Source organism: Rhabdaerophilum calidifontis, assembly GCF_008641065.1.
Taxonomy (GTDB): Bacteria; Pseudomonadota; Alphaproteobacteria; order Rhizobiales; family Beijerinckiaceae; genus Rhabdaerophilum; species Rhabdaerophilum calidifontis.
In genome coordinates this window covers 834,657-890,078 of sequence record NZ_VTRS01000001.1, presented here as the reverse complement: position 1 = coordinate 890,078, position 55,422 = coordinate 834,657, and the positions used below count along the sequence as shown (strand labels likewise).

Genomic DNA, 55,422 nt, shown 5'->3' with positions numbered 1-55,422 from the left:
GCCCAGGTCTTCGATACCCGCGGCGCGAATTTCCTCGCCGCGCTCGATTCACGCGGCCGCGCCATGGTTCAGGGCCTTGAGGATTCGACGGCCGAACTCACCGCGCGCGTCACCGCGGCGCTGACCGAACTCAACAGCGTCATCGAATCCGGCTCGGCTGCCTCACTCGGCAATCTCGTCGAGGCGAACGAGAAGCTGCGCAACGAGGTGGCCGCGCTGCTCGGCCGGCTTGGCGACGCCAACCAGCTTCTCAACGCCATTGTCGGCTCGGCCTCCAAGAGCCTCGCCGAGGTCGAAAGCCGGATGGGCGAGCGTGTCCGCGGGCTGGAGGCGACCCTGGCCGCCATTATCTCCGCCTCGCGCGAGGGCTCGGACACGCTGGCCCAGCGGGTCGAGGCGATCCGCGCCGCCTCCGGCGACGTGCTCTCGCATTCGGACACGATGTCGAAGGAACTCGAAACCCGCACCGCCGCGCTGCACGATCTCGCGGCCCGGCTCGGGGCGACGCAGGGCGAGGTCAACCGTCTGCTCGGCGAAAGGCAGGAGGCCTTCGAGCGCCTCGCCGGCACGCTCCAGGGCCGGGTCGAGGACATCGAATCGATGCTCCGCTCCTTCTCCGCGCTCGTCGACGAGCAATTGCGCAGCGCCGAGGCGAAGGCGCGCGAAACCAGCGCCCTCGTCCACGAGACCGCGGAAAACGCCGCCAACGCGATCGGCACCCAGTTCGAGCGCGTTCGCATCGAGACGGGCAAGGAGCGCGAGCGGACTGCGGCCTCGCTGCGCGCGGCCTATGATCAGGCGAATGCCGAGATGACCTCGCTGTTCCAGCGCGCACTGGAAGGGTTCTCGAACACGGCCGACCAGCTCCGCCGCGCCTCGCATGAGGTGCTCTCCGAACTGGAAAGCACGCGCCAGACGCTGGCCGCCGGCGGGCTCGAGATCCCGCGCGAGGCCCGCGACGCGGCGCAGAACCTGCGCCGCGTGGTCACCGACCAGATGCGGGCGCTGAACGAGCTCAACGAGATCATCGGTCGCTCCGGTCCGGCGCTCGATGTCGCCCAGCCCCGCCGCGCCACCGAGGCCGAGCCCGCCCGCGCGGCGAGCTTCCGGCCGGCGGCGGAACCGGCACCGCGCTTCGAGCCGCCGCAGCCCGCGTCCCGCCCGGCGCGCCCGGCAACGCCCGCGCCACAACCCGCCGCGCGCCAGCAGGCGGGCGGCGGCACCTCCTGGCTCAGCGGCCTGCTCGAACGGGCCTCGGATGCGAGCGGCCCCCTCCCCCCGGCCGGGCGCGGCCGGCCGGCGGAACAGCCCTCCGCCAACCGGATCGAATCGCTCGATTCGCTGTCGGTCGACATTGCCCGGATGATCGACCACGAGGCGGCAGTGGAATTGTGGGACCGATACCGTCGCGGCGAGCGCAACGTCTTCACACGTCGGCTCTACACGCTCCAGGGGCAGGAGACCTATGACGATATCCGCCGCCGCTACCGCCGCGACGACGAGTTCCGCAAGACCGTGGACGCCTATATCGGCCAGTTCGAGCGGCTGCTGACCGAGGTGGCGGGCGATGACCGCGATTCGATGATCGCGCGGACCTATCTCACCTCGGAGACCGGCAAGGTCTACACGATGCTCGCCCACGCCGCCGGCCGGTTCGACTGAGCGGGGCTCGGCCCCAGACGGCGCGATGATAACGGGACAGGACTGGGCGGCTTCCGGCCGCCCCGTTCACTGCTTCAGATACGCGCCGAAGTCCAGCGCACCACGTCGCGCAGCAGGGCCTGCGTCGCGAGATCGAGCGCCGCCGGCACCGCGGCGCCGCTGCCCGCACCGGCCGGCACGCGGCTCGTGAAAACCTGCCCGGCAAGGATGCGGCCCGAACGATCGTTGACGATCTTGACGCTGATCTCGACCACCGCCTCGCCGGTGCGCTCGTCGAGCGCGAAGGTGCGGATCTCGGAATTGAGCTGCGCCGCCGGCACCAGCCGGTCTCCCGGCCGCCCGATCGCGGTGATGCGGCTCGCATTCTCGAAGGTCTGGATCAGCCGGGTCTGGATCAGGCGCGGCAGCCGGTCGGCCCATTGCATCTCCGGCAGCGCGGCGATGCCGCCCTCGCGGGTGCGGACGATGACACGGTCCGAATCGAAAGCCTGGAGGGTCTGCGGCTCGGCGACGACGAGCAAAGCCCCGCTCCGCCGGGCGGAGAGAGCCTCGCGCGGGGCGGTGAGGTCATAGGTTGTCGGCGCCGCGCCGGAGGCGCAGCCGCCGAGCAGGGCCGCGAGGCCGAGCGCGAAGCCCGCGCAGACAATGCCGCGGCGCCGGGGTGCCGCTTTCTTCCGACGATCACGCATGGCCGGTCCCAAGCCCGAACTCCCCATTCACCTGCGATATTCGGGAATATTGGATCGGCCGCCGAAGAGCAATTGCTGCGGGTTGCGCTCAAGCGAGCGCGCCGTGCGGCCGAGATCGCCGACCGTCTTTTTCGTTTCCGCCACCAGTGCCTCGAGGTCGCGCAGGCCGGGCCCCGTGAAGCGGTTGATTCCGGCGGTGATCTCGCCGGTGCGCTTGTCGAGATTGGCGGCGAGCGTGCGGATCGCCCGCGCGGTCTCGGAGATTTCGGCCATCATGCCCTGCGCCTGGCCATCATCCCCGGAGCCGAGGAATTTCTCCGCGCCGGCAAGCACATTGTCGAGCCGGTTCGCCGCCTGGCTAACCTTGGCGGTGATGTCGGAGACGTCGCGGAAGGAGCGGTCGAGCGCCTCGGCGTTGCGCCCGAGCGTCTCGGCGAATTTCTGGCCGCCATCGACGATGCCGGCGATCTTGCGATCGTCAAGCGCGCGGGCGACGCGGGCAATCTCGTCGAGGGCGGAATCGAGCCGGCCGGTGCTGGCATTGAGGCTCTTGGCGAGCTGCGCGGCATCGCTCAGCATCGCGTCGATATTGGCGCGGTTTTTCGCGAGCGCGTCGGAGAAATCCGCGACATTGTTGACCGCGCGGTTGATCCCGGCGCTGTCGATCGCCCGCAGGGTCGCTTCCGCCTCGTCGACGAAGCGCTCGATGCGGCCCGAGAGGCTGCCGACCTTCTGGCTCATCTCGCCGATATTGGCGAGGAAGGCGTTGATGCCGGAGGAATTGTCGGCGAGCGCCTGCGAGAAGGCCTCGACATTCTTGACCGTGGACAGGATCGAGCCTTCGCTCTGCGCGAGCAGGGTGTCGGCGCGGGTCAGCACGGAATCGACCTTGCCGGAGAGCCGCTGCACCGTTTCGAGGATGTCCTGGTAATCGGAGCGGTCGGCGAAGATCACCGGCCGGCCAGCCGGATCGGGCGAGACGAGATCGGGCGCATCGGCGGTGCCGCCGGAGAGCTGGATGGAGGAAACGCCGGTGAGCCCCTGCGATTCGAGCCGCGCGCGCGTATCGGTCTTCATCGGCGTGTGTCGTTCGACCTCGATGGTCGCGACCACCTTTCCGGGGTCGGAGCGCATGATCTCGATCGCCGTCACCTCGCCGACGCGCAGGCCGTTGAACCGCACGACCGAACCGCGCGACAGGCCCGAGACCGAGCCGGTGAACACCACCCGAAAGGCCTGGCGGTCGCCGTTCTCGGCGCTGCGCTTGAACCAGTAGACGAAGCCGAACGCCGCCGCGATCACTGCGAGCGTGAAAACCCCGACAAGGGCGTAATTGGCGCGGTTTTCCATGCTCTCGACGTCCTCTACGCGCCCCGGCTTCGGGTGTGCACATGGCTCGCCCGCGCCCGCGGTCCGTTGAAATAGGCCTGAAGCCAGGGATGGCGCTGCTGTTTCATCTCGTCGATCGTCCCCTCGTGGAGCACCTTGCCGTCACCGAGCGCAGCGATCCGGTCGCAGATCCCCGCGAGGGAGTCGAGATCGTGGGTTACCATGAAAACCGTGAGCCCCAAAGTCTTCTGGAGCGTGGCGATCAGTTCGTCGAAATCCGCCGCGCCAATCGGATCGAGGCCGGAGGTCGGCTCGTCGAGAAACACGATCTCCGGATCGAGCGCCAGCGCGCGCGCGAGCGCGGCGCGCTTGATCATGCCGCCCGACAATTCGGACGGATAGCGCTCCGCCGCCTCGGGCTTGAGCCCCACGAGATGCAGCTTCACCATGGCCATCTCGTCGAGCAGCGGCTCCGAGAGCTTGAGATATTCCCGCATCGGGAACTGGATGTTCTGCTTGACGGTGAGCGAGGAGAACAGCGCCCCGTGCTGGAACAGGATGCCCCAGCGCTGTTCGATCAAGCGCCGGCGCCGCTCGCCGATCGTGCCCATATCGTGGCCGAACACGCGGATCTGGCCGCGGCGCTGACGGATGAGGCCGATGATCGTCCTGAGCAGCACGGATTTGCCGGTGCCCGAGGCGCCGACCACGCCGAGGATCTCGCCGCGCCGCACGTCGAGATCGAGCCCGTCCATGATCAGCCGCTCGCCGAACCCCACCGCGAGGTCGCGCACCTCGATGATCGTCCCGCCCGGCTGCCGCGTGCCGGGCGGATCGTCATCCCTGTCATGGCCGTTCCGCTCCGCCATCCGCGCCTCAATAATCGATCGCCGCGAAGAACATCGCGAACAGCCCGTCGACCACGATCACCATGAAGATCGACTTCACGACCGAGGCCGTGGTGTGGGTGCCGAGCGATTCGGCGCTGCCGCGCACCGCGAATCCCTCGATGCAGGCGGTGATGCCGATGACCAGCGCCATGAACGGCGCCTTGATCATGCCGACCAGAAAGGTGTTGAGCGCGATCGCGTTCTGCAGGCGGCTGAAGAAAACGTCCGCGCTCACCCCGCCATAGACCATCGCCACCAGCGCGCCGCCGCCGATCGAGGCCATCGCCGAGAGGAAGGTGAGGAGCGGCATCGCGATGATCAGCGCCAGAAGCCGCGGCAGTACGAGAACCTCGATCGGGTCCATGCCCATGGTTTCGAGCGCGTCCACCTCCTCGCGCATCTTCATCGAGCCGAGTTCGGCCGTGAACGAGGAGCCGGACCGGCCCGCGATCATGATCGAGGTCAGCAGCACCGCAAGTTCACGCAAGGAAAGGATGCCGATCAGGTCCGCAACGAACTGCACCGTGCCATAGGGCCGGAGCTGGAACACCGATTGCTGGGAAATGATCGCGCCGACCAGAAACGAGATCAGCACGATGATCGGGACGCTGCGCAGCCCGACCCGTTCGAGCTGCGCAACCACCGCCGGAAAACGCAGCCGCGTCCGCCCCGTGAAGAGCCGGCCGAGCGCGATCACCACGGAACCGAAGAAGCTGACGCCGCCGGCCACATCGCGCCCGGCATCGACGACGCCCTCGCCGATATCGGAGAGGATGCGATAGGCGTTGCCGAGCTCGCTCCGCGCCTCAGGCTGGCGGATCGTGACGGAAACCTCGTCGAGCAGGATCCGCTGCGCCGGCGTCAATCCGACAATCTCGACCGGATGGCCGCCGGAACCGAGCCCCGTCGCCAGCTTGTGGATGAGATAGGCGCCGAGCGTGTCGAACCCGACCAGCGCGCTGCACTCGATCGCGACAGGTCCCGCGGTCGTGGATTTCGCCAAAGCCGCCGCCACCACGCCTTCGAGCGCGGCCGCGTGCTCCGCGTTCCAGGAGCCCGTCAGGGCGAGACGTCCGCCTGTGCGCTCGCCCCCCTGCCATGCCGCTGCCGGTATCGCCATCGCCGCTCCACCCGCGCCGTTCGCTGCGCCGCGCCAGCTAGCACCTTCGCGCGCGCGCCCGCAAGCGCTGGAAAGGGATGCTGCGGCCGCGATCATAACAGGGTGTTAACCGTTTTCAGGCAGCGTTCGGCGGAATGCCCAGAATGGATCCGGCAAGGCCCCTCCATGTCATCGCTGATCATGAAACCCTCCGATGACGAGCATGCCTACGAGATGATCGAGGCGGCCGTGATGGAGACGAGCCGCGGCCGCTGGTTTCTCGCCGAATATGCCCGCCGCCACCGCCATGCCGAGACGGTGACGATCCTCCAGGCGATCGAGAAACTCCAGCATTCGCTCGCCGCGCGCGGCAATCTCAGCGAGCCTGCCGCGGCGCCGACGCATCCCGCGATCCTGCCGCTCGAGCGGCTGCAATTCGATATCATGGACATGGCGCGCGCCATCGCGCGCACGGAGCGCGAAATCCGCGCGATCCGCCCCGACGGCGTCGCCGAGACGCAGTTCGTCTCGGCCTCGGACGAACTCGACGCCGTCGTCGCGACGACCGAGCAGGCGACATCGTCGATCCTCTCCGCCGCCGAACGCATCCAGGAATTCGCCTGGGAGATGCGCGAGCGCCACGGCAAGGAGGAGGAATGCGACCTTCTCGACCGCTGCGCGACCGAGATCTACACCGCCTGCGGCTTTCAGGATCTCACCGCCCAGCGCATCCGCACTGTGGTCGAAACCTTGCGCTTCCTCGATGGACGGCTGAAATCGCTGCTGGAGGTCGCCGGCCTCGCCGAGGATTTCCAGGCCGACGAGAAGATGATCGAGGAGATGGGTGAACCCGTCCCGGCCCCGACCCAGCGCGCTTCGGATATCTGGATGAGCGAGGCGCCGCAGGCCGAGATCGACGACGCCTTCGAGTTCTTCACCCCGGCCGAGGCGATCGAGCCGACCATGGTGGGCGCCGAGCTTCTCGACCTCGCCGAGATGGCCGTGCCCGACCCCGCGCCTGCCCCCCGGCGTCGCAAGGCGAAGGCGGAAAAGACCGAAGCAGCTGCGCCCGCTATCGCGGCGCCCGCTGCCGCCGAAGCGCCCGCGCCGAGCCCCTATGACGATCTCGCGACGGAAGCGAAGATCCGCGCCTTCCGCTGATCACCAGGAGGCAAAAGGCGGTTGTTCTCGCGCCTGAACCGCCTATGCTGGTTCGCCAACCGCAGCCGGCCCGATGTCCTCCCCTGATTCTCCTCCCGCATCCGAGATCGAGCACGCCCTGCCCGCGCAGCGGCCGCTGATCGGCATCCTGTTCAAGCTCGCCTCGGCCTTCGCCTTTTCCTGCATGGGGGCGATCGTGAAGATCCTCGGCGCCAGCCCGGCATCCCATACCGGCTTTCCGGTCGGGCAGGTGGTGTTCTGCCGCTCCTTCTTCGCACTGATCCCGGTTTTCGTGTGGCTCGCCCTGGTCGGCCGGCTCAACACCGCCTTCGCCACCACCAATCGCGCCGGCCATCTCAAGCGCGGGCTGATCGGCTCGCTCGGCATGTTCTTCGGCTTCGCGGGGCTGACGACCCTGCCGCTGCCGGATGCGACCGCGATCTCCTTCGCCGCGCCGCTCTTCTCGGTGGTGCTGGCGGCGCTGCTGCTCGGCGAGGTGGTTCGCCTCTATCGCTGGACGGCGGTTCTGGTCGGCTTCTGCGGCGTGATCGTGATGCTCTGGCCGCATCTCTCGGCCGATGCGCTGTCGATCTCCGGCAGCGACATCCGGGCGCGCGGCGCCTTCTTCTCGCTGGCCGGCGCGATCTGCGCCGCCTTCGCGATGATCGAGGTACGGCGGCTGACCAATACCGAGACCACGGCCGCCATCGTCACCTATTTCTCGCTGATGACCACCACCTTCGGCATGATCTCGGTGCTGGCCGGCGCGTTCGATCCGAAATGGGCCTGGGTGGCGCCGAGCGCGCGCGAAATGCTGCTGCTGGTGCTGACCGGGATCATGGGCGGGTTCGGGCAGATCTTTCTCACCGAGAGCTATCGCCGGGCGCCGGCTTCGCTCGTCGCGCCCTTCGATTATACCGGCATGATCTTCGCCATCGCCTGGGGCTATTTCCTGTTCTCCGATATCCCGGACGATCTGATCCTGATCGGCGCGGCGATCGTCTCGGCAGCGGGCATCTTCGTCATCCTGCGCGAGCGCCAGCTCGGCATCGATCGTGCCAGGCAGAGCGAGGCCTCCTCGCAGCGTGCCGTCTAGCCGGCTTGCCAAAGCCCGCGGCACGCGCTACCTCTCCGTCAGCCAAGCTTGGGGTGCCCGGCCGGCCGCGCGAGCGGCAGGCGGGCTGAGAGGCGCGAGCCAACCCATCGAACCTGATCCGGGTCATGCCGGCGGAGGGAAGCGGGAGCCATGTCGGACGAATTGGCGGCCGGTGCCGCCTCTTTTCATCACGTTTATGATCGCCCTCACGCCGCGCGCAGAATTGCCGCAATCCTCGCGGCGATGCGCGGGGGCCGCAAGCGCATCCATGTCATCACGAGCCCGGTCGCGCAGCCGCTGAGCGCCAACGGCATGCTGGCGCTCGGTCTCCAGCCCTCGATGACCAGCAATCCGGAGGAGATCGCCGATCTCGTCGGGGTGAGCGACGCCGTCCTGCTCAATCTCGGCATGCTCGACCGCGAGCGCTTCGAATCCCTGCCGCGCGCGGCGGCGACGGCGCGCGCACGCGGCATCCCCTTCCTCGTCGATCCGGTCAAGGCCGAGCGTTCGCCGCGCCGGCGAGCCCTGGCCGAGGAACTTCTGGCGGCCGGTCCGGCGATCCTCAAGGTCAACGCCGCCGAGGCTGCGGTTTTCGCGCCGCTGACCCCGCCGGGCACCGCGCTGCTCGTGACCGGCGCGATCGACCGGTTGCGCCACGGCGCGCGGATGGCAGAGCTTGCCAACGGCACGCCGCGCCTCGACCAGGTGACCGCGACCGGCTGCCTGCTCGGCGCGATCCTCGCCGGATGCCTCGCGGTCGAGCCCGATCCCTTCGCCGCCGCGATCGCCGGCGTCGCGATCCTCACCATCGCCGCCGAGATCGCCGCCGAGGACGCGCCCGGCCCCGGCAGCTTCGCCGTGCGCCTGCTCGATGCGCTCGCCGCGCTCGACGATGGCGCGATCGAATCGCGGCTCAGGCTTGACCTTTTCCAACCCGAAGGATCCCAGGATGCGTGACCGACCCGTGCCGGTGGATTTCCGCCTCAACGGCATTCTCGACGGCGACCGTCTCGCCGGCCGCGATCTCGCCGCGCTCGCCGCCGCTTCGGTCGCCGGCGGCGTGACCCTGCTGCAATATCGCGACAAGCAGGCCGGAACCCGCGCGATGGTCGCGCGCGCCCGCGCCATCCGCGCCGCCGCCGGCGATGCGGTGCCGCTCCTTGTCAACGACCGGGTCGATGTCGCGCTCGCGGCGGGCGCCGCGGGCGTGCATCTCGGCCGCGAGGACATGGCGCCGGCGGATGCAAGGCGGCTGCTCGGCCCACGCGCGATCATCGGCGTGACGATCAAGGACGAGAGCGATCTCGCCGCGCTCGACCCCGCCCTCGTCGATTACGGCTGCATCGGCGGCGTCTTCGTTACCGGCTCGAAGGACAACCCCGATCCGCCGCTCGGCCTCGCAGGACTGGCGCGGCTCCGGCAGGCGGCCTCCGCCTCGGGGCTGCCGGTCGGCGCCATTGCCGGCATCGATCTCGAGACTGCCGCCCCCTGCATCGCCGCCGGTGCCGACGGGGTGGCGCTGATCGCCGCGCTCTATCTCGCCCCGGATGTCGCGGCCGAGGCGCGCGCCTTCCGCGCGCGGATCGACGCCGCCCTCGCGGCGCGGGGCGCCCGCACATGACCGCGATCGCGCTCACCATCGCGGGCTCGGATTCCGGCGGCGGCGCCGGCATCCAGGCCGATCTCAAGACCTTCTCGGCGCTCGGCGTCTACGGCGCGAGCGTGATCACGGCGCTGACGGCCCAGAACACGCGCGGCGTCCAGGGCATCCACGATGTGCCCGCCGATTTCGTCGCCGCGCAGATGGCGAGCGTGCTCGGCGATCTCGCAGTGGACGCGGTCAAGATCGGGATGCTCTCGGTTCCGGCGACGATCGAAGCCGTCGCCGCCGGGCTCGCGGCCTATTCCGGCCCGGTGGTGCTCGATCCGGTGATGGTCGCGGCGAGCGGCGATCCCCTGCTCACCGAGGCCGCGATCGGCACCCTCGTCGCGCGCCTCCTGCCCCGCGCGGATGTGCTAACGCCGAACCTGCCCGAGGCGGCGCGGCTGCTTGGCGAGCCGATCGCGACGGATGAGGCCGCAATGGCGGCGCAGGGCCGGGCGCTGCTCGCGCGCGGGCCGAAGGCGGTGCTGGTGAAGGGCGGCCACGGCACCGGGCCGGAAGCGCTCGACCTGCTCGTGACCCCGGCCGGCATCACGCGCCTTGCCGCGCCGCGCATCCCCTCGCGCAACAGCCACGGCACCGGCTGCACCCTCTCCTCCGCCATCGCGGCGGGGCTGGCGAAGGGGATGCCGCTGCCGGAGGCGGTGCAAGCCGCCAAGACCTATACCCATGCCGCGATCGCCGCGGCCGACCGGCTGCGGATCGGCCATGGCCACGGCCCGACGCATCATTTCCATGCCTGGTGGTGACCCGATGATCCCGACGCGCCGTTCGACCCTCCTCGCCCTCGCTGCGGCGCCGCTTGCGGCACCCGCGATCCATGCCGCGGCGCCGATCCGCTGGCGCATGGCGACATCCTGGCCCAAGAACCTGCCCGGCCCCGGCGTGGCCGCCGCCCATATTGCCCGCCGCGTGCGGGAATTGTCCGGCGGGCGGTTCGAGATCCAGCTCTTCGGCGCCGGGGAGATCGTCCCCGCGCTCCAGGTGATGGATGCCGTGTCGACCGGAACGGTCGAGATGGGGCACACCGCAAGCCTCTACTGGACGGGCAAGAACCCGGCCACGAACTTCTTCACCACGATCCCCTTCGGCCCCGACCCGATCGAGCATCAAGCCTGGCTCGAACGCGGCGGCGGCCAGGCGCTGTGGGACGAACTCTACCGCGGCTTCGGGGTGAAGCCGCTCGTCGCGGGCAATACCGGCCCCTGCATGGCCGGCTGGTTCAAGCGCGAGATCGCCGGGCTCGATCAGGTGCGCGGCCTGAAGATCCGCGCGGTCGGCCTCGGCAGCGAGGTCTGGGCGCGGCTCGGCGCCGTGCCGCTCGCCATCGCGCCGGGCGATCTGCTGATCTCGCTCTCCTCCGGCACGATCGACGCGGTGGAATTCCTCTCGCCGGTCAACGATTTGCCGCTCGGCCTCCACAAGACCGCCCCCTATTACTACGCGCCGGGCTTCAACAAGCCGAACGGCACGGCGGAAGCGATCATCCATCTTGCGGCCTGGGAGGCGTTGCCGGAGGAGTTCCGGGCGATCCTTGAGGCCGTGGGGCTGGAGGCGCATGCGCGCGGGCTCGCCGAGGCGCAGGCGGAAAACGCCGCCGCGCTGCTCGAACTCGTCGGCCAGCACCGCGTGCAATTGCGCCGCCTGCCGCCGGACATTCTCGCCGCGGCCCGGCGCGCCGCCGACGAGATCCTGCGCGAACTCGCCGCGCGCTCCCCGCTCGGCGGCCGCATCCTCGCCTCGCTGGAGGCGCATCGCGCGCGCAACGCAGCCTGGCGGCGCGTCACGCTCGCCGGGCAGCTCGCGCTCCAGCCGGAATGAGCGCCGGGGGATGATGCGCGAACGCTTGCCTCGCCCTTCGCGCTGGGGCAAAAGAGGGTTCGATCATCCGAACATTTGGCCGGCGAAACGGACGCGCACCCACCCATGCAGGACAAGGACAAGCCGCGCGAGCTCGAAGCCGGCGCCATGGCGCTTTCCGGCCAGCTCGGCAAGACGATCCAGCGCCTGCGCAAGGCCTACAACCTCTCGCTCTCCGAACTCGCCGAGCAATCGGGCGTCGCGAAATCGATCATCAGCCAGATCGAGCGCAACGAGACCAACCCGACGCTCGCCACCATCTGGCGGCTCTCGCAGGCGCTCGATGTCTCGATCGAGCGCTTCCTGGTCTCGTCGGACGAGGAGCCCTTCATCGAGCACGCGACCCGCGCCGACACCCCGATCCTCGTCTCGGACGACGGCAAGATGCGCCTCGCCATCGTCGGCTGGCTCAAGACGGTCGAATGGCTGCAATGGTATGATGTGCAGGCCGAGCCGGGCGGCGCGCTCGATTCCGACGCGCATCAGCGCGGCTCGGTCGAGAGCCTCTCGGTGATCGCCGGCATGTTCGAGGTCGAGGTCGGCGGCGTGACCAAGATCGCCCGCGCGGGGGAATCGCTGCGCTACCGCTGCGATCGCCAGCACATCATCCGCTGCGTCGGCAGCGAGCCGGGCCATGCGATCATGGTCGTGATCCTCAAGGCGGCGGTGATGGAATGACGCTCAGCGCGCCGGCTGCAGTTTCCCCGCGATCGGCGGCAGCGTGACGAGAAATTCCGCCATCGCGGCGCGGTCGTCATCGGACAATTCCGCCATGTTGCGGATCACCGATGCCATGGAGCCGCCGGCGGTGACGAAGGCCGGGCTCTCGCCGGTCTTGAGGAATTGTGCGTGGTCGCCCTTCGACCAATCGCCGATCCCGTCGCGATGCGGGGTGATGTTCGGCACCGTCTTGCGCGGATTCTCGGGATCGGGCCCGCCGGCATAGCGCCGCGCCTGCACGATGCCGCCAAGCGCATCGCGCGGGGAATGGCATTCGGCGCAATGGCCCGGCCCCTCGACCAGATAGGCGCCACGGTTCCAGGCCGCGCTGCGGCCGGGATCGGGCACAAACACCCGCCCATCGAGGTAGAGAAGCTTCCAGCCCCCCACCAGCCGCCGGATCTGGAACGGAAAGGCAAGCGCGTGTTCCGGCGCGCGTCCCGCGACCGGCGCCAGCGATTTCAGGAAGGCGAACAGGTCGGCGAGATCCTTCGCCCCCATGCGCTGGTAGCTCGCATAGGGGAAGGCGGGGTAGTAATGCCGTCCGTCCGGTGCCACGCCCTCGCGCATGGCGCGGATGAACTGGTCGAGCGTCCAGCCCCCGATCCCGTCTGCGGGATGCGGCGAGAGATTGGGGGCGTGGAATGTCCCGAACGGCGAATGCAGCGCCAGCCCGCCGCCGAGCCGCAGCCGATCCGCATGGCCGGGAGTCGCGTGGCAGGAGGCACAGCCGCCGGCGAAGAACATCGCCCGGCCATTGGCGAGATCGGGCGGCGCCGCCGGCAGCGGCAGGCCGATGCCGAAAAGCACCCGATGGAAGGCCGGGTCCGTCACGACCAGGAAGCCGACCAGACCGAGAGCGGCGAGCCCTCCCAACCAGCCCACAAGCTTGCGCATCGCGCCTCCCCCGGGATCCGGAAAGGCCGGGCGGCATGCCCGGCCTGCACCCTGCCCCCTTGCGGGGACCGGTTCATTTCGCGCGGAAATCCGTGTGGCAGCCGCCACAATTGCCGAGCACCTTGCCGATCTCGGCCTTGAAGCTCGCCTCATCCCGGATCGCGGCGAGCGCGGCCCCTGATTCCGCCTCGAACTTGGCGAGAAGATTGTTGAATTTCGCCCTGTTCTCCCAGATCGCTGGCTGCGCCTTGGTGTCACCGTCCTTCGAATTGTCGGGATAGAGCGCGCCCTGCGCCTTGGCGACCCGGACGAAGGTTTCGAGCGAGGTCTTGACCCGCGCGAGATCGAACCCGTCCTCGCCCCGCAGCATCTTGGCGAGCGGGCCGGCGGCGGCGCCGAGCTCCTTCATTTGGGCCTTGCGGGTCGCGATGGCATCCTGGGCGAAAGCCGCCCCGGCGCCGAGAGCAACGAGCATAGCGAAAATGGCGGCACGACGCATGGGATCGGGTCCTTTCCCTAGGCCGGGGACGCATGTCCTGCCCGGCGGATGATTCACCCTGGAAGGATTCCAGGCAGAAACGCAACCTGTCGAGATCATGTGCCTTGCGTCCGCGCAAGGCAGCATTCCCATCACGATCGCGTGAACCGCAATCTCCCTGTCAGACTTCCCGATGCAGCGCCGCCCAGATCGCCTGGGCATTGGCCGGCATGTCGAGATGGCGGATGCCCTTCGCGCGGCGCAGCGCGTCGACGATGGCGTTCATCACCGCCGGCGCGGCGCCGATCGTGCCGGCCTCGCCCGCGCCCTTGATCCCGAGCGCGTTGGTGACGCAGCGGACATTGCGCGTCTCGAACCGGAAAGCCGGAAGATCCTCGGCACGCGGCATCGCATAATCGAGGAAGCTCGCGGTGAGGATCTGCCCGTTCGCATCCTGCACGAAGCGCTCGATCATCGCCTGGCCGATCCCCTGCGCCGCGCCGCCATGGATCTGGCCGGCGAGCAGCAGCGGGTTGAGCGTCACGCCGAAATCATCGACGATCACGTAATTGACAATCCGCGCTTCCCCGGTCTCGGGGTCGATCTCGATTTCGCAGGAATGCGTGCCGTTGGGATAGGTCGCCTCCGGCGGACGGAACTCGCCGGTCGTCGAGAGCAGCTTACGATTCGCCTTCGGCAGGGCCGCGATTTCGGCGAAGGTCAGGCGCCGGTCGGTGCCGGCGATGCGCACCGCGCCGTCGGCGATTTCGAGATCGGCGGCACCGGCCTCCAGCGCCTCGGCCGCCAGCGTCCTCAGATTGGCCGCGAGCAGTTCCGCCGCCTTGGCGACCCCCGCGCCGCCGACCGGGATCGAGCGCGAGCCGCCGGTGCCGCCGCCGGTCGGCGTGTCGTTGGTATCGCCCTGCCGGACCCGGATGCGCTCCAGCGGCAGGTCGAGATGCTCGGCAACGAGCTGCGCATAGGCCGTCTCGTGGCCCTGCCCGTTCGATTGCGTGCCGATCCGCACCGTGACCGTGCCGTCCTTTTCGAGATCGACATAGGCCGGCTCGGGGGAGCCGCCGCCGCAGGCCTCGATATAGACTCCGAGCCCGATCCCGCGCAGCCGGCCGGCCTTCCGTGCCGCCTTGAGCCGGGCCGGGAAGCCCTTCCAATCCGCCAATGTCATGGCGCGATCCATGTGCGCCTCGAACTCGCCACTGTCATAGACGCGCCCCGTCGCGGTCCGGTAGGGCATGCGCCGCGGCTTGATGAGGTTCAGCCGCCGCAGGCGGATGCGATCCATGCCGATCTCGTCGGCGATGTAATCGACGAAGCGCTCGATCGCGTAGGCCGCTTCCGGCCGCCCGGCGCCGCGATAGGCGTCGAAGGGCACGGAATTGGAATAGAGGCCGCGGATCAGCGTGTAGCCTGCGGGAATATCGTAGCAGCCCGTCAGCATGGTCGAGCCGATCCAGGGGATGAACGGCCCGTATTGCGAGAGATAGGCGCCCATATTCGCGTCGAGAAACACGCGCATGGCGAGGAAGCGGCCCTTGGCGTCCAGCGCCATCTCGGCGCGGGTCAGGTTGTCGCGGGCATGGGCACAGGCGAAGAAATGCTCGCTGCGCTCGCTCTCCCACCGCACCGGCCGGCCGAGCCGCAGCGCCGCTTCCACCGCGAGCGGATATTCGCGATACATGAACGCCTTGGTGCCGAAGCCGCCGCCGACATCCGGCGTGATCACGCGGATCCGGGCCGGGTCCATGCGCAGGATGTGGCGCGCGAGCGTCTGCTGGATGCCGTGGCTGCCCTGGGTGCCGAGCGTGAGCGTCAGCCCCTCGCCCTTCGGCTCGGCCAGGACCGAGCGCGGTTCCATGTAATTGGCGATGATGCGGTTGTTGACGAGATCGAGCCCGACGACACGCGCCGCGCGCGCGAAGATGGCGTCGGTCTTCTCGCGATCGCCGAGCACATGTGCGAAGGCGACATTGTCCGGCACCTCCGGATGCACCGCCGGCGCGCCCGGCGCGCGCGCCTCCGCCGTGCCGGAAGCAACGGGCAGCGGCGTCCAGGAAACGGGGATCGCCTCCGCCGCGTCGCGCGCCTGATCGAGGGTTTCCGCCACGATGAAGGCGATCGCTTCGCCGACATGGCGGACACGATCCGCCGGCAGGACGGGATAGGACGTGCGAATCATGTCCGAACCGTCGGCGTTCTTCACCAGCGCCTGGCAGGGCAGATCCCCCAGATGCCTGACCTCCGCATGGGTCAGGATGGCGGCCACGCCCGGCATCGCCCGCGCGGCGGCGAGATCGCCGAAGCGGAAGCGCGCGCTGGCATGCGGGGCGCGCAGCACGAAACCGTGCAACTCGCCGCGCGCATGGCAATCGGTCGCGTAGCGGCCCTGGCCGGTGAGGAAGCGCTGGTCCTCGACGCGCGTCAGCGCCTGGCCCAGGCCGAACTTCATTGGTCGCATGATGGAAAGCCCGATCGAGAGGTGGGGGTGGCGGAGACCCGCGCTTCCGGGGGAGGATAAGGCCCCGGCCCGGGCTTTCAACCCGTCAATCCGCGGATCGCGCGAACAATCCGCCGCGGTGGCGCCGCCGGCACACCCTCAGCCGCCCTGTTCGACCGCCTCGCCGGCCATCAGCCAATCCTTGAAGCCGCCGCCATAATGGCTGTCGACATCGATTCCCGCCGCCTGGGCGATCAGCAGCGCCTGCGCGGATCGTACGCCCGCGACGCAGGAGAGCACCACCCGCCGCCCCGGGAGCCGCGGCAGCTCGGAAGGCGCGAACCGCGACAGCGGCAGCGAGAGCGATCCCGGAATATGCCCGGCGGCGAATTCGTGCGGCTCGCGCACATCGACGAGGATCAAGGTGCCGTCCGCGAGCCCCGCCTTCACGGCATCACGGTCGAGATCGACGATTCCGGGCATTGAAACCTCAGCTCAGGAGCCGCACGAGCCAGAGCGCGAGCGACGGAAACAAAACAACGAGCAGCAGCCGCGCGAGATCGGCGCCGACGAAGGGCAGAACGCCGCGATAGATGTCCGTTACCGGAATCCGCCGCGCGATCGCCGCAATGACAAAGACATTAAGCCCGATCGGCGGCGCGACAAGCCCGATCCCCACCACAATCAGCACCAGGATGCCGAACCAGATCGCCACCTCGTCCGTGGACATGCCGAAATCGAGCGCGGTGACGATCGGGAAGAAGACCGGCAATGTGAGCAGGATCATTGCCAGTTCGTCCATCACCGCACCGAGGAGCACGTAGAAGGCCAGCAGCGCCGCCAGCACCAGATAGGGCGGCAGGCCGAACCCGGTGATCCATTCCGCCGCATTGGTCGGCAATTGCGTGAGCGCCAGGAAGGCGTTGAACACCTCCGCCCCGAGCAGGATCATGAAGATCATGCCGCAGGTCTCGGCGCTCTGGCGCAGGGCCTCGACGAAGGCACCCCAGGGCAGTGCCCGCCTGACCACGCCATCCACCAGCACCGCGACCGCGCCGACCGCCGCCGCCTCGGTGGGCGTGAACACGCCACCATAGATGCCGCCGACCACCACGAACGCGATGAGCAGCGATGGCCACACCGCGCCGAGCCGCCGCAGGCGTTCGCCCCAGGGCAGCGCCGGCTGCACCGGCATCCCCGCCGGATCGCGCCGCGCGAGCCAGCCGATCACCGCCACATAGAACAGCGCCGCGAGCAGCCCCGGCACCAGCGCGGCCATGAACAGCTTGACGATGTTCTGCTCGGTCGAGATCGCGTAGACGACCAGGATCACCGAAGGCGGGATCAGGATGCCGAGCGTGCCGCCGACCGCGATCGTCCCCGCCGCAATGCCCGGCCGGTAGCCATCCGCTTCCAGTTCCGGCAGCGCCGCGCGCCCGAAGGTCGCCGTGGTCGCCACGGAAGAGCCGCAGATCGCCCCGAAGGCGGTGCAGGAGCCGATCACCGCCATGCCCATGCCGCCGCGCAGATGCCCGACCAGCCCCGACATCGCCCGGAACAGCCCGTTCGACAGGCCGGATCGCTCGGCGAAGGCCCCCATCAGCACGAAGAGCGGGATGACCGAGAGCGTGTAGTTCGAAAACAGGTAGTAAGGCGTCGTCTTGATATAGTTGAGGAAGACCGGCAGGCCGACGAAGCCGGCATAGCCGGCTGCCCCCGTCACGAGCATCGCCATGGCCACCGGCATGCGCAGGGCGATGAGAACCAGCATCCCGGCAAAGCCGAGAAGCGCGAACAGGTTGTTGCTCATCTCACTCTCCGGCGCGGCCGCCACCGAACCCGAGAATACCGCGCCGCAGCGCGATTCCCGCCAGGACCAGCGCCAGCGCGGCGCAGACACCGACCGCCGGCGCCACCGGCAGGCCGAGCACCATGGTCCGGGTGCCCGAGGCGCCGATCCCGAACGCGCCCTGTGCAAGCTGCACCGCGATGAGCCCCATCACCGCCGCCGCGACCAATTCCCAGAGCCCGTCGATCCGCCGGCAGACGCGCTCCGGCAGCCTGCGCGTCGCCACATCGACGATGACATGCCCGCCCCGCGCCTGGCAGAGCGGCAGGAAGCAGAAGACGGAAACCGCGGTCAGCATCTGCACCAGCTCGAAATCGCCAGGCACGCCCGCGAGCCCGACCAGCCCCGAACGCAGCACGACACTCGCCACGACCATCAGCGCGACACCGAGCGAGACAAGCCCGCCCGCGACCGCAAGACCGCGCACGAAACGCATGAACGCGCTCGGTCCCGGCCGCGCCGTTTTCGTCCCTTCCACCACCGATCAGGCCTTCTGGGCTGCCGCGAGCAAGGCCTCGGCATGGCCGAGCAGCTTGGCCCCGTCGAGGCCGCGGCTCTTCATCGCTGCGAGCCAGGCATTGGTCACCGGCTCCACGGCCTTGCGCCAGCGCGCGAGCTCGTCCGGCGCAAGCTGGGTGATGGCGTTGCCGCGCTTCCTGACCATGTCGGCAACCACCACAGCCTGATCGTCCCAGACCTTGCCGGCCATCTCCGCCGCAGCCTGGCCCGAATTCCGGTCGAGGATGGCGCGGAGATCGGCGGGCATCGCCGCGTATCGGGCCTTGTTCATCGCCAGCACGAAGGTCGCGGTATAGAAGGTCGGCGAACCGGGGAATTCGAGATGGTTCTTCACCAGCTCATGCACTTTCACCGCCGGCACCACCTCCCAGGGAATGACGCAGCCGTCGATCACGCGCTGGGCAAGGCTCTCCGGCACCTGCGGAATCGGCATGCCGATCGCCGTGGCGCCGAGCGCCTTCAGCGCCTCCCCCGCAAGCCGCGTCGGGAAGCGGATCTTCAGCCCGGCGAGATCCTCGAGCTTGGCCACCGGCTTGTTGGTGTGCAGCAGGCCGTGATCATGCGCCCAGAAGCAGATCGGGTGAACATCCTTGAATTCGTCCTTGAGATTGGCCTCCGCGAAGGCCTGGAGCGCCTTGGAATTCGGCAGCGCCTTCTTGGCCGGCACGAAGGGCAGTTCGAAGGTTTCGATCCCGGGGAACCGGCCCGGCGTATTGCCTGGCAGCGTCCAGACGATATCCGCGACGCCGTCACGCGCCTGATCGAAGAGCTGCGGCGGAGCACCGCCGAGCTGCATCGAGGGGTAGATGTCGATCTTGATGCGCCCATTGGATTCCGCCCCGATCTTGTCGGCCCAGGGCTTGAGGAACTTCGCATGGCCGTTCGAGACCGGCGGCAGGAAATGGTGCAGTTTCAGCGTAACTTCGGCCGCATGGGCGCGGGTCGCGCGCAGGATGGCCGGCGCCGCGACGCCCGCACCGACAAGACCGAGAAACCGGCGACGTTCGAACATGGCAGAAACCTCCCGCATTTTCTTGTGACCGTGGCATGCACGCCTGCCTGACCGCGGGCAAGACAAGCGCGAACCATCGGGGGGTGCAAGAAGAATTTGCGGTCATACGCGCGATGGCGGTCCGCTTCTGCAAAGGCCGGACGAGAATGAGAAGCCCGCAAAATAAATGCGCTCGCGGAGCACGCGCGGAAAGCCGCGGCCACCGCTCGGGAGCATGTTCTTCCGGTCAACGGGATGGGGTTGGTCCGATCAGGGTCCGCCCTGGAGGCGGATCGTCTCGCCCTCGCGCGCAAAGGTCATGCATGCAAAGCGCGCCCTGCCCTGCGCCTCGCGCGCGCGAAGCGTTGCATCATCATGCGCGGGACTGTGATGGAAGCCGGCAAGCCGCCGCACCCCGGCGGCGGTAGTCAGCGCGAGCGCCGCTTCGAGGGTGGAATGCCCCCAGCCGACCCGGAGCGCCGCCTCCTCCTCGGTGAACATCGTGTCGTGGACGAGGAGATCGGCATCGCGCGCGAGCGCCACGAGGCGCGGATCGGGACGCGCGCCCGCCTCGTGATCGGTGATGACGACGAGGCTCCGCCCGTCATGCTCGACGCGGAAGCCGGTCGCGCCGCCGGGATGGGTGAGCGGCGCCGTCAGGATACGGTGCCCGTTCGCCGCGATCGCCGCGCCGGGATCGACGGCATGGAACTGCACACCGCGGAACAGCTCGCGCGCCTCGTCGGGGAAATAGGGCGGCGCGCAGAAACGCCGCACCAGCCCTTCGAGATCGAGATCCGCGCCGAGCGCCGCATGGACATGGAGCTCGGCGGCCTTGCGCGTCCCCGCGATCAGGAAGGGCAAGCCGATCATGTGGTCGAGATGAAAATGGCTCAGCAGCAGGTCGAGCCGCCGCGCCGGAGCCGCCGCGAGCGCTGCGCCGAGCGCCGCCGCGCCGGAGCCGGCATCGATCACGATGCGGTGATCGCCGGCACCGACCGCGATGCAGGGCGTGTGGTGCCCGAATTCGGCGAAAGCCGCGCCGGATGCCGGGTAGCTGCCCCGGACACCCCAGAACGTGACATCCATGCTCTCCTCCCAGCACCCGCGAACCGAGACCGACGAACCTATGATCGGCCGGCGCTGCGGAATGTGCGCTGGCGCACGGGGCCGGTGTCAATACGCGTTGCGGGTGTTGAAAAGCGAGATCGGCGTCATGGCGAGGATGTAGAGATCGAAGGGCAACGACCAGTTCTCGATATAATAGAGATCGTGCTCGATCCGCCTTTCGAGCTTCTCGACGGTATCGGTCTCGCCGCGCCAGCCGTTCACCTGCGCCCAGCCGGTAATGCCGGGTTTCATCCGGTGGCGGGCGAAATAGCCGTCCACAACATCCTGGTAGAGTCGGTTGCCGGCCTTGGTCTCGACGGCATGCGGGCGCGGGCCGACCAGGGACAATTCGCCCCGCAGCACGTTGATCAGCTGCGGCAATTCGTCGAGCGAGGTCTTGCGGATGAAGCGGCCGACGCGGGTCACGCGCGGGTCATCCTTCGTCACCTGGCGCGCGGCGTTGAGATCGGCCATCTCGGTATACATCGAGCGGAATTTCAGCACCTCGATGAGTTCGTTGTTGAAACCGTGCCGCTTCTGCCGGAAGAACACCGGCCCGCGCGAGTCGAGCTTCACGGCGAGGGCGGTGGCGAGCATCACCGGCGCAAGCAGAACGAGCGCGAGCGCCGCCACCACCCGATCGAACACCGCCTTCACCGCCGCGTTCCAGTCCGAGAGCGGCCTGTCGAACACCGCGAGGAAGGGCACGTCGCCGATATAGCTATAGGCGCGCTTCGAGAGCTTGAGCCGCGAGGCATGCGCCGCGATCCGGACATCGATCGGCAGCACCCAGAGCTTGCGCATCAGGTGCAGGATGCGCTCCTCCGCGCTGGGCGGCAGCGCGATGATCAGGAGATCGACCCATTGCTCGCGGCAATAGCGTTCGAGCTCGTCGAAGGTGCCGATCTTGCGGAACAGGCCGATCGTATCCGGCGAACGTTCGTCGCTGCGATCGTCGAACACGCCGAGAATGCGGATCGCCTTGGAATTCGAGCGCGCGAGCCGCAGGATCAGATCCTCGCAGGGCTTGCCGCCGCCGACGATCACCGCCCGCCGCGCAAGCGCGCCGCGCGCCTCGGCGCGCGACAACGCCCGCGCCACGACGAAGCGGAACGGCACCAGCACGACCAGAGCCGCCAGAAGCCAGACGAGCAGCCAGAGCCGGAACGGCATGATGTCGATGCCGGCAAGGAACAAAAACCCTGTCACCACCATGAAGGCGCCGCCGATCGCCGCGAGCAGCGCTCGAACCTGCCGCGCCAGCCCGCCGAGCGCCGGGATCGTGTAGGACCACAGCCGTTGCAGGATGGTGATGGCGGAAAGGGTCACCGCCGCCACGATCATTGCCGTCAGCGCCCAGCCGCCCGCATGCGGCGGCAGCGCGGCGAAGGCGGTCGCAAGGCCCGCGCCGCCGAACACGGCAAGATCGGCGATCAGCACGAGGCCGATGATCTTCTGCTTGGAGGCATGGTCGAGAAAGGACGCGACCGGACCGGCAGCCGCGAGCCCCCGGGCATCACCGTCCATCGCCTCGATCGCCATGCGCGAAATCCCGTCCAGGCGGCCCGAAGCCGCGAGAGCGCGACATTAGGCCGGGATTCTTCGCTTTTCCGTTAAACGGATCGCGATCAGGCGGGCGGATCGGCTCTTTTCTCGCGGTTGAGTTGCCGGAACCGCCGCGGCGAACAGCCGGCCCGGCGCGCGAAGAAGCGGCTGAAATGCGCCGGATCGCCGAAGCCGCAATCGAAGCCGATCTCCGCCACCGGCTTGTCGGTGTAGATCAGCTCGCGCCGGCATTCGAGCATGATCCGGTCGTGCAGCACCGCGAGCGGTCCCTTGCCCACCGCCTGCCGCGTCACCGCATGCAGCTTGTCCGCCGTGATCCCGAGTTCGGCGGCGATGGCGCGAATGCTCGTCTGCCGCCGGAAATCGCGCTCCACCAGAGCGCGGAAGCGACGGAACTCCGAGGCACGCGCGCGGCCGAGCGTATCGGCCAGTTCGCCCAGCGTCCGCACGCGCAGGAAGGCGACGAGCAGCAGCAGCAGGCTCGCCGAAACCACCGTGTTCACGCCATAGCGCGGCAATTCATGCTCGCGGGCGATGCTCTCCATGATGCCGGCAACATCGACGCCGATCTCTTCCGCCGGCGGCAGCGGGCCGAAACGCGGCGCCGCGATCATCGCGGCGATCCGTTCGGCATCGACCGAGGCCCGCAAGGCCGCCGCCACCACATCCTCCGAAACCGTCAGCACATGCCCGGTCGTGCCGGGATCGAACCGGAAGCCATGCACCACCGCCGGCGGCAGCCAGATGAACCAGGGCGCATCGAAGCGCGCCGTCGCGCCCTCGAGATCGAGCATCCCCCCGCCCCGGGTGACGACGATGCATTGCGCGAGCGTGGCATGGCGATGCGCCGCGATCCGCCAATCATTTGCCGGCGCGCGCGAGGCGATGGTCTCGATATGCGCATAGCCGGCGGCACGCGCTTCCTCGGCGTTGCCATAAAGCCCGAAGGCGGGGATCCGGTAGAGCGGCCCGGCCGCGCCGCGCGGCGTGTTGCGGGGGGGTATGCGTTCGGCGTGGCGGGGCATCGGGGCGAATTCCGTTCGAAGAACCGGAAAAATCCAAGTCTTTCGGATATTCTGTCATCCCTTGACCCGGATCAAGCGTCTAGAAAACCGTTGGAAACGCAACGAAGCGCGTCTCCACCCCGGCCGGATCACCAGAAAAAGATCAAGGGCCTGCCGGGCGGACGCGCCGCATCGGCCACGCGCCGACGGGGAGAAACGAACATGCGGCATCAGGTGGTGATCATCGGCGCGGGCCCTTCGGGGCTCCTGCTCGGGGCGCTGCTCCACCAGGCGGGGATCGACACCCTGATCCTGGAGCAGAGGAGCCCGGATTACGTGCTCTCGCGCATCCGCGCCGGCGTGCTCGAACAGGGCACCGTCAACCTGCTGCGCAGGGTCGGCGCCGGCGCACGGCTCGACCGCGAGGGGCTGGTGCATGAAGGTTTCGCGATCAATTTCGCCGGCGAGGCCCTGCGCATCGACCTCAAGGCGCTGACCGGCGGCAGCAGCGTCACCGTTTATGGCCAGACCGAGGTGACGCGCGACCTGATGGCGCTGCGCGTGGCTTCCGGCGCGCCGACGATCTACGATGCCGAGGCGGTGACGATCCACGATTTCGACCGCGACACCCCGCGCGTCTCCTTCGTGCAGGATGGCCAGCACCGTGAGATCGCCTGCGACATCATCGCCGGATGCGACGGATTTCACGGCGTCAGCCGCGCCAGCGTACCGGAAACGGCGCTGCGGACCTTCGAGCGGGTCTATCCCTTCGGCTGGCTCGGGGTTCTCGCGGATGTTCCGCCCTGCGCGCACGAACTGATCTATGCCGGGCATGATCGCGGCTTTGCCCTGTGCTCCATGCGCTCGATGACCCGTTCGCGCTATTACATCCAGTGCCGCCTCGACGAGACGCCGGAATCCTGGCCCGATACGCTGTTCTGGGACGAACTCCGCCGCCGCCTCGACCCCGAGGCCGCCGCGCGGGTGGTGCCCGGCCCGGCGATCGAGAAATCCGTGGCGCCGCTGCGCTCCTTCGTTGCCGAGCCGCTGCGCTTCGGCCGGCTGTTCCTCGCCGGCGACGCCGCCCATATCGTGCCCCCGACCGGCGCCAAGGGCCTCAACCTCGCGGCGAGCGACGTGCATTACCTCTCGGAAGCGCTGATCGCCTTCTTCGGCGAAGGGACCGCCAGCGCGCTCGACACCTATTCGGCGCGGGCGCTGGACCGGATCTGGAAGGCGGAGCGCTTCTCCTGGTGGATGACGACCTTGCTGCACCGCTTCGAGACCAGCTCGCCCTTCGAGCGGCGCATGCAGGATGCCGAATTCGCCTATCTGCGCATCTCGCAGCACGCGCGCGCCACCGTGGCGGAGAATTACGTCGGCCTGCCGTTCTGAGCCCGCGCGGCGGGCTTGCCGACAAAACCGGCACCCGCCCGGCTCTTGCTCAAACCCGGGAAGGATTGGTGGGTGATGAAGGACTCGAACCTTCGACCCGCTGATTAAGAGTCAGCTGCTCTACCAACTGAGCTAATCACCCCGCCTCGGGCCATCGGAGCATATCCGGCCACCCAGAAAAGGCGACGCGCGGGGAACGCCCGCGCGAGGCCGGTTCGATAGCGCATCGGCACCGGGTTGTCCAGAATGTTTTCGGAAACGCGGCATCGACACAGCTGCCGCCGATCACCGCCCCCACAACCAGGCTGCGCCGCGCACGCCGGAGGAATCCCCGTGCCGTGCCGGGCGGATCGGCGTCACGAAGCGCTCCGCGAAGAGATACGGCGCGATCGCCGCCGGCAGCCGCGCATAGAGCGCCTCGGTCTTGCTCATGCCGCCGCCGAGCACGATCACCTCGGGATCGAGCAGGTTCACGACATGCGCGAGCGCCCGGCCGAGCCGGTCGAGATAGCGGTCGAACGCCGCGCGGGCGAGCGGCTCCCCCGCCCCGGCCGCCGCCACGATCGCCGCCGCCGGCAGCGGCGCCCCGCCGGCCTCCACATGGTCACGCTCGAAGCTTGGCCCCGCGACCCAGGTCTCGATGCAGCCGCGCCGGCCGCAGAAGCACGGCCGCGCCGCCTCGATCTCGGCGCGGCTCGGCCAGGGAAGCGGATTGTGCCCCCATTCGCCGGCGATGCGATGCGGCCCGTCCCAGGCGCGGCCGTCGATCGCGATCCCGGCGCCGATTCCGGTGCCGAGAATCGCCGCGAAGACAAGGCCCGCCCCGGCCGCGGCGCCGTCCACCGCCTCGGAAACGGCGAGGCAATTGGCATCGTTCTGGAACCGGATCGGGCGGCCGAGCGCCGCCTCGAGATCGGCCTGGAGCGGCTGGCCGTTGAGCTCGGTCGAATTGGCGTTCACCGCGAGCCCCGCAAAGGGCGAGATCGTGCCGGGCATGCCGATGCCGAGCGAGTGGGGGCCAGGGACGCCGCCCGCGGCAAGCTCGGCCTCCACCTGCCGGACGAGTTCGACGATCGCCGCGACGATGCCGCGATATTGCCCGCGCGGCGTGGCGATACGGCGGCGCAGCAGCTCCGCCCCGCCCGGATCGAGCGCGATGATCTCGGTCTTGGTGCCGCCGAGATCGATCCCCAACCGCATGATGCCCCTGTTCGAAACCCCACCCGCCGCCCGGGTGGACGCGCCGTGAAAGCGCGTCCGGGCCGAAAAGGCAAGTGTCAGGCGGCGCCGTGCTGGGCGTGGGTGCGGCTGTCACCGCGTGCGACGAGCTTGTTGAGCGCGCCGATATAGGCCTTGGCGGAGGCGACCAGCGTGTCCGGGTCCGCCGCGCGGCCGGTGACGAGCCGGCCCTCGGGCCCTTCGAGCCGCACCGAGACCTCGGCCTGCGCGTCGGTGCCTTCGGTCACGGCATGGACCTGGTAGAGTTCGAGCTTCGCCGCATGCGGGATGAGTTTGTGGATCGCGTTGAAGGTCGCGTCCACAGGGCCGTTTCCGGTCGCCTGCACGGTCTGGTGCTGGCCGGCGATGTCGAGCGTCAGCGTCGCGGATTGCGGCCCCATCGTGCCGGCGATCACCGTCAGCGCCACGACCTTGACACGATCCTGCGCGCTGGCGAGCCCCTCGTCCACCAGCGCCTCGATATCCTCGTCGTAGATCACCTTCTTGCGGTCGGCGAGCGCCTTGAAGCGCACGAAGGCATCCTCGAGCTGGTTGTCGCCGAGTTCGTAGCCGAGCTGCTTCAGCTTGTCGCGGAAGGCGTTGCGGCCGGAATGCTTGCCCATCACCAGGCTGGTCTTGGAGACGCCGACCGATTCCGGCGTCATGATCTCGTAGGTCTGGGTGTGCTTGAGCATGCCGTCCTGATGGATGCCGCTCTCATGCGCGAAGGCGTTCCGGCCGACGATCGCCTTGTTGTATTGCACCGGGAAATTGGTCGCCGCCGCAACGAGCCGGGAGGCACGGTTGAGCAGCGTCGCCTCGATTCCGGTCGCGTAGGGCAGCACGTCGTTGCGGGTCCTGATCGCCATGACGATTTCCTCGAGCGCGGCGTTGCCCGCGCGCTCGCCGATGCCGTTGATCGTGCATTCGACCTGGCGCGCGCCGCCCGCGAGCCCGGCGAGACTGTTGGCGACCGCCATGCCGAGATCATTGTGGCAATGCACCGAGAAGATCGCCTTGTCGGCATCGGGCACGCGGTTGATCACCATCTCGAACATCGCGCGGTATTCCTCCGGCGTCGCGTAGCCCACCGTATCCGGCAGGTTGATCGTCGTCGCGCCGGCCCTGATCGCCGCCTCCACGCAGCGGCAGAGAAAATCGGCCTCCGTGCGCGTCGCGTCCTCGGCGGACCATTCGACATCGGGCACGAGATTGCGGGCACGGGCGCATTGGTCGATGACGAGTTGCAGTACCGCCTCCGGCTCCTTCTGGAGCTTGTATTTCATATGCACGGGCGAGGTGGAGATGAAGGTATGGATGCGCGGACGCCGCGCGTGCTTCACCGCTTCGCCGGCGCGGTCGATATCCTTGAACGCCGCGCGGCTGAGCCCGGCGACGACCGCGTTCTTCACGCGGCGGGCGATGGCGGTAACGGCCTCGAAATCCCCCTCCGAGGCGATCGGAAACCCGGCCTCGATGATGTCGACGCCCATCGCATCGAGGAAATCGGCGACCTCGAGCTTTTCCTCGAAGGTCATCGTGGCGCCGGGGCATTGCTCCCCGTCGCGGAGCGTCGTGTCGAAGATCAGGACGCGGTTGCGGTCTGCGGCGGTGAAATGGGCGGATGACATCTGCGGATCCTTGCTGGCTGCCGGTTCCCCCGCATCGTCGCGGTCGGGCCTGTCCGGCGGAATGGAAAAACGGGCGGAGCATCCCTTGCGGGCGTCTCGTGGTCCATCACCCCTGAGAGCCCAGGCGCACCCGGACGGCCCTCAGGGGCTGATAAGAAGGAGCCGGGAAAGGAGGCCGAGCGCATCCGGCGCCGCGGCGCGGCGCGGCGACTTCAGGTTCATCGTCTGGATGCGTGCGTCAGCGACAGACACCGGATCGACCTTCAGAACAGGACGCATGACCCTACCGGAGCCGGGGAACGCGCGCAAGCCGTCCGCCGGGCCGCGATCGGCCACCGCCCCGGCGATCCGCTTGGCGCGAATCGATCGTTACGGTATAGTATCGATATGCAACGGGAAGTAATATGCTCCTGCGGCGCAATCTACGAGCGAACGGAGGAATTGGTCATCTTCCGCGATCATGACCGTTTTCGCTGCGTTATCTGTGATACAGAGCTTGAAATCTGGAGCAGCCATGCGATCCCGCGCTACCGGCTGATCTACGATCCCCGCCGGGAGGAGCCCGGCAGGCGGATCGAACACCGGAACAGGATGCGCTGACCATCCTGCACCGGATCCCTGCCCTTGCGCCTGTTCTTTTCACGCCGGCATGGCCATTCTGTCGGGCTGCGGGGCGGATCTGGCAACGGCACCTTGATGGCAATGCCGGAGAGCCGCTACAACCCGAAGGACGCGCAACGAATCCGTGACCAAGGTGAGCCATTCATGCCCGCACGCGCCCTCTGCCTCGTAGCGCTTCTCGCGCTCGCCGCCTGCCAGACGACGGCCGAGCCTCCGGCGCCGGCGCCAAAGCCGGAACCGCGTGGCGTCTCCGTCACGCCGGCAGGGTTCCGGCTGCCGGAAGGCAGCGGCTGCCAGGGCGACATCGCCCGCTTCCGCGCCATCCAGGCCAATGATCTCGAAACCGGCCACACCACCCGGCAGGTCTATGACCAGATCGAGGCCGAGATGAAGCGTGCCGATGCGCTGTGCGCAGCCGGCCAATCCGGCGCCGCCAGCGCCCATGTCCGCGCCACGAAGAGCCGGTTCGGCTATCCCTGATCGGGGTCAACCGCCACGCGCGAAAGCATCGGCAAGATAGGCGATCTGGAACGGCGGCATCCGCCCCGGAACGAAATCCTCCGGCCCGCGGACGATATGGATATCGACCAGCTCCTCATGCGCGAGCCCGGCGAAGCGATCGAGGATCAGCCGACGCGCCTCCGCCGCCGGCAGGTCGATCGTCACCGGCCGCATGAAGGCGGCGCGCGTGCCGTCGATCACCGCGCGCCAGCCCGCGCCCACATGCACCTCCTCCGGGCGCAGCCCCGTCTCCTCCTCGAGTTCGCGCAGCACCGAACCGGCGAGGTCGATCCGCCCGTCCGGCAGCAGGTCGCCGGGGTCGGGCGTGCCGGCCGCGAAATAGATGCGGCCGGGATTGGCGGTGCCCGGCCCCATCACGCCGAGGAGGAAGGCGCCGTCGCGCGCCCGCAGCGCCGCCATGGCAAAGCCGTTGCGCATCGGCGCGCCGGGATGGCCGAAATCGCGCCAGGCGATGAAGCTCGCGTAATCCGTTTCCAGATAGCGCCCGCGATAGATCCGCCCGTCGAAATCCCAGCGATGCTGGAGGAAGACCCGGCCGTTGAAATTCGTCGGCTTGTCGGCGACGAATCGCGCCCAGTGCGCGGCGATCGCCGCCTCCTGCTCGCGCGCGAAGGCCCAGGCCGCCGGTTCGAGCCGGCAATCGAGGCCGTCGAGTTCGGCGATCTCCGGCGCAACGCCGACCGCTTCAGGCGAGGATTGCGCAGGTCGGGATTGCTCAGGCATGGATTCGCCCCTCGCTGATCCGCACCGCCGCGCCGCCGATCGCCGCGCCCGCGAGCCGGCCGCCGGCGATCTCGAGATCGAGCACGATCAGGCTCGGCCGCGCCATCTCGTAGCCCTGCTCGATAACGAGCTGATGCATCCCGTCCTCCGGCGCCTCGCAGAGCGCGGCGACGCCGGCAAAGGCCGCCGCCGCCGAGCCGGTCGCCGGATCCTCGGCAATGCCCATCAGCGGCGAGAACATCCGGGCATGGATGTGATGCGCAGGCTCGACCGTCTCGCGCGTGTAGAGATAGGCGGCGCCCTTGCCGGTGCCGCCGAAGGCCGCGCGCCAGGCCGCCATGTCGGCGATCTGCGCCCTGCGGATCGCATCGAGCGAGCGCAGCGGCACCATCACGAACGGGACGCCGGCGGACCAAACCGAAAGGCCGTGCGCGCCGAAGCCGATCTCGAGCGGATCGAGGCCGAGCGCCGCCGCCACGGCGAGCGGATCGAGCGGCAGGGGAATCGGCTCCGGCAGCCTCGGCAGCGCGAACACGGCGCGCGCCGCTCCGCCCGGCCTGCGCCGCACCTCGGCGCGGATCAGCCCGATCTTCTCCTCGAGCGCGATGACGACCCCCTCCGCGAGATGCCCGCCGGCCCGCAATTCCGCGAGCAGGACTGCGGTCCCGACCGTCGGATGGCCGGCGAAGGGCAATTCGCCGCCGGGCGTGAAGATGCGGATCTTCGCCGAATGCACGGGATCATCCGGCGGCAGCACGAATACGGTCTCGGACAGGTTGAATTCGCGTGTGATCGCCAGCATCGCCGCATCGTCGAGGCCCTCGCTGTCGAGCACCACCGCCAGCGGATTGCCCGTAAAGGCGCGCTCCGTGAAAACGTCGAGGACATGGAATTGCCGGCTCACGATATGCCTTTCCTTTTAAGGGCAGGCCCTTGTTTCGCGCGGGCGCGCACCAAGAGCAACCCACAAGATGAATGGCGGCGAAACGCAGTGTTGCGCGACAATTCATGCCCGTTCCTTTAGATGATTGCCTCGAGAGCATGATCCGCGACGACGCGATCACTCTCCGTTTCCTCCCGCCTGCCCCGGGCGAGGCGGAACGCGGGCACAACAGGGGTGCACTCAAAGGAGTGTCTGATATGTCGATGACCCATCTTCTCCGCACCGCCGCGGCCGTCCTGCTGATCGGCGCCGGCGCCGCCTCGGCGCAGACCACGCAGACCCAGCCGCAGCAGCGGCCGGCAGCGCCCGCCGCCACCCAGCCGGCCCAGCCCCCGGCGGCGCAGCCGGTGCGTCCGGCCACCGCCCCCGCGCCGGCCGCCGCGCCCGCGGCGCAGGCCCAGCTCGTCAACCTCAACACCGCGACCGAAGCCGAGCTCGACAAGCTGCCGCAGATCGGCCCGGCCCGCGCCAAGGATATCATCGAGGCCCGCACGAAGAACGGCCGCTTCAAGGATTGGAACGATTTCGTGGCCCGCAACGTGGTGCCGAAGAACGCCGAAGAGGCGATCAAGGGCAAGGTCCGCTTCTGATCGCCCTCCGGGAGGGCCGGGCCGCGCGTCCGGCCCTCCCGTCTCAGAGCGGCTCCGGCGCGAACATCCGCGTCGGCGCCACGAATTCCTCCTGCGCCGCCACGGTCAGGATCTCGCGGGACCCCGCCTCGGCCGTGCGCCTGAGCAGCCCGAACACCGACGACCCCGCCCAGGCGAGCGCCGCCGCCGCGTCGCGCGTGCGCAGATAATGCACGAGGAACAGCGCCGCGATCGCATCCCCCGCGCCGTTGACGTCGAGATCAAGCCGCGGCGTCCGCAGACGCCGGAGCCCGCTTCCGTCGGAGACCACCAGATCGATCGCCGTTTCCGGCGTATCCGCGAGCAGCGCCGAGGTGACGAGGATGATGCGCGGGCCGAGCGCGTGCACCTTCGCAAGCGCCGCGCGCAGCGCCGCCGGCTCGTTCGCCGCCATGCCGGCGAGATATTCGAGTTCGAACAGGTTGGGCGTGAGGATATCCGCCGCCGGCACCGCCTGCGCCCGCATGAATTCCGGGACCCCAGGGCGCACGAAGATGCCCCTTCCGTGATCGCCGATCACCGGATCGCAGGCATAGAGCGCCGCCGGGTTGGCGGCCCTGACGCGCGCCGCCGCGTCGAGAATCGCGCCGCCGATCGCATCCGAGCCCATATAGCCGGAGAGCACGGCATCGCAGCGGGGCAGCACGCCGCGCTCGGCAATGCCTTCGACGAGTTCGGCGATCAGTCCCGCCTCGAAGACCTGCCCGCGCCAGGCGCCGTAGCCGGTATGGTTGGAAAACTGCACCGTATGGATCGGCCAGACCTCGACCCCGAGCCGCTGCATCGGGAAGGTCGCGGAAGCGTTGCCGACATGGCCATAGGCCACATGCGACTGGATGGAGAGGATGTTCATGGCGGGACGGAGGCGGGATCACCAAAGAAAAAGGGCGGCCTGAACCGCCCTTCCGCATCCTGCATGCTTCGACGCAGCGCAGCAAGCGCCTTCAGCTGACCATCTGCGCCGCCTTGGCCGCGAAGCCCGGCACGAAGGTCTTGCCGAGATCGACATTGACATTCGCCATCTCCGGATCGAGCGCCTTGAGCGTGTCGTAGACCGATTTCATGCCGGCCCCGGCCATCAGCCCGGTCTCGGAATAGGCGGCCTGCGAGGCTTTCACCGCCCGGATATAGAGCGCCTTGTCGCCGAGATGGTATTGCTCGGGCACCGCATCGGCGATCTCTTCCGGCTTCGCCTTGTTGATCCAGCGCAGCGCCTTGTAGAGGCCGTTGACCGCGGCCTGGACCGTCGCAGGATTCTTCTCGATCGTATCCTGCCGCACATAGAGGCAGGCGGCGGGGTTGGTGCCGCCGAAGAGATCGAACGTGCCCTTCTCGGTGCGGGTATCGATCAGGGTCACGATATCCCCGTCCGCCTCGAGCTTGGCAATGACGGGATCGAGATGCGAAATGACATCGATCTCGCCCTTCTTCATCGCCGCGACCGCGCTGGCGCCACCGCCGACGCCGATGAAGCTGGCATCGCCCGCCTTGAGCCCGACTTTCGCCATGGCATGGAGCACGGTGATGTAGGTCGAGGAGCCCGGCGCAGTGACGCCGATCTTGAGCCCATTGAAATCCTTCGCGGATTTCACCCTGTCGGCGACGGCCTTGCGCACCCCGATCACGATGGTGGGGAAGCGCAGCATCTCGATCACGGCGCGGATATCCTGGCCCTTGGCCTGCATCCGGATCGTGTGCTCATAGGCCCCGGCCACGAGATCGACCGAGCCGCCGACCAGCGCCTGGAGCGATTTCGCGCCGCCGGCGAAATCGTTGATCTCCATGTCGAGGCCGAATTCCTTGAAATAGCCCTTCCGCTCCGCGATCGTGAGCGGCAGGTAATAGAGCAGCGACTTGCCGCCGACGCCGAGCGCAACCTTGGTCTGCGCGCCGGCGCGGCCGACAAGCGCCGGCGCCGCGAGCATCGCGCCGCCGAGCGCCAGAAGGCGCCTCCGATCAACCGGAATCATGCACGTTCCTCCCGTGATGGTTTTATTCGAGCTTCGCACCGGCGGCCTTGGCGATCGGCCCCCATTTCGCGAGTTCCTTCTTCACGTGCTCGCCAAGTTGCTCCGGCGTCGAGCCGACGGTGACGGCGCTGAGATCGGCGAGCTTCTTCTCGACCGCCGGATCCTTGATCGCCTTGTTCGCCGCGTCGTTGAGCTTGGCGATCACGTCCTTCGGCGTGTTGGCGGGGGCGAAGAGCGCGTTCCAGGAATAATTGACGAAGCCCGGCAGGCCGGATTCGTCGATGGTCGGCAGATCCGGGAAGGCCGGCGAGCGCTTCATCACCGTGATGCCGATGGCGCGAACCTTGCCGGCGCGGATCATCTCGGCCGAGGAGGGCAGGTTGTCGAAGATCATCGCCACCTTGCCGGAAACCACGTCCTGGAGCGCCGGCCCGCCGCCGCGATAGGGGATGTGCTGCATCCGGGTGCCGCTCATTGTCTTGAACAATTCGCCGCCGAGATGCTGCGGCGTCGCCACGCCCGAGGAGGCATAGGAATATTTGTCCGGGTTGGCCTTCAGGACCTCGATCAGTTCCTTCACGTTCTTCGCCGGGAAATCGTTCGTCACCACCAGCACGCTCGGTACGTCCGCGAGCAGCGAGATCGGCGCGAAATCCTTCACCGGGTCGCTCGGATTGCTCTTGAGCACGGCAGGGTTGATCGCATGGGTCGAGATCGTTCCCATCAGCAGCGTGTAGCCGTCGGGCGCCGCCTTCGCGACCGCGCCGGCGCCGATGCTGCCGCCGGCGCCCGCGCGGTTCTCGATCAGCACCGTCTGGCCGAGGATCTCGCCCATCTTGGCACCGACGATGCGGGCGACGATATCCGTCGAGCCGCCGGCCGCGAACGGCACCACGATCGTGATCGGCTTCGACGGGAAAGCCTGCGCGGCCGCGAGCCCGGGCAGGGCGAGCGCGAAGGTCGCCGCAAGAAGAGCGCGCCGGGCGAGCCCCGGCTTGTCGTTGTGCATCGGGTTCATGGTCTCTCCCTCATTCGGCGCGCCGCCCCGCAGCGCGCTACACCGTCTTTGTCTCCCCCGGCTTCCAGACAAGCAAGGGTTTCTCGACCAGCGTGACGACGAAATCGATCGCCATCACGAAAACCATCAGGATCAGCATGCCGGCGAACACGCCGGTCACGTCGAACACGCCCTCCGCCTGGTGGATCAGATAACCGAGCCCGGCGGAGGAGCCGAGATATTCGCCCACCACAGCCCCGACGACCGCAAAGCCAACCGAGGTGTGCAGCGACGAGAACACCCAGGCGAGCGCGGCCGGCCAATAGACATGGCGCAACAATTGCCGCTCGTTCATGCCGAGCATGCGCGCGTTCGAGAGCACGACCGGGCTCACCTCGCGCACCCCCTGGTAGACGTTGAAGAACACGATGAAGAAGACCAGCGTCACCCCGAGCCAGACCTTCGACCAGATGCCGAGCCCGAACCAGAGCGCGAAGATCGGCGCCAGCACCACCCGCGGCAGCGCGTTCATCATCTTGACGTAAGGGTCGAACACCGCCGCGACGAGCGGTTTGCGCGCGAACCAGAACCCGATGACGATCCCCGCCAGCGCCCCGATCGCGAAGGCAAGCATGGCCTCGACGAGCGTGATTGCGAGATGCCGGTAGACCTCGCCGGAGGCGAACATGGTCCAGACGCGCGCCAGCACGTCGAGCGGTGTCGAGAAGAAGAATTTCGGCAGCAGGAAGAATGGCTTGCCATCCGCCCCCAGGCCGAGCGGCACGGTCGAGCCGAGATGCCAGACGAGAAGCGCGACCACGGCCACGAGGAGCTGGAGCGCGAGGAGCTTCGGCCGGCTCATGCCCGCCCCTCCCCGGCCGCGAGCGCATAGGTCTTGCGCACCTCGTCGCGCAGGCAACCCCAGATCGCCGCATGCAGGCGGTGGAATTCCGGCTCGCTCCGCACCTCCGCGACATCGCGCGGCCGCGCGAGCGGGATCGGGAATTCGCCGATGATCCGCGCCCGCGGCCCGGCGGACATCACGAGCACCCGGTCGGCCAGAGCGATCGCCTCGTCGAGATCATGGGTCACGAACATCACCGCCTTGCGGTCCGCCTGCCAGAGATCGAGCAGCAATTCGCTCATGATCAGCCGCGTCTGCGCGTCGAGCGGGCCGAAGGGCTCGTCCATCAACAGGATCTTCGGCCGGCGGACCAGAACCTGCGCCAGCGCGACGCGCTTCCTCTGCCCGCCCGAGAGCTGGTGGGGATAGCGCTCGCCGAACCCCGCGAGCCCGACGCGCTTCAGCATCGCCGCCGCCGCCTCGAGCGCCGCCGCCCGTGTCGAGCCCGCCACCTCGAGCCCGATCGCGACATTGTCGCGCGCGGTCTTCCACGGCATCAGCGCATCCTGCTGGAAGAGATAGCCGGCCACGGCGTTGAGCCCGGCCAGCGGCCGGCCGAAGATCGTGCCGGTGCCGGAGGACGGCGCCATCAGCCCGGCGGCGATGTTGAGCAGGGTCGATTTCCCGCAACCGGTCGGGCCGAGGATCGCGACGAACTCCCCGTCCTCCACCGTCACGTCCACCGGCTGCACCGCCTCGTAGCGCCCGCCATCCGCGAGCGCATAGGCGACCGAAACTCCGCGCAGCGCAACCGCCGGAACCGCATCCTGCCGGGGCGCGACCGCGGCCGAACCACCCGCGCTCATGCGGCCATCCCGCGCGCCTGCGCCGTCATCCCGTCCTCCCGACTGTTCTTGTTGGGGCGGAGACTAGGCAGCGGTCCGGCGCGAGGCAAGCGGGAATCGCCCGCCTCACGGCAGCCGCAGTTCCACCACCACGGGGCAATGATCGGAGGATTTCGGCCGGTCCCAGCCGATCCGGGGGAAGCGCGGACCGGCATGGCGCGCCGCGCGGAAGGGCTGCCCCTGACGGATCACCTCGGGAACAGCATGCGGATTGGCCTGCGCCAGCGCCGGCGAGACGAGGATGTAATCGAGCTGGGTATAGACATCGTCCGGCGGGTGATACGTCGTCCAGCGCTCCTCCGCCGGGCGGCGCTCCATCAGGTTGACGGCAAATCCATCCGCCAGCAGCGGGTCGAGCGCGGTCGGGCTCGGCTCGCCGGTATGGTAATCGCGCAGGTCGCGCACGCCGTCGACCTCGTAATAATCGTTCATGTCGCCGGCGATCGCCCAGTTGGCCGCCGCCGGGCCGCCTTGATGATCGGCGAAGCGCTGCTCGATCAGCCGCCGGATCGCCATGGTTTCGGCGAGCCTCACGACCCGCGTTGCGCGGCGGCCGCCATTCATCGACTTCAGATGGCAGGTGAAGAGCGTGAAGTTGCGCCCGTCGATGATGAACTCCGCCTGGAGCAGGTCGCGCTTGAACAGCCGGTCGGTGCGGGCGACGGGACGCGGATCATCCGGCGGCCCCTCGCGATAGGCATCCATCCCCTCCGGCCAGATATCGAGATCCGCGAAGGTCAGCGCCGCATGGCTCGTCACGCTCTGCCAACCGATCCGGGCGAGCAGGCCGATATCGATCCCGCGCCGGTCATTGCCCTCGGAAACATGGAGATAGCGATAGTTCACGCGCGCGATCGCCATCTCCCGCGCCCGCCGCACCGCATCCGGCGCGGGCGGCGGATCGCGGAAGATCACCGCCCGCATCGCCTGCGCGACATCCGGCCCCTCGAGCTTCTTGAGATAGCTCTCGCGGAAGGAGCGCAGCGCCGCCTCGCTGTCGACCTCCTGGAGCGCGACGATATCCGCTCTCGTCGCAAGCAGCGCGAGTGCCGTGAGCTGGCACTTGTCATCCGACAGGACCGCCTCGGCGATGCGTTTGGCCGCCCGCGCCTCGTCGCGATCCTCGAAGAACACATTGCCGACCTGCTGGTCCGAACGCCGCTGCGGATCCCAGAAATCGGGGCGGGAATAGAGGTTCTCGAGGTTGAAGGTGGCGAGGCGGAAGGCGCGCGAGGACATGGCCGGTTGATCCGGGCGCGGGAGGCGCCGCTTCGCCGCGAGCTTGGGGAGATTCACCTCGCGCTGTCAAATTGCTGGCGTGAGGATGCCGGCGCAAACGGGGCAAGCCCCATCTGCGCCGGATCCGTTTCGCGCCGGATCAGTTCCGCGCTTTGTCAACCAGCGCGTTCTTGGAGATCCACGGCATCATGCCGCGCAGCTTCTCGCCCACCTGCTCGATCTGGTGCGCGTCGTTGAGGCGGCGGATACCCTTGAAGCGCGCCATGCCGGAGCGGTATTCCTGCATCCACTCGCTGGTGAACTTGCCGGTCTGGATGTCCTTCAGCACCCGCTTCATCTCGGCCTTGGTCTCGGCGGTGATGATGCGCGGCCCGGAGACATATTCGCCCCATTCCGCCGTGTTGGAGATCGAATAGTTCATGTTGGCGATGCCGCCCTCGTAGATGAGGTCGACGATCAGCTTCACCTCGTGCAGGCACTCGAAATAGGCCATTTCCGGCGCGTAGCCGGCTTCCACCAGCGTCTCGAACCCGGCGCGGATCAGTTCGACCAGACCGCCGCAGAGCACGACCTGCTCGCCGAACAGGTCGGTCTCGCATTCCTCCTTGAAATTGGTCTCGATGATCCCGGAGCGCCCGCCGCCGACGCCGCAGGCATAGGAGAGCGCGAGTTCGAGCGCGTTGCCCGAAGGGTTCTGGTGCACGGCGACGAGGCAGGGCACGCCGCCGCCCTTCTGGTATTCGCCGCGCACGGTGTGGCCCGGCCCCTTCGGCGCGATCATCACGACATCGACGCTTGCCTTCGGCTCGATGAGCCCGAAATGCACGTTGAGGCCATGGGCGAAGGCGATCGCGGCGCCGTCGCGGATATGGGGCGCGATCTCGTTGCGGTAGATATCAGCCTGGAGTTCGTCCGGCGTCGCCATCATCATCATGTCGGCCCATTTCGCCGCTTCCGCGACGCTCATGACCTGAAGCCCGTCGGCCTCGACCTTCTTCGCGGTCGCCGAGCCCGGCTTCAGCGCGATGCGGATCTCCTTGACGCCGGAATCCTTGAGGTTCAGCGCATGCGCCCGTCCCTGCGAGCCATAGCCGACGATGGCGACCTTCTTCGCCTTGATGAGGTTGAGATCGGCATCGCGATCGTAATAGACGCGCATGGCGTTATCCTTCCTGTGGTTTCAGCCCGGCATGCCGGTGCTGGGTTGGGCTCCGTAGAGCGTGAGAAACTGTCGCGCGGCGCGCCGGGCGTCGGCGCGGATCGTGTCGGGCGCGAGGTCGAGCCGCTCGCCGAGCAGCAGGCGGATCTGCACATCGCGCGCGAAAAGCCCGAAGAAGGTGCGGAACGCCTCCTCGCTCTCCGGGAAATCGATCAGCCCCGCCGCGCGCCCCGCTTCCAGAACCGGCTTCAGCCGTCGCCCGAGCGCGAAACGACCGTTTTCCAGAACGATGGCGCCGAGCGGCACCGCGCCGCCCCCCGCCTGGCCGATCGCCACGCGGTTGAGGGCGATCGAGGTCTCGGAGGCGATCACCCTCAGCCAGTTGGCGGCGAATTCCTCAAGTCGCGCCGTCAGCGAGGCAAGATCGAGCCGCCCCGGCTCGACCGCCGCCACCTGCACCCGCGCCGCCTGGAAGCGCACGATCGCGGTCAGCAGCCCGTCGCGATCATCGAACCATTTGTAGAGCGTTTCCTTGGAGCAGGCGGCGCGCTTGGCCACCGCGCCCATGGTTAGCGGCCGGCCGCCCTCGACCAGTTCGCGCAGCGCCGCCTCCAGCACCTCGGCCTGCCGCGGGCTGAACACGCGCTCCCCTGGGGCGGCTTCCGTCTCCATGCCGGGCGGCGCTCCATGATCGCCCGCCCGCGGCGAGCGTAACGAACGTTACGGTTCGGCTTTTGGTAAAGCAGCGCTGGGCATGCGTCAAACGGAATTCACGGCGCGAGCAGTTCCGCCAGCGCCGGCCAGAGCGAGGCGACCAGCAGAAGCGCCATGGCGATGTTGAACCACCGCACCTTGCCGGGATCGGACAGGAACCCGCGCATCGCCGCGCCGAACGCCGCCCAGATCAGCGAGCCCGGCGCACCCGTGAGCGCATAGAGCACGGTGATCATCAGCAGCGAGCCAAGGTAATTCTCCGGCACCGTATAGGCGGCGATGGCGCCCACGACCATCGCCCAGGCCTTGGGATTGACCCATTGGAACGCCGCCGCCTGCCAGAAGCGCATCGGGCTGCCGATCTCCCGGCCCTCGCCGACGGGGCCCGACCGGGCAATCTTCCAGGCAAGCCAGAGCATGTAGGCGATGCCGATCACCTTCATCGCGCCATAAAGCGCCGGGTAGCGGTGGAAGACCTGCCCCAGCCCGAGCCCGGAGAGCAGCAGCATCACCGGAAAGCCGACATTGATGCCCGCGACATGCGAGAGCGTGCGCCGGAGCCCGAAATTCACCCCGGAGGCGACGAGCATCATGTTGTTCGGCCCCGGCGTCACCGAACTCGCGAAGGCGAAGGCGAGAAAGGCAAGAACGGTCTCGGTCGGCATCGAAATCCCCTGCAGCATGGGCGAAGGGCGAGGCGGAGCCGCCCTCCCGCACCTACAATCCCTCGCTCCCGCGCGCGATCGCCGCGGCGCCGGTGCGGCTCACCTCGACGAGGCCGATCGCGGTCATGAGGTTGATGAAGCGCTCGACATCCTCGCTCGCCCCGGTGATCTCGAAGACGAAGCTTTCGAGGGTCGCATCGACCGGCCGCGCGCCGAAGGCGGTGGCGAGGCGCAGCGCCTCCATCCGGTGCTCGCCCGTGCCCCTGACCTTGACGAGCGCCAGTTCCCGCTCGATCGCCGGCTTGGCCGAGAGATTGACCACCCGATGCACCGGCACCAGCCGGTCGAGCTGCGCCTCGATCTGATCGAGCACCGCCTTGGTGCCGGAGGTGACGATGGTGATCCGCGAGAGATGCTTCTCGTGCTCGGTCTCGGAAACGGTGAGGCTCTCGATATTGTAGCCCCGGCCGGAGAACATCCCGGCGATCCGCGCGAGCACGCCGGGCTCGTTGTCGACCAGCACGCAATAGGTGCGGCGCTCGGGAAGCTGGATCTCTGTCGGGTCGGTATAATGCGATTTCATGGTCTCGTTCCGGTTCCTCGGGGTCATTGCGCCGCCACGGCCACGGGCTCGTCGAGCACCCGGCGGCGGAACAGCGCAAGATCGATATTGCCGCCGCAAAGGATCACGCCGATCCGTTGCCCGGCATTGGCCATCCGTTCCTGCAGCGCGGCGGCGAGCGGGGCAGCCCCCGCCCCTTCCGCCAGGTTGTGGGTATCGGTCCAATAGGCGCGGATCGCCGCCGCAATCTCGTCGTCGCTCACCTGGACGATGCGCGCCGCGCCCCGGCGGATGATGGCGAGGGCTTCCGGATCCGGCACGCGCGTCGCCACGCCGTCGGCGAAGGTCTCGGCCGTCGCGGTCGAGACCGGATGTCCCGCCGCGAAGGAGAGCGCATAGGCCGGCGCGCCGGCGGATTGCACACCGACGATCTCGGTTTTCGCCCCGAGCAGGTCGCGCGCGAGGATGGAGCCGCAGATACCGGAGCCCTGCCCGATCGGCACATAGAGCCGCGCGAGATCGGGATGCGCGGTGAGCAGTTCAAGCGCGTAAGTGGCGACGCCAAGCACGAGATCGCGATGGAAGGACGGAACCATCTCAAGCCCGCGCTCCTGAGCGAGCCGCCCGGCTTCCTCGCGCGCTTCCTGGAAATCCGCGCCATGCTCGATGAGGTCCGCGCCGAACGCACGCATCGCCGCGTTCTTCTCGGTTGAGTTCCCGTGCGGCACGAGGATGGTCACCGCCACGCCGTGCCGGCGACCGGCATAGGCGAGGCTCTGGCCGTGATTGCCGCGCGTGGCGGAGACGATGCCGGGCACATGCGGCCGCTCGCGCCGGAGGCGATCGAGATAGACGAGCCCGCCTCGCACCTTGAACGCGCCGGTCGGCGTGTGGTTCTCGTGCTTGACGATGATTGTGCAGCCGAGCCGCTCGCCCAGAAGCGGCCAGGCATAGGCGGGCGTGGGCGGCATCGCGGCATGCACGATCTCCGCTGCAGCCCGGAGCTCGGGAAGGGTGAACATCATCACACCAGCTGCTTGCCCTTGGCATCGATGACATTGCCGACCTCGCCGGAAAAATCGGGCAGGATCATCTCGTTATGCGCCTTGCCCGAGGGGATCATCGGGAAGCAGTTCTCTTCCTTGGCGACGAGGCAATCGAAGATCACCGGGCCGGGATACTCGATCATCTCGCGGATCGCATCGTCGAGCCTGGCCGGGTCCGCGCAGCGGATGCCATGGGCGTGGTAGGCATCGGCGAGCTTCACGAAATCCGGCAGCGCGGCCGAATAGCTCTCCGAATAGCGCCCGCCATGCAGCAATTCCTGCCATTGGCGGACCATGCCCATATATTCGTTGTTGAGGATGAACACCTTGACCGGCAGGCGATACTGCGCCGCCGTCGACATCTCCTGCATGTTCATCAGGATCGAGGCCTCGCCCGCGATATCGATCACCAGCGCATCCGGATGCGCGAGCTGGGCGCCGATCGCCGCCGGCAGGCCATAGCCCATCGTGCCGAGCCCGCCGGAGGTCATCCAGCGGTTCGGCTCGTTGAAATGGAAGTGCTGCGCCGCCCACATCTGGTGCTGGCCGACCTCGGTGGTGATGCAGGTCTTGCGGCCCCGGGTGAGTTCGTAGAGCCGCTCGATGGCGTATTGCGGCTTGATGACCTCGGTGGAATTCCGGTAGCCGAGCGAATTGCGCGAGCGCCATTTGGTGATCTCGCCCCACCAGGCCTTGAGCGCGGCGGCATCGGCCTCATAGGCCCGCTCCTTCCAGACCTCGATCATCTCGGCGATCACATGGGCGCAATCGCCCACGATGCCGATATCGACCTTGACGTTCTTGTTGATCGAGGACGGGTCGATATCGACATGGATCTTGCGGCTGCCCGGCGAGAAGGCGTCGAGCCGCCCGGTGATCCGGTCGTCGAAGCGGGCGCCGAGATTGATCATCACGTCGCAGCCATGCATCGCGAGATTGGCCTCGTAGGTACCGTGCATCCCGAGCATCCCGAGCCATTGCGGATTGTTGGCGGGGAAGGCGCCGAGCCCCATCAGCGTCGAGGTGACGGGAAAGCCGGTGATCTGCGCGAATTCACGCAGCAATCGGCTCGCCTCGGGGCCGGCATTGATGATGCCGCCGCCGGTATAGAACACCGGCCGCTTCGCCCGCGCCATCAGCGCCACCGCCGCCTCGATCCGCGCACGGTCGCCCCGCACCCGGGGACGATAGGATTTGTGCCCGAGCTCCTCGATCGCGCCGGGGCCGGAATAGGCGCCGCTCGCGAACTGGATATCCTTCGGGATATCGATCACCACCGGCCCCGGCCGGCCGGATTTCGCGACATAGAACGCCTCGTGGATGATGCGCGGCAGGTCCTCGATCCGCTTCACGAGGTAATTGTGCTTGGTGCAATGCCGCGTGATGCCGACCGTGTCGCATTCCTGGAACGCGTCCGAGCCGATGAGATGCGTCGGCACCTGGCCGGTGAAGCAGACGAGCGGGATGGAATCGAGCAGCGCATCGGTGAGGCCGGTCACGGCATTGGTCGCGCCGGGGCCGGACGTCACCAGCACCACGCCCACCTTGCCGGAGGAGCGGGCATAGCCCTCGGCGGCGTGCACCGCCCCCTGCTCGTGGCGGACAAGGATATGCCGGATCGAATTCTGCTGGAACAGGGCGTCGTAGATCGGCAGTACCGCGCCGCCGGGATAGCCGAAAAGCAGATCGACATCCTGGTCCCGCATGGCGCGGACGACCATTTCGGCGCCAGTCATGGTTTCGGGCGGGGTGTTCGGGTCGGTCATGGCGGTCTCCATCGGCGGAATCGGCATTCGGAACAGGAAAGCGCGCAACAAAAAAGGCCCTCGCGAGGGGGCCTTCGGAATGCGCGCCGACATGGGGTTCTGGCTTCAGCCCAGACCCTCCATCGGCGCGCAGGATACAAGAATGAGATTCATCAGTCTCTCCGGTTCGGGCGAACGCTACACGAGCGCGGGAGCGGGCGTCAATCGTCAAAATGGTCGAGGCTGCGCGCTGCGGTGGCCGCATCGGCACACCAGCGCCAACCCGGTCCGGCGAGATATTTGCGCGCGAAGATCACCTGCCGCCGCGCATAGCGTCGCGTATCCGCCTGCCCGCGCCGGATCGCCTCGGCGAGATCGATGCGCCCGGCGAGATGATCGGCGAGATGGGGCACGCCATGCGCCTTCATCACCCCGAGATTGCGCGGCAGCGGTGGATCAAGTGCCGCAAGCCGCCGCACCTCCTCCAGCGCGCCGGCGGCGACCATCGCCACAAAGCGCCGGTCGATCGCGGCATGCAGCCCCGCGCGGTCGGGGTCCAGGAACACGCCGCGCCATTCGCCGGGCGCCAGCAGCGGCCGGCCCGGCGCCGCGGCAAGCCAATCGGAATAGCGCCGCCCCGTCGCGGCATGCAGTTCGAGCGCGCGCAGCAGCCGGGGCGTATCGGCCGGGGCGAGCGCCGCCGCGCGGGCCGGATCGCGTGCCGCGAGTTCGGCATGAAGATCGGCGCCCGCCGCCGCCCGCGCCCGCCATTCGGCGCGGATCGCTTCCGGAACCGGCGGCGTCTCGACGAGCCCCTCGGTCAGTGCCCGGAAATAGAGCCCCGTTCCGCCGACGATCACCAGCGGATTGCCGCCGCGCCGCGCCGCGTCGAGAAGCGGCGCCACCGCCGCCAGCCAGCGCCCCACCGAGAATTCCTCGCGGGCGCCGGCAATGCCGTAGAGCCGGTGGGGCACACGCGCCTCGTCCGCGGCATCCGGCCGGGCCGAGAGCACGCGCAGATCGGCATAGACCTGCATCGAATCGGCATTGACGACGAGTCCGTCCGTCAGGGCCGCGCGCGCCATCGCCAGCGCGGATTTCCCGCTGGCGGTCGGACCGGCGATGAGAAGGGCGAAGGCCATGCGCTGCGGGTTCCGCTTGCGTTCATCGGCTTCCGTGCTACCCGCTCGCGGAGCCGAATGCGAGCCCCGCCGAACCCGCGCGAGATCCCGATGCCCCGATCCATTCCCCACCCGCTCGTCGCGACGCTCGTCGCCCCGGCCGCGAATCCCTGCCTCGATCTCGCGGCGATCGCCCGCGCGCGCGAGGCGCTGCCGGCGGCCGAGATCGCCGTGCTCGCGCCCGGCCGTGCGGTGGACCTGCATTTCGTCGGCGACGACCCCGCCCTGCTCGCCGATTCCCTGCGCGCCGCGCTCACCGGCCTGCCGGTCGATATCGCGGTGCAGCCGAGCGCTGCGCGGCGCAAGCGGCTGTTCCTCGCCGACATGGATTCGACCATGATCGGCCAGGAATGCATCGACGAGCTGGCGGATATGGCCGGGCTGCGCGCCGAAGTCAGCGCCATCACCGAGCGCGCGATGCGCGGCGAGATCGCCTTCGAGCCGGCCCTTCGCGAGCGGGTGGCGCTGCTCCGGGGACTCGACGCCGCGATCGTGGAGCGTCTGCTCGCCGAGCGCATCACCCTCACGCCGGGCGGAGCGGAACTGGTCCGAACGATGCGCCGGGACGGCGCCTACACGGCGCTGGTCTCGGGCGGATTCACGGTCTTCACCGGTCCCGTCTCGGCGCGGATCGGCTTCGACATGCATCGCTCGAACGTGCTCGAAATCGCCGATGGCCGGTTCACGGGCGATGTCCGCGCGCCGATCCTGGGCCGGGAGGCCAAGCGCGAGACGCTGCTCGAGCTGCGCGCCCGGCTCGGCCTGCCCCGAGAGGCGAGCCTCGCCGTCGGCGACGGCGCCAACGATCTCGCCATGCTCGGCGAGGCGGGGCTGGGCGTCGCCTTCCGTGCCAAGCCGATCGTCGCCGCGGCGGCCCATGCCCGGATCGATCACACCGACCTGCGGGCTCTGCTCTATTTCCAAGGCTATCGCGACGAGGAGATCGTCTCGGGCGGGTAAAATCCCACCCCACCCCGCCAGATAGAACGGCGGGCAATAAAACGGCGGGACGGTCGCCCATCCCGCCGCCATCAATCCGGACCGGAGCCCGATCCGGGGCCGGGCTTCCGCCTCACTGGATCGGCAGCGTGACGTAACGCAGCGTGCCCTGCGGCCCCGAGGCGATGTAGAACAGCGCCCGACGCTGCCCCTGCCCCTTGAGCGCCTCGATGCGCTTCCGGATATCGGCCGCCGTCTTCACGGCCTCGCGCTGCACCTCGACGATGACGTCGCCGGCCGTGATCCGCCGCTCGGCCGCCACCGAATCCGGCTCGACCTTGGTGACGACCACGCCCTCGATCCCGTCCTTCACATTGAAGCGGCGGCGCGTCTCGGCATTGAGCGGGGCGAGTTCGAGGCCGAGCATCGCGGTGGGGGCGGCGCGCTGCGCGTCCTTGGTTTCCAGGGAGGCCTGCTGCGGCTGCTCCTCGAGCCGGCCGAGCGTCACCTTGCGCACCACCTCGCGGCCCTGGCGCATGACGACGACCTCGACCTCCTTGCCGACCGGGGTCTGCGCGACGATGCGCGGCAGGTCGGAGGAGCGGCGGATCTCCTTGCCATCGAACTTGACGATCACATCCTCGCGCTCGAAGCCGGCGGGCTTGGCCGGGCCCTTCTCGTCGACATTGATGATGAGCGCGCCGCGCGGCCGGCCGAGCTTCAGCGCATCCGCCGTATCCTCGTCCACGTCCTGGATCGCGACGCCGAGCCAGCCGCGGCGGGTCTCGCCATATTGCTTGAGCTGCTCGATCACCGGGATCGCGAGATTCGCCGGCACCGAGAAGCCGATGCCGATCGAGCCACCGGTCGGCGAGATGATCGCGGTGTTGATGCCGACGACATCGCCGTCGAGGTTGAACAGCGGCCCGCCCGAATTGCCCTTGTTGATGGCCGCATCGGTCTGGATGAAATCGTCATAGGGGCCGGAGCGGATATTGCGCTGCTTGGCCGAGACGATGCCGGCCGAGACCGAGCCGCCGAAGCCGAACGGATTGCCGATCGCGATCACCCATTCGCCGACGCGCAGCCGGTCGCTGTCCCCGAATTTCACGAATTTCAGCGGCTTTTCGGATTTCACCCGCAGCACCGCGAGATCGGTCTTCTGGTCCTTGCCGACCACCTCGGCCTTGAGTTCGGTGCCGTCCGCGAACACCGCGACGATATCCGTCGCCTCGGCGATCACGTGGTTGTTGGTGATGATCGTGCCCTGCGCATCGACCACGAAGCCGGAGCCGAGCGAGGAGGAGCGTTGCTGCGGCTGCTGCGGGCGCCCCTGCGGGTTGTTGCGGTTGAAGAAATCGTTGAAAAGGTCCTCGAAGGGCGAACCCGGCGGCAATTGCGGCAGCGGCACCGCACGCTGCGCCACCTTCTGACTGGCCTTGATGTTGACCACCGCATCCATGACGCGCTCGGCGACATCGGCGATGCTCTCCGGGCCGCGCGCCTGCGCCGTGCCCGCGCCGGGCAGCAGCACGACGACGCACAGGGCAAGCGCGCCGAAGGCCCGCGCGATCCGGCCCGGCATCGTGCGCAGCGGCGTCCGCTCCGCCACTCCGGCAAGGGCTGGGTTCATCAGCATGGAATTCTCCTCATCGTGATCGCCGCCCGCGACGACGTTTCATCAAGGCAGAAAATGTGGCCGAAGCGCGACAAAAACATCACACGCCAGGGCCGATCCGCACATCCGACATCACAACAGGGTGAACGCGGGGAACCCCTTGCTCGCCCAGACCAGGAACACCCCGAGCACTGCCCCCGCGATGCCGAACACGCGCAGCAGGCGCTCGGGCATCTCGGCGGCATCGCGCAGAGCCCGGCGCATGGCGGCGGGGAAGGCCGCGAAACACAGCCCCTCGATCGCGAACATCAGCGCCAGCGCGGTGATGAAATCTCTCATCCGCGCCCGGCGCGTCGATCCGCCGCCTCCCGACATGCCCTGCCCATGCCGCGTCCCCCCTTGTGCCCCCGCCGCCGGGATCTCCGCCCCGGCGGCCCGCCATCCGGTCAGCGCTTCGCCGCGCCGCCGGTCGGGCTGTTGAGATAGCGGAAGAACTCGCTGTCCGGCGTGATGACGAGCCTGGTGTCGGATGATTTCAGACCCTGCTCATAGGCCTGGAGCGAGCGGTAGAAGGCGAAGAATTCCGGGTCCCGGTTATAGGAATCAGCGAGAAGGCGCGTACGCTCCGCCTCGCCCTTGCCGAGTGCCTCGCGCGCCTGGCGCTCGGCCTCAGCCTTGGTGACGGTTACGGTGCGGTCCGCCTGCGCCTTGATCCGCTCCGAGATTTCCGTACCCTGGGCCCGAAGCTCCGCGGCCTCGCGCTGGCGCTCGGTCTGCATGCGCGAGAAGATCGCTTGGCTGTTCTGGTCCGGCAGGTCGGCGCGGCGGATGCGGATATCGACAATCGCGACCCCGAGCGCCTGCGCCTCGGCGTTGACCTGGCTACGGATCTTCGCCGTCAGCCCGGCGCGATCCTCCTTCACGACCAGCTGGAAGGTCGATTCGCCGAGCACGCGGCGCAGCGCCGCGTCCATGAACGTGCCGAGCTGCTGCTTGCCGCGCAGTTCCGAGCCCGCCGTCGCCTGGAAATAGCGCAGCGGATTCTCGATCCGGTAGCGGGCGAAGGTATCGACGACGAGCCGCTTCTGGTCGGCGGTGATCGCCTCGACCGAGGGTGTCTCGAGATCGAGCACGCGCCGGTCGAGCGAGATGACCTGCTGGATGAAGGGCAGCTTGAAATTGAGACCCGGCGCCGTAATCACCCGTTTCGGCTGGCCGAACTGGGTGACGATCGCCTGCTCGGTCTGGTCGACGGTGAAGATCGAGGCCGAGCCGATCACGAGGATGGCGGCGGCCAGGACCGCGAAGATCGAGCGGAACATCAGCGCCTCCCCGGCTCGGTGGTGCCGGCGCGTGGCCGGATCATTTCGTTGAGCGGCAGGAACGGCACCACGCCCTGGGCGCCGTTCTGCCGGCCCTGGTCGATGATCACCTTGTCCATGCCGCCATAAATGCGTTCGATCGTCTCGAGATAGAGGCGCTGGCGCGTCACGTCCGGCGCCTTGCTGTATTCGTCGAGCACGGAATTGAATCTCGCGGCCTCGCCGCGCGCATCGGCGATCATCCGCTCGCGCTCGGCCTCGGCGCGCTGGATGATGCGCGAGGCTTCACCGCGCGCCTCGGGGATCATGCGGTTGGCATAGGTCTGCGCCTCGTTCTGCATGCGTTCCTGATCGGCGCGCGCCGCCTGTACGTCGCGGAAGGCGTTGATGACCTCGTTCGGCGGATCGACCTTCTGCATCTGCACCTGCTGGATGATGATGCCCGCGCCGTAGCCGTTGAGGGTCTTCTGCATCAATTCCTGCACCTCGCGCTCGATCTCGAGCCGGGCGCCGGTCAGGATCGGCTGGATCTCGCGCCGCCCGATCACCTCGCGCATCGCGCTCTCGGCGACAGCCTTCACGGTGCCGGCCGGCTCGCGCAGGTTGAAGACGAAATCCTGCGGGCGTCGCGCATCGACCAGCCAGAGAACCGCGAAATCGACATCGACGATATTCTCGTCGCCGGTCAGCATCAGGCTTTCCTCGCGCACGTCGCGCACCCCGCCGCGGCCGCGCGCATCGGAGCGCAGACCGACCTCGATGGTCTGCACCGCGATGGTCGGCTTGTCGATCCGCCCAACCGGGTAGGGCCAGTTCCAGTTGAGGCCCGGCGCGGTCAGCGCCGCGAACCGGCCGAAGACGCGCTCGATCCCAATCTCGTTGGGACGCACGGTGTAGAACCCGGTCAGCAGCCAGCCGGCGATCGCGAGCAGGCCGAGAAAGGCAATGCCGATCGCACCGAGGCGGCCGATGCCGCCGCCCTCGCCGCCCCCGCCGGGAATCACGCGCCGGAGCCGGTCCTGGCTGCGGCGCAGGATCTCCTCGAGATCCGGCGGCTCGCGGCCGCCATGGCCGCCGCCGGCCGGGCCGCCGCCCCAGGGATTCGGGTTCCGGGGGCCCTGCCCCCTCGGCTGCCAGGGTCCGTTGCTCATCTTGTCGCCTTCTCTCCCGCCATGTCGTCCGCCGCTCGACCAGGGCATGCCGTCCTCCCCGCCCGTCCCGGCCCGCCGCCGGGCGGCGGGACATCGGAGCAGCTGACGGGAACCATTTGGGTCTTCGCGGCGCGAAGGTCAACGGCGCGCATACCGGACGAAGGCGAAAGCCGCCTCGTCATCGGCGGTTTTCACGCCGGAAACCCGGCTCTCCTCGCGCCAGAGCGTCGTGTCGATCGCCGGGAATACGGCATCGCCCTCCGGCGCGAGATCGACCTCGGTGATCTCCAGCCGGTCGGCCATGCCGAGGAAGGCGGCATAGATCTCCGCGCCGCCCGCGACGATGATCTCCGCGCCGCCGGTCTCGGCCGCGACGATGCGCGCAAGCGCCAGGGCCGCCTCGGGCGCGGGCGCCGCTGCCACGCCCTCCGCATGCCAGGCCGGATCTCGGGTGACGACGATGATCCGCCGCCCGGGCAGCGGCGCGCCGATCGATTCGTAGGTCCGCCGCCCCATGATCACCGGCCTGCCCATGGTCAGCGCGCGGAAATGCCGCATATCGCTCTTCAGCCGCCAGAGCAGGCGGTTGTCGCGGCCGATGACGCCGTTGCGCGCCACCGCTGCGACGAGGACGATCGCCGGTTCCGCCATCACACCGCCACGGGCGCCTTGATCGCGGGATGCGGATCGTAGCCCTCGATCGCCACATCCTCGAAGCGGAAGGCGAAGAGATCCGTCACCGCCGGGTTGAGCCGCAGCCGCGGCAGCGGACGTGGTGCGCGGGTGAGCTGCTCGCGCGCCTGCGCGACATGGTTCGAATAGAGATGGACATCGCCGAAGCTGTGGACGAAATCCCCCACTTCGAGCCCGGTCACCTGCGCGATCATATGCGTCAGCAGCGCGTAGGAGGCGATGTTGAACGGCACGCCGAGGAAAATATCCGCCGAGCGCTGGTAGAGCTGGCAGGAGAGCCGCCCGCCCGCGACGTGGAACTGGAACAGGCAATGGCAGGGCGCCAGCGCCATGGCCGGGATATCCGCCGGGTTCCAGGCCGAGACGACGAGCCGTCGCGAATCCGGATTGCGGCGGATTTCGACCAGCAATTCCGCGATCTGGTCGACGACGCCGCCATCCGGCCGTGGCCAGCTCCGCCATTGCCGGCCATAGACCGGGCCGAGATCGCCATTGGCATCGGCCCATTCATCCCAGATCGTGACGCCGTTCTCGTTGAGATAGCGGATATTGGTGTCGCCGGCGAGAAACCAGATCAGCTCGTGGACGATCGATTTCAGATGCAGCTTCTTGGTCGTGACGAGCGGAAATCCGGCGCGCAGATCGAAGCGGAGCTGCGCGCCGAACAGCGCGCGCGTGCCGGTTCCGGTGCGGTCATTCTTCGGGATGCCCTCTTCGAGCACCGTCCGCATCAGATCGAGATAGGCCTGCATGCGCTTTCCCTGCCGGCGAGCCGCGCACCCGCCGCGCGGCGAAGCCCCGCCGGGCGGAAGGATAGCGCCGTTCCGTCCCGGAGCAATCCGGGCGGCGGTTTGTCCACCGCTCCGGCAAGGAGCGGGAAGGACCGTCAGGCCTTGGGATGGAACAGAGCAAGCTGCTTGAAATGCTCGGCGATGAGATAATAGACCGTGATGCGCGACTTTGTGCGGTCGGCCTTCATCTTTTCGCATTGCGCCTTGACCACGGCCGTCAGCTCCGCGTCGCTCTCCTTGCGGCCGAGCTTCTTCTTGCAGAAATTGTCGACGACGCGCTGCACCTCTTCCGGATCGCTCGCCGCGACATAGCGCGTGTCGGCCTTGCTCATCACCAGCGCATACGTCTTGGCCATGCCGGCGATGGCAGCTTCGTCGACCTTGTCGACGTATTTCTTCACGTCGGCGAGATGATCCATGGATAGTCCCTCCCACTGCAACGACAAATCGTGTGCTCCCCGAGCCACGGCGGGACTTGACCACGATTCCGCCGGAAATGCCACAGGCCGCACGGGGAATCCCCCATCTTCTCGGCGATTCCGGTCGTCACGACACAACCGCCGGTCAACGCTTCAAATCCGCCGCAAGTGCGCCTATATTGAAGGTGTCGCCCTTGTGGCGACTATGGCGATAAACGGCTATCGGAATAAACCCATCGGACCCGGGGGCGGTACCCGGCGCCTCCACCCGAGCCCCGCATGCGGGGCTCCGGCGGGGGCGAAACAGGATCGACGAGGGCGTAAAGGGTGGACTTTCGCTCGGCATGATACCGCCGTTATCGGGTCAAACCTATAGTTGCGAATGACAACTATGCTCCGGTTGCTCAGGCCGCGTAACGCGGTTTGAAACACCGAACCTAAGTCCTCCCGGTTAGCCCCGTGAGGCGGGGCCGGCAGGGGCCTGGCAACAGAACCCTGCCACTTTCCGCCCGGATCCGGGCCGCGTCGCCGGTTTTTTTACGCGCGGGGCGCGCGGGAATCGGCCATGATCGGCTCCGTCCGAGCTAGAGCAGACCCATCGGCCCACAGACCATCGGCCCACAGACCATCGGCCCCACAAACCCGTCGGACCCGAAGCCGCCCAGACCGAAGCACCATGACGCAAGAGCCCCCGACCGAAGACCTGATCCGCTACGACGTGATGGTGCAGGAGGCGCTGCTCGGCGTCGTGCGCAAGGTGCTGGCCGAGGCCGCGCGCCAGGGGCTGCCGGGCGAGCATCATTTCTACATCACCTTCCGCTCCGAGGCGCCCGGCGTGCGGCTCTCGACGCGGCTGCGCGAGAAATATCCGGAGGAGATGACGATCGTCCTCCAGCATCAGTTCTGGGATCTCGCGGTCAGCGAGCAGGGATTCGAGGTCGGTCTCTCCTTTGGCGGTGTGCCGGAGCGGCTGCTGGTGCCCTTCAGCGCGCTGACCGGCTTCTATGACCCGTCCGTCCAGTTCGGCCTCAAATTCACGCCCGATGAGGCGCAGGCTGACAACGACCCCGTCCCGGAGGCTGCCGAGCCCGGCGTCAAGGAGAACCTCGCCGCGATCTCGACCCTGGAAAAGGGCGTCAAGGCGAAACGCGGGGCCGCCTCCGAGCCGAAGCTCGAACCGGCGGCGGGCGAGAAGGCGGAGCCCCCCGCACGCAAGCCGCGCGCCCGCGCCGCGGACAAGGCAGCCGCCCCGCCCCCCGCCCCGCCAGCCACGTCCGAGGCGGAGGAGCCGCGCGCCGAGATTCCGGCCGGCGGCGCCGAGGTCGTGAGCCTCGAAGCGTTCCGCAAGAAGAAGTAGGCATCGGGATCACCGCGCCGCGACACGCCGCGCCGCGACACACCGTGCCAGCCGTATCGGGTCGGAACATTCCGGATCGGGGATGGACCTGCCGCACCGGTCACCATCGTCCTTCCGCCGATTGCTCCGGCCCCCACCCTCGGCTAGAAGCCCGCTCATCCTGGCCCACGTTTTCACCCGAGGATCATCATGGCGACGCGCACCGAAACCGACACCTTCGGCCCCATCGAGGTCGATTCGAACGTCTATTGGGGCGCGCAGGCCGAGCGGAGCCTCGGCAATTTCAAGATCGGCTGGGAGAAGCAGCCCGCGCCGGTGATCCATGCGCTCGGCATCGTCAAGCGCGCGGCGGCGGAAGCCAATATCGCGCTCGGCAAGCTCGATCCCACGCTCGGCGCGGTGATCATCAAGGCTGCGCAGGAGGTGATCGAGGGCAAGCTCGACGCGCATTTCCCGCTCGTCGTGTGGCAGACCGGCTCGGGCACGCAATCGAACATGAACGCAAACGAGGTGATCTCGAACCGCGCGATCGAGATGCTCGGCGGGGAGATGGGCTCGAAAAAGCCCGTTCACCCGAACGATCACGTCAACATGAGCCAATCCTCCAACGACACCTTCCCGACCGCGATGCACATCGCCTGCTCGGTGGAGGTGGTGAACCGCCTCCTGCCGGCGCTGAGACACCTGCACAAGGCGCTCGATGCCAAGGCGAAGGCCTGGGCGGACATCATCAAGATCGGCCGCACCCACACCCAGGACGCGACGCCGATCACGCTCGGCCAGGAATTCTCCGGCTATGCCCAGCAGATCGAGAACGGCATCAAGCGCATCGAGATGACGCTGCCGATGCTGATGGAACTCGCCCAGGGCGGCACCGCGGTCGGCACCGGGCTTGCCGCGCCGGTCGGCTTCGCCGAGAAGGTGGCTGAACGCATCGCCGCGATCACCGGCCTGCCCTTCACCTCGGCGCCGAACAAGTTCGAGGCGCTCGCCGCGCATGATGCCATGGTGATGACCCACGGCGCGATCCACACGGTGGCGATGAGCTGCTTCAAGATCGCGAACGATATCCGCTTTCTGGGCTCGGGTCCGCGCTCGGGCCTCGGCGAACTCGCGCTGCCCGAGAACGAGCCGGGCTCGTCGATCATGCCCGGCAAGGTCAACCCCACGCAATGCGAGGCCATCACCCAGGTCGCCGCCCATATCCACGGCAACAACGCCGCCATCGCCTTCGCCGGTAGCCAGGGCCATTTCGAGCTCAACGTCTTCAACCCGATGATGGCCTACAACTTCCTGCAATCGGTGCGCCTGCTTGCCGATGCGGCGGTCTCCTTCACCGACAATTGCGTGGTCGGCATCGAGCCGCGGCTCGACAATATCGAGCGCGGCCTCCGGAACTCGCTGATGCTCGTCACCCCGCTCAAGGAGAAATACGGCTACGATCTCGCGGCCAAGGTCGCGAAGAACGCGCACAAGAACGGCACCACCTTGCGCGAGGAGGCCGTCGCGCTCGGCATCTCCGGCGAGGATTTCGACGCCATCGTCGTGCCCGCGAAGATGATCGGTCCGGGCTGATGGCGGAGATCGTCAATCTTCGCCGCGCACGCAAGGCCAGGGCGCGCGCCGGGGCGGAGAAGCAGGCCGAAGCGAACCGCGCGAAATTCGGCCGCCCGAAGGCCGAGAAGCGCGCCGCCAAGGCCGAGAACGCGCGCGCGGAACGGGCGCACGAGGCCGGACGGATCGTCCCGCCCGCGCCCTCTGGCACGCCGGAGGGATGATGCCGGATAGCCCGGCCCCGATCGTCAAGCGCAGCCTGCGCATCGCCGGCCACGCAACCTCGATCTCGCTGGAGGAGCCGTTCTGGCGGCTGCTCCGGCACGCGGCGGCGCAGGAAGGTCTCGGCATCGCGGCCTATGTCGAGCGGATCGACCGCGCGCGGCAGGGCGTCAACCTGTCATCGGCGGTGCGCATCCATCTCGTCGAATGGCTGATGGCGCGCGGCGGGCCTGTCCTGCCCTGATCCCGCTCGATCCCCGACCGGAGATCGTCAGATCATCCCCTAGCCCGGCGGCGCTGCGGAAGCCGGCGGCGCGAGGTTGAGTGGCGCGCCGGAGGCAGCCGGGGGCACCGGGGCTGCCGGCGCCGGCGGCTGGGCGAGGTCGCGCACGAGCCGTTCGAGCCGCGCCCGCTCCTCCTCCGCGCGCTGCCGGGCGAGCCGCTCGGCGGCCTCGCGCTCGGCGCGTTCGCGAGCCTCCCGCTCCAGCCGCTCGCGCAGCAGCCGCTGGCGCTCGAATTCCGCCGCCGCCTCGGTGCGCAGGCGGAGCTGTCGCGCCTCATCGGCCATCATCGCCTCGATCTCGCGGATCTCGCGCTCGCGGCGCTCGCGCCAGGCATCGCCCTTCTGGCGGCGCAGATGCATCGCGCGCTCGCGGATATCGGCCTCGAACGCCTCGGCGCGTTCGAGATCGCGCTGGATCGCCATGGCGAGCAGCCCGTTGACCAGCGCGCCGACCTGAAGCGCGCGGCGCGGCGGCGGCGCATCCGCGGCAAGGCGGCGGGACAGCACGAGCGCGATTTCCGGCACCGCGCCGCGCCAGCCCTTCGGCAGCGCCAGCTGGCGGAAGGTCAGCCGCGAATCAACCTCGCCGCGCACGAGATCGAGCCCGATCGCCGGTGTGATCTCGATCTCCGGCCGGCCTGACACGGCCGCCGGCAGCGGCACGCCGCCGAGCCGGACCTGCCCGTTGACGAGGCTCGCCGGCCAGGTTCCGGCGGGGGATTCGAACGCCGCCCGCCGCAATTCCCGATCGACGAGCGCGCCGATCCGGTTCTCGTCGATCGGCATCAGCTCATCGAGATCGCGCGCGACGATGCGGGCGAGCGCGGCCGGATCGGCCTCCGGAACGAGAAACCGGTCGAGCGCGACCTCCCCGGCCCCCGCAAGGCTCGCGACGAGCGCCCGCGGGTTCTCCCCCCCGCCCGAAAACGGCATCGCGCCAGAGAGGCGCCCGCCGAGAAAGGGCACCGGCAGCCGCGCCGCCTCGATACGCCCGGCGATCTCGACATTGCGGTCCTTGCGCAGCGCCGTCAGCGAACCGCGGATCCGCGCCTCGCCCATGCGCGCCTCGAACCCCTCGATCGCCGCCAGATCCGGCGCGAAGCGGTAGACGAATTGCGGGGCCTCGAGTGTCACGGCGCCGAAACGGCCGCTCTCGGCCTCGATCCAGAGATCGCCGGCGAGCGGTGGCGGCACCGACGGGCCGAACGGGGCGGCGGACCAGGGCCCGGCGCCGAAAGCCGGCGGGGTGGCGCCGGAGGCCGGCGCGAACAGCGCCGCGAGATCGAGCGCGGTGAGCCGGACCTGCCCGGCCACCTGCCCGCCGCG

General features: G+C 68.5%; 56 protein-coding genes, 1 tRNA gene, 1 other RNA gene and 1 riboswitch (2 of these 59 running past the window's edge). Of the genes, 17 read left to right on the top strand and 41 right to left on the bottom strand.

Features of this window, described 5'->3' with window-relative positions; all coding sequences use genetic code 11:
- Positions 1-1,662: the 3' end of an apolipoprotein A-IV repeat region-like domain-containing protein gene (locus tag FWJ24_RS04290; RefSeq protein WP_150286507.1), read on the top strand. The gene continues 3,009 nt to the left of window position 1, outside the view; the window shows 1,662 of its 4,671 coding nt (coding positions 3,010-4,671); its start codon lies off the left edge, out of view; the stop codon is at positions 1,660-1,662.
- A 74-nt stretch (positions 1,663-1,736) separates the two neighbouring features.
- Here the strand turns inward: FWJ24_RS04290 and FWJ24_RS04285 are convergent, their stop codons facing one another.
- From FWJ24_RS04285 to FWJ24_RS04270, 4 genes are all read right to left on the bottom strand, one after another.
- A complete protein-coding gene (locus tag FWJ24_RS04285) occupies positions 1,737-2,351 on the bottom strand; it encodes an ABC-type transport auxiliary lipoprotein family protein (RefSeq protein WP_150286506.1) in 615 nt (204 codons plus the stop codon).
- 27 nt (positions 2,352-2,378) lie between these two features.
- Positions 2,379-3,701: an MlaD family protein gene (locus FWJ24_RS04280; RefSeq protein ID WP_150286505.1), complete on the bottom strand. Its 1,323-nt coding sequence runs from the start codon at positions 3,699-3,701 to the stop codon at positions 2,379-2,381.
- 14 nt (positions 3,702-3,715) lie between these two features.
- Positions 3,716-4,435, bottom strand: a complete 720-nt coding sequence (locus FWJ24_RS04275; protein WP_246155541.1) for an ABC transporter ATP-binding protein — start codon at positions 4,433-4,435, stop codon at positions 3,716-3,718.
- 121 nt (positions 4,436-4,556) lie between these two features.
- Entirely contained in the window at positions 4,557-5,690 is a 1,134-nt protein-coding gene (locus FWJ24_RS04270; protein WP_150286503.1) for an ABC transporter permease, read from the bottom strand.
- A gap of 165 nt (positions 5,691-5,855) precedes the next feature.
- Between FWJ24_RS04270 and FWJ24_RS04265 the strand changes: the two genes are divergently transcribed.
- The 7 genes from FWJ24_RS04265 to FWJ24_RS04235 all read left to right on the top strand — a co-directional run bounded on the left by FWJ24_RS04265 (position 5,856) and on the right by FWJ24_RS04235 (position 12,127).
- Positions 5,856-6,830: a protein phosphatase CheZ gene (locus tag FWJ24_RS04265; protein WP_150286502.1), complete on the top strand. Its 975-nt coding sequence runs from the start codon at positions 5,856-5,858 to the stop codon at positions 6,828-6,830.
- Between the two features lie 73 nt (positions 6,831-6,903).
- The gene (locus tag FWJ24_RS04260; protein ID WP_150286501.1) at positions 6,904-7,926 is read left to right on the top strand and encodes a DMT family transporter; all 1,023 of its coding nucleotides are present in this window, start codon (positions 6,904-6,906) and stop codon (positions 7,924-7,926) included.
- A 39-nt stretch (positions 7,927-7,965) separates the two neighbouring features.
- Positions 7,966-8,083, top strand: a riboswitch (TPP riboswitch).
- Positions 8,077-8,883, top strand: a complete 807-nt coding sequence (locus FWJ24_RS04255; RefSeq protein ID WP_150286500.1) for a hydroxyethylthiazole kinase — start codon at positions 8,077-8,079, stop codon at positions 8,881-8,883. (Overlaps the previous riboswitch by 7 nt.)
- On the top strand, positions 8,876-9,547 hold the full coding sequence (thiE, locus tag FWJ24_RS04250) for a thiamine phosphate synthase (RefSeq protein ID WP_150286499.1): 672 nt from the start codon (positions 8,876-8,878) through the stop codon (positions 9,545-9,547). The genes FWJ24_RS04255 and thiE overlap by 8 nt, the downstream gene beginning before the upstream one ends.
- Positions 9,544-10,338: a bifunctional hydroxymethylpyrimidine kinase/phosphomethylpyrimidine kinase gene (gene thiD / locus FWJ24_RS04245; protein ID WP_150286498.1), complete on the top strand. Its 795-nt coding sequence runs from the start codon at positions 9,544-9,546 to the stop codon at positions 10,336-10,338. The genes thiE and thiD overlap by 4 nt, the downstream gene beginning before the upstream one ends.
- Positions 10,298-11,410, top strand: coding sequence for a TRAP transporter substrate-binding protein (locus tag FWJ24_RS04240; protein ID WP_166443579.1), 1,113 nt, complete (start codon positions 10,298-10,300; stop codon positions 11,408-11,410). The genes thiD and FWJ24_RS04240 overlap by 41 nt, the downstream gene beginning before the upstream one ends.
- 105 nt (positions 11,411-11,515) lie before the next feature.
- Entirely contained in the window at positions 11,516-12,127 is a 612-nt protein-coding gene (locus FWJ24_RS04235; RefSeq protein ID WP_150286496.1) for a helix-turn-helix domain-containing protein, read from the top strand.
- A gap of 3 nt (positions 12,128-12,130) precedes the next feature.
- Here the strand turns inward: FWJ24_RS04235 and FWJ24_RS04230 are convergent, their stop codons facing one another.
- From FWJ24_RS04230 to FWJ24_RS04185, 10 genes are all read right to left on the bottom strand, one after another.
- The gene (locus FWJ24_RS04230) at positions 12,131-13,066 is read right to left on the bottom strand and encodes a cytochrome c (protein ID WP_150286495.1); all 936 of its coding nucleotides are present in this window, start codon (positions 13,064-13,066) and stop codon (positions 12,131-12,133) included.
- A 73-nt stretch (positions 13,067-13,139) separates the two neighbouring features.
- Positions 13,140-13,565: a c-type cytochrome gene (locus tag FWJ24_RS04225; protein WP_166443578.1), complete on the bottom strand. Its 426-nt coding sequence runs from the start codon at positions 13,563-13,565 to the stop codon at positions 13,140-13,142.
- A 160-nt stretch (positions 13,566-13,725) separates the two neighbouring features.
- A complete protein-coding gene (locus tag FWJ24_RS04220) occupies positions 13,726-16,020 on the bottom strand; it encodes a xanthine dehydrogenase family protein molybdopterin-binding subunit (RefSeq protein ID WP_150286493.1) in 2,295 nt (764 codons plus the stop codon).
- 138 nt (positions 16,021-16,158) lie between these two features.
- Positions 16,159-16,482 (bottom strand): rhodanese-like domain-containing protein, encoded by a 324-nt coding sequence (locus FWJ24_RS04215; protein WP_150286492.1) that lies wholly within the window; start codon positions 16,480-16,482, stop codon positions 16,159-16,161.
- A gap of 7 nt (positions 16,483-16,489) precedes the next feature.
- Positions 16,490-17,809: a TRAP transporter large permease gene (locus tag FWJ24_RS04210; protein WP_150286491.1), complete on the bottom strand. Its 1,320-nt coding sequence runs from the start codon at positions 17,807-17,809 to the stop codon at positions 16,490-16,492.
- A 1-nt stretch (position 17,810) separates the two neighbouring features.
- The gene (locus FWJ24_RS04205; protein WP_150286490.1) at positions 17,811-18,284 is read right to left on the bottom strand and encodes a TRAP transporter small permease; all 474 of its coding nucleotides are present in this window, start codon (positions 18,282-18,284) and stop codon (positions 17,811-17,813) included.
- 48 nt (positions 18,285-18,332) lie between these two features.
- Positions 18,333-19,379 (bottom strand): TRAP transporter substrate-binding protein, encoded by a 1,047-nt coding sequence (locus FWJ24_RS04200; RefSeq protein ID WP_150286489.1) that lies wholly within the window; start codon positions 19,377-19,379, stop codon positions 18,333-18,335.
- Positions 19,380-19,628: 249 nt separating this feature from the next.
- On the bottom strand, positions 19,629-20,447 hold the full coding sequence (locus FWJ24_RS04195; protein WP_150286488.1) for an MBL fold metallo-hydrolase: 819 nt from the start codon (positions 20,445-20,447) through the stop codon (positions 19,629-19,631).
- Between the two features lie 87 nt (positions 20,448-20,534).
- Positions 20,535-22,010: an undecaprenyl-phosphate glucose phosphotransferase gene (locus FWJ24_RS04190; RefSeq protein ID WP_150286487.1), complete on the bottom strand. Its 1,476-nt coding sequence runs from the start codon at positions 22,008-22,010 to the stop codon at positions 20,535-20,537.
- Between the two features lie 86 nt (positions 22,011-22,096).
- Positions 22,097-23,059 carry a helix-turn-helix domain-containing protein gene (locus FWJ24_RS04185; RefSeq protein WP_150286486.1) on the bottom strand — a complete coding sequence of 321 codons (963 nt, stop codon included), beginning with the start codon at positions 23,057-23,059 and terminating at the stop codon, positions 22,097-22,099.
- Positions 23,060-23,260: 201 nt separating this feature from the next.
- On the opposite strand from FWJ24_RS04185, the gene pobA reads away from it, so the two are divergent.
- The gene (gene pobA, locus FWJ24_RS04180) at positions 23,261-24,433 is read left to right on the top strand and encodes a 4-hydroxybenzoate 3-monooxygenase (protein WP_150286485.1); all 1,173 of its coding nucleotides are present in this window, start codon (positions 23,261-23,263) and stop codon (positions 24,431-24,433) included.
- 66 nt (positions 24,434-24,499) lie between these two features.
- On the opposite strand, the gene FWJ24_RS04175 is transcribed toward pobA, so the two are convergent.
- From FWJ24_RS04175 to FWJ24_RS04160, 4 genes are all read right to left on the bottom strand, one after another.
- Positions 24,500-24,575 (bottom strand) — tRNA-Lys (locus tag FWJ24_RS04175).
- Between the two features lie 143 nt (positions 24,576-24,718).
- Positions 24,719-25,633 carry an ROK family protein gene (locus tag FWJ24_RS04170; protein WP_150286484.1) on the bottom strand — a complete coding sequence of 305 codons (915 nt, stop codon included), beginning with the start codon at positions 25,631-25,633 and terminating at the stop codon, positions 24,719-24,721.
- A gap of 77 nt (positions 25,634-25,710) precedes the next feature.
- The gene (locus tag FWJ24_RS04165) at positions 25,711-27,282 is read right to left on the bottom strand and encodes a 2-isopropylmalate synthase (RefSeq protein WP_150286483.1); all 1,572 of its coding nucleotides are present in this window, start codon (positions 27,280-27,282) and stop codon (positions 25,711-25,713) included.
- A gap of 141 nt (positions 27,283-27,423) precedes the next feature.
- Positions 27,424-27,618: a hypothetical protein gene (locus FWJ24_RS04160; RefSeq protein ID WP_150286482.1), complete on the bottom strand. Its 195-nt coding sequence runs from the start codon at positions 27,616-27,618 to the stop codon at positions 27,424-27,426.
- Positions 27,619-28,047: 429 nt separating this feature from the next.
- On the opposite strand from FWJ24_RS04160, the gene FWJ24_RS04155 reads away from it, so the two are divergent.
- On the top strand, positions 28,048-28,383 hold the full coding sequence (locus tag FWJ24_RS04155) for a hypothetical protein (RefSeq protein WP_150286481.1): 336 nt from the start codon (positions 28,048-28,050) through the stop codon (positions 28,381-28,383).
- Between the two features lie 6 nt (positions 28,384-28,389).
- Here the strand turns inward: FWJ24_RS04155 and FWJ24_RS04150 are convergent, their stop codons facing one another.
- Positions 28,390-29,148, bottom strand: a complete 759-nt coding sequence (locus FWJ24_RS04150; protein ID WP_150286480.1) for an NUDIX hydrolase — start codon at positions 29,146-29,148, stop codon at positions 28,390-28,392.
- Entirely contained in the window at positions 29,141-30,052 is a 912-nt protein-coding gene (locus FWJ24_RS04145; RefSeq protein ID WP_150286479.1) for a PhzF family phenazine biosynthesis isomerase, read from the bottom strand. Before FWJ24_RS04145 ends, FWJ24_RS04150 begins: the two co-directional genes overlap by 8 nt.
- Positions 30,053-30,294: 242 nt before the next feature.
- Here FWJ24_RS04145 and FWJ24_RS04140 point away from each other — a divergent pair, with 242 nt between their 5' ends.
- Positions 30,295-30,681, top strand: a complete 387-nt coding sequence (locus tag FWJ24_RS04140; protein ID WP_206110778.1) for a ComEA family DNA-binding protein — start codon at positions 30,295-30,297, stop codon at positions 30,679-30,681.
- A 43-nt stretch (positions 30,682-30,724) separates the two neighbouring features.
- On the opposite strand, the gene pdxY is transcribed toward FWJ24_RS04140, so the two are convergent.
- The 13 genes from pdxY to miaA form a co-directional block, all read right to left on the bottom strand.
- Positions 30,725-31,573, bottom strand: a complete 849-nt coding sequence (gene pdxY / locus FWJ24_RS04135) for a pyridoxal kinase PdxY (protein WP_150286477.1) — start codon at positions 31,571-31,573, stop codon at positions 30,725-30,727.
- Positions 31,574-31,664: 91 nt separating this feature from the next.
- Positions 31,665-32,690, bottom strand: a complete 1,026-nt coding sequence (locus tag FWJ24_RS04130) for an ABC transporter substrate-binding protein (protein ID WP_150286476.1) — start codon at positions 32,688-32,690, stop codon at positions 31,665-31,667.
- Positions 32,691-32,712: 22 nt separating this feature from the next.
- Positions 32,713-33,699: a Bug family tripartite tricarboxylate transporter substrate binding protein gene (locus FWJ24_RS04125; RefSeq protein ID WP_150286663.1), complete on the bottom strand. Its 987-nt coding sequence runs from the start codon at positions 33,697-33,699 to the stop codon at positions 32,713-32,715.
- Positions 33,700-33,745: 46 nt separating this feature from the next.
- A complete protein-coding gene (locus FWJ24_RS04120; RefSeq protein WP_150286475.1) occupies positions 33,746-34,549 on the bottom strand; it encodes an ABC transporter permease in 804 nt (267 codons plus the stop codon).
- Positions 34,546-35,397, bottom strand: a complete 852-nt coding sequence (locus tag FWJ24_RS04115; RefSeq protein WP_150286474.1) for an ABC transporter ATP-binding protein — start codon at positions 35,395-35,397, stop codon at positions 34,546-34,548. Before FWJ24_RS04115 ends, FWJ24_RS04120 begins: the two co-directional genes overlap by 4 nt.
- 105 nt (positions 35,398-35,502) lie before the next feature.
- Entirely contained in the window at positions 35,503-36,675 is a 1,173-nt protein-coding gene (locus FWJ24_RS04110) for an endonuclease/exonuclease/phosphatase family protein (protein ID WP_150286473.1), read from the bottom strand.
- 139 nt (positions 36,676-36,814) lie between these two features.
- Complete coding sequence (gene ilvC, locus FWJ24_RS04105) at positions 36,815-37,834, bottom strand: ketol-acid reductoisomerase (protein WP_150286472.1); 1,020 nt, start codon at positions 37,832-37,834, stop codon at positions 36,815-36,817.
- Between the two features lie 21 nt (positions 37,835-37,855).
- Positions 37,856-38,506: a TetR/AcrR family transcriptional regulator gene (locus FWJ24_RS04100; RefSeq protein WP_150286471.1), complete on the bottom strand. Its 651-nt coding sequence runs from the start codon at positions 38,504-38,506 to the stop codon at positions 37,856-37,858.
- A gap of 98 nt (positions 38,507-38,604) precedes the next feature.
- Positions 38,605-39,213 carry a LysE family translocator gene (locus FWJ24_RS04095; RefSeq protein WP_150286470.1) on the bottom strand — a complete coding sequence of 203 codons (609 nt, stop codon included), beginning with the start codon at positions 39,211-39,213 and terminating at the stop codon, positions 38,605-38,607.
- Between the two features lie 52 nt (positions 39,214-39,265).
- Entirely contained in the window at positions 39,266-39,796 is a 531-nt protein-coding gene (gene ilvN / locus FWJ24_RS04090) for an acetolactate synthase small subunit (protein ID WP_150286469.1), read from the bottom strand.
- 23 nt (positions 39,797-39,819) lie between these two features.
- A complete protein-coding gene (locus FWJ24_RS04085) occupies positions 39,820-40,797 on the bottom strand; it encodes a threonine dehydratase (protein ID WP_150286468.1) in 978 nt (325 codons plus the stop codon).
- Between the two features lie 2 nt (positions 40,798-40,799).
- Positions 40,800-42,587, bottom strand: coding sequence for an acetolactate synthase 3 large subunit (locus tag FWJ24_RS04080; RefSeq protein ID WP_246155500.1), 1,788 nt, complete (start codon positions 42,585-42,587; stop codon positions 40,800-40,802).
- Between the two features lie 200 nt (positions 42,588-42,787).
- The gene (gene miaA, locus FWJ24_RS04075) at positions 42,788-43,708 is read right to left on the bottom strand and encodes a tRNA (adenosine(37)-N6)-dimethylallyltransferase MiaA (protein ID WP_150286467.1); all 921 of its coding nucleotides are present in this window, start codon (positions 43,706-43,708) and stop codon (positions 42,788-42,790) included.
- A 90-nt stretch (positions 43,709-43,798) separates the two neighbouring features.
- Here miaA and serB point away from each other — a divergent pair, with 90 nt between their 5' ends.
- On the top strand, positions 43,799-44,707 hold the full coding sequence (gene serB, locus FWJ24_RS04070; RefSeq protein WP_150286466.1) for a phosphoserine phosphatase SerB: 909 nt from the start codon (positions 43,799-43,801) through the stop codon (positions 44,705-44,707).
- Positions 44,708-44,819: 112 nt separating this feature from the next.
- Here the strand turns inward: serB and FWJ24_RS04065 are convergent, their stop codons facing one another.
- From FWJ24_RS04065 to FWJ24_RS04035, 7 genes are all read right to left on the bottom strand, one after another.
- Complete coding sequence (locus FWJ24_RS04065) at positions 44,820-46,319, bottom strand: Do family serine endopeptidase (protein ID WP_425468898.1); 1,500 nt, start codon at positions 46,317-46,319, stop codon at positions 44,820-44,822.
- Between the two features lie 117 nt (positions 46,320-46,436).
- The gene (locus FWJ24_RS04060) at positions 46,437-46,643 is read right to left on the bottom strand and encodes a DUF2065 domain-containing protein (protein WP_150286465.1); all 207 of its coding nucleotides are present in this window, start codon (positions 46,641-46,643) and stop codon (positions 46,437-46,439) included.
- Between the two features lie 107 nt (positions 46,644-46,750).
- Positions 46,751-47,626 carry a protease modulator HflC gene (hflC, locus tag FWJ24_RS04055; RefSeq protein ID WP_150286464.1) on the bottom strand — a complete coding sequence of 292 codons (876 nt, stop codon included), beginning with the start codon at positions 47,624-47,626 and terminating at the stop codon, positions 46,751-46,753.
- The gene (gene hflK / locus FWJ24_RS04050; RefSeq protein ID WP_246155498.1) at positions 47,626-48,777 is read right to left on the bottom strand and encodes an FtsH protease activity modulator HflK; all 1,152 of its coding nucleotides are present in this window, start codon (positions 48,775-48,777) and stop codon (positions 47,626-47,628) included. The genes hflC and hflK overlap by 1 nt, the downstream gene beginning before the upstream one ends.
- A gap of 138 nt (positions 48,778-48,915) precedes the next feature.
- A complete protein-coding gene (locus tag FWJ24_RS04045) occupies positions 48,916-49,428 on the bottom strand; it encodes a dihydrofolate reductase (protein WP_150286462.1) in 513 nt (170 codons plus the stop codon).
- On the bottom strand, positions 49,428-50,222 hold the full coding sequence (locus FWJ24_RS04040; protein ID WP_150286461.1) for a thymidylate synthase: 795 nt from the start codon (positions 50,220-50,222) through the stop codon (positions 49,428-49,430). The genes FWJ24_RS04045 and FWJ24_RS04040 overlap by 1 nt, the downstream gene beginning before the upstream one ends.
- A 134-nt stretch (positions 50,223-50,356) precedes the next feature.
- Complete coding sequence (locus tag FWJ24_RS04035; RefSeq protein WP_150286460.1) at positions 50,357-50,680, bottom strand: DUF2853 family protein; 324 nt, start codon at positions 50,678-50,680, stop codon at positions 50,357-50,359.
- Between the two features lie 148 nt (positions 50,681-50,828).
- Here FWJ24_RS04035 and ssrA point away from each other — a divergent pair.
- The 5 genes from ssrA to FWJ24_RS04010 all read left to right on the top strand — a co-directional run bounded on the left by ssrA (position 50,829) and on the right by FWJ24_RS04010 (position 54,057).
- Positions 50,829-51,183: a transfer-messenger RNA gene (gene ssrA / locus FWJ24_RS04030) on the top strand.
- A 173-nt stretch (positions 51,184-51,356) separates the two neighbouring features.
- On the top strand, positions 51,357-52,037 hold the full coding sequence (locus tag FWJ24_RS04025; RefSeq protein ID WP_150286459.1) for an SspB family protein: 681 nt from the start codon (positions 51,357-51,359) through the stop codon (positions 52,035-52,037).
- A 189-nt stretch (positions 52,038-52,226) separates the two neighbouring features.
- The gene (fumC, locus tag FWJ24_RS04020; protein WP_206110776.1) at positions 52,227-53,612 is read left to right on the top strand and encodes a class II fumarate hydratase; all 1,386 of its coding nucleotides are present in this window, start codon (positions 52,227-52,229) and stop codon (positions 53,610-53,612) included.
- Positions 53,612-53,815, top strand: coding sequence for a DUF4169 family protein (locus FWJ24_RS04015; protein WP_150286457.1), 204 nt, complete (start codon positions 53,612-53,614; stop codon positions 53,813-53,815). Before fumC ends, FWJ24_RS04015 begins: the two co-directional genes overlap by 1 nt.
- A complete protein-coding gene (locus tag FWJ24_RS04010) occupies positions 53,815-54,057 on the top strand; it encodes a ribbon-helix-helix domain-containing protein (RefSeq protein WP_150286456.1) in 243 nt (80 codons plus the stop codon). The genes FWJ24_RS04015 and FWJ24_RS04010 overlap by 1 nt, the downstream gene beginning before the upstream one ends.
- Before the next feature lie 39 nt (positions 54,058-54,096).
- Here the strand turns inward: FWJ24_RS04010 and FWJ24_RS04005 are convergent, their stop codons facing one another.
- Positions 54,097-55,422, bottom strand: partial view of an AsmA family protein gene (locus tag FWJ24_RS04005; RefSeq protein WP_166443577.1) — the final stretch only. The gene runs 2,361 nt beyond the window's last position; 1,326 of the gene's 3,687 nt are visible here — the last part of the coding sequence; its start codon lies beyond the right edge, outside the window; its stop codon occupies positions 54,097-54,099.

Coding starts and splice junctions, on each gene's coding strand:
- FWJ24_RS04130 (WP_150286476.1), bottom strand. CDS start 32,690: ATGATTCCGGTTGATCGGAGGCGCCTTCTGGCGCTCGGCGGCGCGATG.
- FWJ24_RS04220 (WP_150286493.1), bottom strand. CDS start 16,020: ATGCGACCAATGAAGTTCGGCCTGGGCCAGGCGCTGACGCGCGTCGAG.
- FWJ24_RS04210 (WP_150286491.1), bottom strand. CDS start 17,809: ATGAGCAACAACCTGTTCGCGCTTCTCGGCTTTGCCGGGATGCTGGTT.
- hflK (WP_246155498.1), bottom strand. CDS start 48,777: ATGAGCAACGGACCCTGGCAGCCGAGGGGGCAGGGCCCCCGGAACCCG.
- FWJ24_RS04120 (WP_150286475.1), bottom strand. CDS start 34,549: ATGAGCCGGCCGAAGCTCCTCGCGCTCCAGCTCCTCGTGGCCGTGGTC.
- FWJ24_RS04230 (WP_150286495.1), bottom strand. CDS start 13,066: ATGCGCAAGCTTGTGGGCTGGTTGGGAGGGCTCGCCGCTCTCGGTCTG.
- FWJ24_RS04085 (WP_150286468.1), bottom strand. CDS start 40,797: ATGTTCACCCTTCCCGAGCTCCGGGCTGCAGCGGAGATCGTGCATGCC.
- FWJ24_RS04010 (WP_150286456.1), top strand. CDS start 53,815: ATGCCGGATAGCCCGGCCCCGATCGTCAAGCGCAGCCTGCGCATCGCC.
- FWJ24_RS04045 (WP_150286462.1), bottom strand. CDS start 49,428: ATGGCGGAACCGGCGATCGTCCTCGTCGCAGCGGTGGCGCGCAACGGC.
- pobA (WP_150286485.1), top strand. CDS start 23,261: ATGCGGCATCAGGTGGTGATCATCGGCGCGGGCCCTTCGGGGCTCCTG.
- FWJ24_RS04125 (WP_150286663.1), bottom strand. CDS start 33,699: ATGCACAACGACAAGCCGGGGCTCGCCCGGCGCGCTCTTCTTGCGGCG.
- FWJ24_RS04155 (WP_150286481.1), top strand. CDS start 28,048: ATGCCCGCACGCGCCCTCTGCCTCGTAGCGCTTCTCGCGCTCGCCGCC.
- FWJ24_RS04140 (WP_206110778.1), top strand. CDS start 30,295: ATGACCCATCTTCTCCGCACCGCCGCGGCCGTCCTGCTGATCGGCGCC.
- FWJ24_RS04200 (WP_150286489.1), bottom strand. CDS start 19,379: ATGTTCGAACGTCGCCGGTTTCTCGGTCTTGTCGGTGCGGGCGTCGCG.
- FWJ24_RS04165 (WP_150286483.1), bottom strand. CDS start 27,282: ATGTCATCCGCCCATTTCACCGCCGCAGACCGCAACCGCGTCCTGATC.
- FWJ24_RS04080 (WP_246155500.1), bottom strand. CDS start 42,587: ATGACCGACCCGAACACCCCGCCCGAAACCATGACTGGCGCCGAAATG.
- fumC (WP_206110776.1), top strand. CDS start 52,227: ATGGCGACGCGCACCGAAACCGACACCTTCGGCCCCATCGAGGTCGAT.
- FWJ24_RS04265 (WP_150286502.1), top strand. CDS start 5,856: ATGTCATCGCTGATCATGAAACCCTCCGATGACGAGCATGCCTACGAG.
- FWJ24_RS04285 (WP_150286506.1), bottom strand. CDS start 2,351: ATGCGTGATCGTCGGAAGAAAGCGGCACCCCGGCGCCGCGGCATTGTC.
- ilvC (WP_150286472.1), bottom strand. CDS start 37,834: ATGCGCGTCTATTACGATCGCGATGCCGATCTCAACCTCATCAAGGCG.
- FWJ24_RS04065 (WP_425468898.1), bottom strand. CDS start 46,319: ATGAACCCAGCCCTTGCCGGAGTGGCGGAGCGGACGCCGCTGCGCACG.
- FWJ24_RS04280 (WP_150286505.1), bottom strand. CDS start 3,701: ATGGAAAACCGCGCCAATTACGCCCTTGTCGGGGTTTTCACGCTCGCA.
- FWJ24_RS04270 (WP_150286503.1), bottom strand. CDS start 5,690: ATGGCGATACCGGCAGCGGCATGGCAGGGGGGCGAGCGCACAGGCGGA.
- FWJ24_RS04190 (WP_150286487.1), bottom strand. CDS start 22,010: ATGGCGATCGAGGCGATGGACGGTGATGCCCGGGGGCTCGCGGCTGCC.
- FWJ24_RS04015 (WP_150286457.1), top strand. CDS start 53,612: ATGGCGGAGATCGTCAATCTTCGCCGCGCACGCAAGGCCAGGGCGCGC.
- FWJ24_RS04115 (WP_150286474.1), bottom strand. CDS start 35,397: ATGAGCGCGGGTGGTTCGGCCGCGGTCGCGCCCCGGCAGGATGCGGTT.
- FWJ24_RS04240 (WP_166443579.1), top strand. CDS start 10,298: ATGGCCACGGCCCGACGCATCATTTCCATGCCTGGTGGTGACCCGATG.
- FWJ24_RS04060 (WP_150286465.1), bottom strand. CDS start 46,643: ATGAGAGATTTCATCACCGCGCTGGCGCTGATGTTCGCGATCGAGGGG.
- FWJ24_RS04025 (WP_150286459.1), top strand. CDS start 51,357: ATGACGCAAGAGCCCCCGACCGAAGACCTGATCCGCTACGACGTGATG.
- FWJ24_RS04150 (WP_150286480.1), bottom strand. CDS start 29,148: ATGCCTGAGCAATCCCGACCTGCGCAATCCTCGCCTGAAGCGGTCGGC.
- FWJ24_RS04185 (WP_150286486.1), bottom strand. CDS start 23,059: ATGCCCCGCCACGCCGAACGCATACCCCCCCGCAACACGCCGCGCGGC.
- FWJ24_RS04040 (WP_150286461.1), bottom strand. CDS start 50,222: ATGCAGGCCTATCTCGATCTGATGCGGACGGTGCTCGAAGAGGGCATC.
- FWJ24_RS04275 (WP_246155541.1), bottom strand. CDS start 4,435: ATGGACGGGCTCGATCTCGACGTGCGGCGCGGCGAGATCCTCGGCGTG.
- FWJ24_RS04215 (WP_150286492.1), bottom strand. CDS start 16,482: ATGCCCGGAATCGTCGATCTCGACCGTGATGCCGTGAAGGCGGGGCTC.
- FWJ24_RS04205 (WP_150286490.1), bottom strand. CDS start 18,284: ATGCGTTTCGTGCGCGGTCTTGCGGTCGCGGGCGGGCTTGTCTCGCTC.
- FWJ24_RS04100 (WP_150286471.1), bottom strand. CDS start 38,506: ATGGAGACGGAAGCCGCCCCAGGGGAGCGCGTGTTCAGCCCGCGGCAG.
- serB (WP_150286466.1), top strand. CDS start 43,799: ATGCCCCGATCCATTCCCCACCCGCTCGTCGCGACGCTCGTCGCCCCG.
- ilvN (WP_150286469.1), bottom strand. CDS start 39,796: ATGAAATCGCATTATACCGACCCGACAGAGATCCAGCTTCCCGAGCGC.
- FWJ24_RS04255 (WP_150286500.1), top strand. CDS start 8,077: ATGTCGGACGAATTGGCGGCCGGTGCCGCCTCTTTTCATCACGTTTAT.
- FWJ24_RS04235 (WP_150286496.1), top strand. CDS start 11,516: ATGCAGGACAAGGACAAGCCGCGCGAGCTCGAAGCCGGCGCCATGGCG.
- hflC (WP_150286464.1), bottom strand. CDS start 47,626: ATGTTCCGCTCGATCTTCGCGGTCCTGGCCGCCGCCATCCTCGTGATC.
- FWJ24_RS04110 (WP_150286473.1), bottom strand. CDS start 36,675: ATGTCCTCGCGCGCCTTCCGCCTCGCCACCTTCAACCTCGAGAACCTC.
- FWJ24_RS04035 (WP_150286460.1), bottom strand. CDS start 50,680: ATGGATCATCTCGCCGACGTGAAGAAATACGTCGACAAGGTCGACGAA.
- thiD (WP_150286498.1), top strand. CDS start 9,544: ATGACCGCGATCGCGCTCACCATCGCGGGCTCGGATTCCGGCGGCGGC.
- FWJ24_RS04195 (WP_150286488.1), bottom strand. CDS start 20,447: ATGGATGTCACGTTCTGGGGTGTCCGGGGCAGCTACCCGGCATCCGGC.
- FWJ24_RS04170 (WP_150286484.1), bottom strand. CDS start 25,633: ATGCGGTTGGGGATCGATCTCGGCGGCACCAAGACCGAGATCATCGCG.
- thiE (WP_150286499.1), top strand. CDS start 8,876: ATGCGTGACCGACCCGTGCCGGTGGATTTCCGCCTCAACGGCATTCTC.
- FWJ24_RS04260 (WP_150286501.1), top strand. CDS start 6,904: ATGTCCTCCCCTGATTCTCCTCCCGCATCCGAGATCGAGCACGCCCTG.
- miaA (WP_150286467.1), bottom strand. CDS start 43,708: ATGGCCTTCGCCCTTCTCATCGCCGGTCCGACCGCCAGCGGGAAATCC.
- FWJ24_RS04095 (WP_150286470.1), bottom strand. CDS start 39,213: ATGCCGACCGAGACCGTTCTTGCCTTTCTCGCCTTCGCCTTCGCGAGT.
- pdxY (WP_150286477.1), bottom strand. CDS start 31,573: ATGAACATCCTCTCCATCCAGTCGCATGTGGCCTATGGCCATGTCGGC.
- FWJ24_RS04225 (WP_166443578.1), bottom strand. CDS start 13,565: ATGCGTCGTGCCGCCATTTTCGCTATGCTCGTTGCTCTCGGCGCCGGG.